This is a genomic window from Vibrio minamisatsumaniensis (assembly GCF_050337445.1).
In the GTDB taxonomy this organism is placed as follows: Bacteria; Pseudomonadota; Gammaproteobacteria; order Enterobacterales; family Vibrionaceae; genus Vibrio; species Vibrio artabrorum.
On record NZ_JAKJSY010000038.1, the window covers coordinates 1 to 42194 of the forward strand.

General features: G+C 46.3%; 57 protein-coding genes. 12 read left to right on the forward strand and 45 right to left on the reverse strand.

Annotation, left to right across the window (positions count from 1 at the left end):
- Window positions 1–556 precede the first annotated feature (556 nt).
- From L4B77_RS10045 to L4B77_RS10065, 5 genes are all read left to right on the forward strand, one after another.
- Complete coding sequence (locus tag L4B77_RS10045) at window positions 557–1723, forward strand: AAA family ATPase (protein ID WP_337167591.1); 1167 nt, start codon at window positions 557–559, stop codon at window positions 1721–1723.
- Window positions 1720–2673: a ParB/RepB/Spo0J family partition protein gene (locus L4B77_RS10050; protein ID WP_429750202.1), complete on the forward strand. Its 954-nt coding sequence runs from the start codon at window positions 1720–1722 to the stop codon at window positions 2671–2673. The genes L4B77_RS10045 and L4B77_RS10050 overlap by 4 nt, the downstream gene beginning before the upstream one ends.
- Window positions 2674–2691: 18 nt before the next feature.
- Window positions 2692–2985, forward strand: a complete 294-nt coding sequence (locus L4B77_RS10055) for a hypothetical protein (RefSeq protein WP_429750204.1) — start codon at window positions 2692–2694, stop codon at window positions 2983–2985.
- A 2-nt stretch (window positions 2986–2987) separates the two neighbouring features.
- Window positions 2988–3278, forward strand: coding sequence for a hypothetical protein (locus L4B77_RS10060; RefSeq protein WP_429750206.1), 291 nt, complete (start codon window positions 2988–2990; stop codon window positions 3276–3278).
- A gap of 61 nt (window positions 3279–3339) precedes the next feature.
- Window positions 3340–3495 carry a hypothetical protein gene (locus tag L4B77_RS10065; RefSeq protein ID WP_256416427.1) on the forward strand — a complete coding sequence of 52 codons (156 nt, stop codon included), beginning with the start codon at window positions 3340–3342 and terminating at the stop codon, window positions 3493–3495.
- A 28-nt stretch (window positions 3496–3523) separates the two neighbouring features.
- On the opposite strand, the gene L4B77_RS10070 is transcribed toward L4B77_RS10065, so the two are convergent.
- Window positions 3524–3850 carry a helix-turn-helix domain-containing protein gene (locus L4B77_RS10070; RefSeq protein WP_429750208.1) on the reverse strand — a complete coding sequence of 109 codons (327 nt, stop codon included), beginning with the start codon at window positions 3848–3850 and terminating at the stop codon, window positions 3524–3526.
- Between the two features lie 259 nt (window positions 3851–4109).
- Between L4B77_RS10070 and L4B77_RS10075 the strand changes: the two genes are divergently transcribed.
- The gene (locus L4B77_RS10075; RefSeq protein ID WP_429750210.1) at window positions 4110–4292 is read left to right on the forward strand and encodes a hypothetical protein; all 183 of its coding nucleotides are present in this window, start codon (window positions 4110–4112) and stop codon (window positions 4290–4292) included.
- 266 nt (window positions 4293–4558) lie between these two features.
- Here L4B77_RS10075 and L4B77_RS10080 read toward each other — a convergent pair whose 3' ends face one another.
- The 33 genes from L4B77_RS10080 to L4B77_RS10240 form a co-directional block, all read right to left on the reverse strand.
- Window positions 4559–5560, reverse strand: coding sequence for a contractile injection system protein, VgrG/Pvc8 family (locus L4B77_RS10080; RefSeq protein WP_429750212.1), 1002 nt, complete (start codon window positions 5558–5560; stop codon window positions 4559–4561).
- The gene (locus L4B77_RS10085) at window positions 5551–5757 is read right to left on the reverse strand and encodes a tail protein X (RefSeq protein WP_429750214.1); all 207 of its coding nucleotides are present in this window, start codon (window positions 5755–5757) and stop codon (window positions 5551–5553) included. The genes L4B77_RS10080 and L4B77_RS10085 overlap by 10 nt, the downstream gene beginning before the upstream one ends.
- Entirely contained in the window at window positions 5732–6136 is a 405-nt protein-coding gene (locus L4B77_RS10090; protein WP_429750216.1) for a phage tail protein, read from the reverse strand. The genes L4B77_RS10085 and L4B77_RS10090 overlap by 26 nt, the downstream gene beginning before the upstream one ends.
- Window positions 6136–7926, reverse strand: a complete 1791-nt coding sequence (locus tag L4B77_RS10095) for a phage tail protein (protein WP_429750218.1) — start codon at window positions 7924–7926, stop codon at window positions 6136–6138. The genes L4B77_RS10090 and L4B77_RS10095 overlap by 1 nt, the downstream gene beginning before the upstream one ends.
- Before the next feature lie 105 nt (window positions 7927–8031).
- Window positions 8032–8322: a phage tail assembly protein gene (locus L4B77_RS10100; protein WP_172562477.1), complete on the reverse strand. Its 291-nt coding sequence runs from the start codon at window positions 8320–8322 to the stop codon at window positions 8032–8034.
- A gap of 68 nt (window positions 8323–8390) precedes the next feature.
- Complete coding sequence (locus L4B77_RS10105; RefSeq protein ID WP_265572412.1) at window positions 8391–8906, reverse strand: phage major tail tube protein; 516 nt, start codon at window positions 8904–8906, stop codon at window positions 8391–8393.
- Window positions 8906–10372, reverse strand: coding sequence for a phage tail sheath C-terminal domain-containing protein (locus tag L4B77_RS10110; RefSeq protein ID WP_429750221.1), 1467 nt, complete (start codon window positions 10370–10372; stop codon window positions 8906–8908). Before L4B77_RS10110 ends, L4B77_RS10105 begins: the two co-directional genes overlap by 1 nt.
- 89 nt (window positions 10373–10461) lie before the next feature.
- Entirely contained in the window at window positions 10462–10896 is a 435-nt protein-coding gene (locus L4B77_RS10115; protein ID WP_429750223.1) for an XkdW family protein, read from the reverse strand.
- 3 nt (window positions 10897–10899) lie between these two features.
- Window positions 10900–11895 (reverse strand): phage tail protein, encoded by a 996-nt coding sequence (locus L4B77_RS10120; protein ID WP_429750225.1) that lies wholly within the window; start codon window positions 11893–11895, stop codon window positions 10900–10902.
- Window positions 11896–11906: 11 nt separating this feature from the next.
- On the reverse strand, window positions 11907–12518 hold the full coding sequence (locus L4B77_RS10125; RefSeq protein WP_429750227.1) for a phage tail protein I: 612 nt from the start codon (window positions 12516–12518) through the stop codon (window positions 11907–11909).
- Entirely contained in the window at window positions 12511–13398 is an 888-nt protein-coding gene (locus L4B77_RS10130) for a baseplate assembly protein (protein WP_429750229.1), read from the reverse strand. Before L4B77_RS10130 ends, L4B77_RS10125 begins: the two co-directional genes overlap by 8 nt.
- Entirely contained in the window at window positions 13395–13733 is a 339-nt protein-coding gene (locus L4B77_RS10135; protein WP_429750231.1) for a GPW/gp25 family protein, read from the reverse strand. Before L4B77_RS10135 ends, L4B77_RS10130 begins: the two co-directional genes overlap by 4 nt.
- Before the next feature lies 1 nt (window position 13734).
- Entirely contained in the window at window positions 13735–14349 is a 615-nt protein-coding gene (locus L4B77_RS10140) for a phage baseplate assembly protein V (protein WP_429750233.1), read from the reverse strand.
- Entirely contained in the window at window positions 14342–14872 is a 531-nt protein-coding gene (locus L4B77_RS10145; protein WP_429750235.1) for a hypothetical protein, read from the reverse strand. The genes L4B77_RS10140 and L4B77_RS10145 overlap by 8 nt, the downstream gene beginning before the upstream one ends.
- On the reverse strand, window positions 14869–15459 hold the full coding sequence (locus tag L4B77_RS10150; RefSeq protein WP_172562488.1) for a hypothetical protein: 591 nt from the start codon (window positions 15457–15459) through the stop codon (window positions 14869–14871). Before L4B77_RS10150 ends, L4B77_RS10145 begins: the two co-directional genes overlap by 4 nt.
- Window positions 15422–15787 carry a head-tail joining protein gene (locus L4B77_RS10155; RefSeq protein WP_429750237.1) on the reverse strand — a complete coding sequence of 122 codons (366 nt, stop codon included), beginning with the start codon at window positions 15785–15787 and terminating at the stop codon, window positions 15422–15424. The genes L4B77_RS10150 and L4B77_RS10155 overlap by 38 nt, the downstream gene beginning before the upstream one ends.
- Window positions 15774–16196, reverse strand: coding sequence for a hypothetical protein (locus tag L4B77_RS10160; protein WP_172562490.1), 423 nt, complete (start codon window positions 16194–16196; stop codon window positions 15774–15776). The genes L4B77_RS10155 and L4B77_RS10160 overlap by 14 nt, the downstream gene beginning before the upstream one ends.
- Window positions 16197–16251: 55 nt before the next feature.
- Window positions 16252–17283, reverse strand: coding sequence for a major capsid protein (locus L4B77_RS10165; protein ID WP_429750239.1), 1032 nt, complete (start codon window positions 17281–17283; stop codon window positions 16252–16254).
- A 62-nt stretch (window positions 17284–17345) separates the two neighbouring features.
- Window positions 17346–17684: a head decoration protein gene (locus L4B77_RS10170; RefSeq protein ID WP_172562491.1), complete on the reverse strand. Its 339-nt coding sequence runs from the start codon at window positions 17682–17684 to the stop codon at window positions 17346–17348.
- On the reverse strand, window positions 17684–18979 hold the full coding sequence (locus L4B77_RS10175) for a S49 family peptidase (protein ID WP_429750241.1): 1296 nt from the start codon (window positions 18977–18979) through the stop codon (window positions 17684–17686). Before L4B77_RS10175 ends, L4B77_RS10170 begins: the two co-directional genes overlap by 1 nt.
- Window positions 18954–20558 carry a phage portal protein gene (locus L4B77_RS10180; protein ID WP_331309149.1) on the reverse strand — a complete coding sequence of 535 codons (1605 nt, stop codon included), beginning with the start codon at window positions 20556–20558 and terminating at the stop codon, window positions 18954–18956. Before L4B77_RS10180 ends, L4B77_RS10175 begins: the two co-directional genes overlap by 26 nt.
- Window positions 20558–20758, reverse strand: a complete 201-nt coding sequence (gene gpW / locus L4B77_RS10185) for a gpW family head-tail joining protein (RefSeq protein ID WP_132700100.1) — start codon at window positions 20756–20758, stop codon at window positions 20558–20560. Before gpW ends, L4B77_RS10180 begins: the two co-directional genes overlap by 1 nt.
- 3 nt (window positions 20759–20761) lie before the next feature.
- Window positions 20762–22663, reverse strand: a complete 1902-nt coding sequence (locus tag L4B77_RS10190; protein ID WP_429750244.1) for a phage terminase large subunit family protein — start codon at window positions 22661–22663, stop codon at window positions 20762–20764.
- Window positions 22623–23210 (reverse strand): hypothetical protein, encoded by a 588-nt coding sequence (locus L4B77_RS10195; protein ID WP_258510208.1) that lies wholly within the window; start codon window positions 23208–23210, stop codon window positions 22623–22625. The genes L4B77_RS10190 and L4B77_RS10195 overlap by 41 nt, the downstream gene beginning before the upstream one ends.
- Window positions 23211–23327: 117 nt before the next feature.
- Window positions 23328–23534 carry a DUF7940 domain-containing protein gene (locus L4B77_RS10200; RefSeq protein WP_150897815.1) on the reverse strand — a complete coding sequence of 69 codons (207 nt, stop codon included), beginning with the start codon at window positions 23532–23534 and terminating at the stop codon, window positions 23328–23330.
- The gene (locus L4B77_RS10205) at window positions 23521–23793 is read right to left on the reverse strand and encodes a hypothetical protein (RefSeq protein ID WP_429750247.1); all 273 of its coding nucleotides are present in this window, start codon (window positions 23791–23793) and stop codon (window positions 23521–23523) included. The genes L4B77_RS10200 and L4B77_RS10205 overlap by 14 nt, the downstream gene beginning before the upstream one ends.
- The gene (locus L4B77_RS10210) at window positions 23765–23944 is read right to left on the reverse strand and encodes a hypothetical protein (protein WP_256423629.1); all 180 of its coding nucleotides are present in this window, start codon (window positions 23942–23944) and stop codon (window positions 23765–23767) included. Before L4B77_RS10210 ends, L4B77_RS10205 begins: the two co-directional genes overlap by 29 nt.
- 343 nt (window positions 23945–24287) lie before the next feature.
- The gene (gene lysC / locus L4B77_RS10215) at window positions 24288–24485 is read right to left on the reverse strand and encodes an Rz1-like lysis system protein LysC (RefSeq protein WP_140347661.1); all 198 of its coding nucleotides are present in this window, start codon (window positions 24483–24485) and stop codon (window positions 24288–24290) included.
- Complete coding sequence (locus L4B77_RS10220; protein ID WP_140347633.1) at window positions 24469–24885, reverse strand: hypothetical protein; 417 nt, start codon at window positions 24883–24885, stop codon at window positions 24469–24471. The genes lysC and L4B77_RS10220 overlap by 17 nt, the downstream gene beginning before the upstream one ends.
- Window positions 24875–25399, reverse strand: coding sequence for a lysozyme (locus L4B77_RS10225; RefSeq protein WP_140381119.1), 525 nt, complete (start codon window positions 25397–25399; stop codon window positions 24875–24877). Before L4B77_RS10225 ends, L4B77_RS10220 begins: the two co-directional genes overlap by 11 nt.
- Entirely contained in the window at window positions 25399–25677 is a 279-nt protein-coding gene (locus L4B77_RS10230) for an HP1 family phage holin (protein WP_140381121.1), read from the reverse strand. The genes L4B77_RS10225 and L4B77_RS10230 overlap by 1 nt, the downstream gene beginning before the upstream one ends.
- Window positions 25678–25699: 22 nt before the next feature.
- On the reverse strand, window positions 25700–26746 hold the full coding sequence (locus tag L4B77_RS10235; protein ID WP_150897860.1) for a DNA methyltransferase: 1047 nt from the start codon (window positions 26744–26746) through the stop codon (window positions 25700–25702).
- Window positions 26747–27160: 414 nt separating this feature from the next.
- Entirely contained in the window at window positions 27161–27457 is a 297-nt protein-coding gene (locus L4B77_RS10240) for a hypothetical protein (RefSeq protein WP_429750251.1), read from the reverse strand.
- A gap of 182 nt (window positions 27458–27639) precedes the next feature.
- On the opposite strand from L4B77_RS10240, the gene L4B77_RS10245 reads away from it, so the two are divergent.
- Complete coding sequence (locus L4B77_RS10245) at window positions 27640–27876, forward strand: hypothetical protein (RefSeq protein ID WP_429750253.1); 237 nt, start codon at window positions 27640–27642, stop codon at window positions 27874–27876.
- Window positions 27877–27910: 34 nt separating this feature from the next.
- Here the strand turns inward: L4B77_RS10245 and L4B77_RS10250 are convergent, their stop codons facing one another.
- The 10 genes from L4B77_RS10250 to L4B77_RS10295 all read right to left on the reverse strand — a co-directional run bounded on the left by L4B77_RS10250 (window position 27911) and on the right by L4B77_RS10295 (window position 34230).
- Window positions 27911–28330, reverse strand: a complete 420-nt coding sequence (locus L4B77_RS10250) for a DUF4406 domain-containing protein (RefSeq protein ID WP_429750255.1) — start codon at window positions 28328–28330, stop codon at window positions 27911–27913.
- Window positions 28330–29853, reverse strand: a complete 1524-nt coding sequence (locus L4B77_RS10255) for a DNA cytosine methyltransferase (RefSeq protein ID WP_429750257.1) — start codon at window positions 29851–29853, stop codon at window positions 28330–28332. Before L4B77_RS10255 ends, L4B77_RS10250 begins: the two co-directional genes overlap by 1 nt.
- Window positions 29853–30017: a hypothetical protein gene (locus tag L4B77_RS10260; RefSeq protein WP_429750259.1), complete on the reverse strand. Its 165-nt coding sequence runs from the start codon at window positions 30015–30017 to the stop codon at window positions 29853–29855. Before L4B77_RS10260 ends, L4B77_RS10255 begins: the two co-directional genes overlap by 1 nt.
- Before the next feature lie 88 nt (window positions 30018–30105).
- The gene (gene ssb, locus L4B77_RS10265; RefSeq protein WP_429750261.1) at window positions 30106–30663 is read right to left on the reverse strand and encodes a single-stranded DNA-binding protein; all 558 of its coding nucleotides are present in this window, start codon (window positions 30661–30663) and stop codon (window positions 30106–30108) included.
- The gene (rdgC, locus tag L4B77_RS10270; RefSeq protein ID WP_429750263.1) at window positions 30663–31745 is read right to left on the reverse strand and encodes a recombination-associated protein RdgC; all 1083 of its coding nucleotides are present in this window, start codon (window positions 31743–31745) and stop codon (window positions 30663–30665) included. Before rdgC ends, ssb begins: the two co-directional genes overlap by 1 nt.
- Window positions 31732–31944, reverse strand: a complete 213-nt coding sequence (locus L4B77_RS10275) for a hypothetical protein (RefSeq protein ID WP_180903015.1) — start codon at window positions 31942–31944, stop codon at window positions 31732–31734. The genes rdgC and L4B77_RS10275 overlap by 14 nt, the downstream gene beginning before the upstream one ends.
- Window positions 31945–31958: 14 nt before the next feature.
- Complete coding sequence (locus L4B77_RS10280) at window positions 31959–32489, reverse strand: hypothetical protein (RefSeq protein WP_429750265.1); 531 nt, start codon at window positions 32487–32489, stop codon at window positions 31959–31961.
- Between the two features lie 213 nt (window positions 32490–32702).
- Window positions 32703–33410 carry a bacteriophage antitermination protein Q gene (locus L4B77_RS10285; RefSeq protein WP_429750267.1) on the reverse strand — a complete coding sequence of 236 codons (708 nt, stop codon included), beginning with the start codon at window positions 33408–33410 and terminating at the stop codon, window positions 32703–32705.
- 11 nt (window positions 33411–33421) lie between these two features.
- Window positions 33422–34036: a hypothetical protein gene (locus L4B77_RS10290; RefSeq protein ID WP_140347655.1), complete on the reverse strand. Its 615-nt coding sequence runs from the start codon at window positions 34034–34036 to the stop codon at window positions 33422–33424.
- Window positions 34033–34230, reverse strand: a complete 198-nt coding sequence (locus L4B77_RS10295) for a Cro/CI family transcriptional regulator (RefSeq protein ID WP_140347657.1) — start codon at window positions 34228–34230, stop codon at window positions 34033–34035. The genes L4B77_RS10290 and L4B77_RS10295 overlap by 4 nt, the downstream gene beginning before the upstream one ends.
- Window positions 34231–34347: 117 nt before the next feature.
- Between L4B77_RS10295 and L4B77_RS10300 the strand changes: the two genes are divergently transcribed.
- The 5 genes from L4B77_RS10300 to L4B77_RS10320 all read left to right on the forward strand — a co-directional run bounded on the left by L4B77_RS10300 (window position 34348) and on the right by L4B77_RS10320 (window position 39929).
- A complete protein-coding gene (locus tag L4B77_RS10300; protein WP_429750270.1) occupies window positions 34348–34974 on the forward strand; it encodes a LexA family protein in 627 nt (208 codons plus the stop codon).
- A gap of 89 nt (window positions 34975–35063) precedes the next feature.
- Window positions 35064–35243, forward strand: coding sequence for a hypothetical protein (locus tag L4B77_RS10305; protein ID WP_429750272.1), 180 nt, complete (start codon window positions 35064–35066; stop codon window positions 35241–35243).
- A gap of 62 nt (window positions 35244–35305) precedes the next feature.
- Window positions 35306–38938 (forward strand): plasmid replication protein, CyRepA1 family, encoded by a 3633-nt coding sequence (locus L4B77_RS10310; RefSeq protein ID WP_429750274.1) that lies wholly within the window; start codon window positions 35306–35308, stop codon window positions 38936–38938.
- A gap of 8 nt (window positions 38939–38946) precedes the next feature.
- Window positions 38947–39072, forward strand: coding sequence for a hypothetical protein (locus tag L4B77_RS10315; RefSeq protein WP_429750276.1), 126 nt, complete (start codon window positions 38947–38949; stop codon window positions 39070–39072).
- A 5-nt stretch (window positions 39073–39077) separates the two neighbouring features.
- Window positions 39078–39929, forward strand: a complete 852-nt coding sequence (locus L4B77_RS10320) for a 3'-5' exonuclease (protein ID WP_429750278.1) — start codon at window positions 39078–39080, stop codon at window positions 39927–39929.
- 66 nt (window positions 39930–39995) lie between these two features.
- Here the strand turns inward: L4B77_RS10320 and L4B77_RS10325 are convergent, their stop codons facing one another.
- Window positions 39996–41999, reverse strand: a complete 2004-nt coding sequence (locus L4B77_RS10325) for a protelomerase family protein (protein ID WP_429750280.1) — start codon at window positions 41997–41999, stop codon at window positions 39996–39998.
- Window positions 42000–42194: the final 195 nt, after the last annotated feature.

Sequence of the window (42194 nt, forward strand, 5' to 3'; positions counted from 1 at the left end):
AATCTAACCCTAACCAATAAGTGCACCAGTTTAAATATGCAAAGACCCAATAAGTGCACCAGTATTACAAATTAGTGCACCAATAATCTAGCTAGATTATTGGTGCACTAATTTGTAATACTGGTGCACTTATTGGGTCTTTGCATATTTAAACTGGTGCACTTATTGGTTAGGGTTAGATTTAATTATCTGGTGCACTTAGTCGCTATTGCATTTATTACTAAACAATTCGCCTAAGTGCACTTAAGTTAAACCTAGGTTTTTAGCACCAGCATTGCACCGTTCGCCCTTTCTAAACAGAAACCAAAGTAAATCGCCAACGTTAACTATCTATGGGTACAGTTACGTGGATAACGGTTCCTATTCTGCTATCAATATTCGTAAGTATTTGTTTTTTATGGGGACTGAAAGCGGAAGTGGCGAAAACAAGGTAAATTAAAAATCGTTCTTTGATGTGATTTTCATCAAAAATAAGGTTGTCAGTTTTATTTTTAGTTGCTCTTTTTTCTTGATTGAATAATAATAATAAGCAACCAACAACACGCCAGGAGAGAAAATGAGCGTATCAACCTTAATGAGAGACTGCATCGGAGCTGCCAATAGCTGGAGCTCTAACCGTGCTAAAGCAGTGTTTGGTGATGACTCACCTGAGGCGCGAAAGATTCAGCGACGCTTCAAGATTAATGCAGCGGCTGCCTATGTAGGCGTATCGCGTCAGGCGATAGAGAAAGCAGAGAAAGAGGGGCGATTACCACCTGCAGATTACATCGACAGCAAAGGTGATAACCCTCGACCAATCCGTGCCGGCTACACGTTAGATCAAATTGAAATGATGCGAGAACACTTTGGCACCCAACCATACCGACCTGAGGATAGCGAGGCAGTGACGCTGGCAATCCCTGGTGGTAAAGGAGGCTGCTATAAGACAAGCACAGCGGTGAACTTCTCACAGTGGTGCTCACTACAAGGTTATCGAGTTCTGGTCATTGATATCGATCCACAAGCGCACCTGTCGATGTATTTCGGCTATCACCCTGAACTGAACACCTCAATAAATGACACTGTGATGCCATTCATGCTGGGTGATGAAGATGATCTGACCTACTGCGTGAAAAACACTGCATGGCCAAAGCTGGACATCATTCCTAGCCACCTACAAATGCAACGCCTAGAGCGAGAGCTACCGGAAGCTGATGTGCCATATCCAACGCACACGATGCTTCAGGCTGGCATTGCAACCATTGCGGACAACTATGACATCATCATCATTGACGGCCATCCAGACCTCGGTATGGGCACAATGAACATGATCTGCGCCTCTGATGTAACGCTAATTGCTACATCTACCGAGGTGAACGACATCAACTCGACAACACAGCTGATGGCTCTTATCGCGGACATCTACGACGAGAACTCGCCTCTTGAGACTACGCACGAGCCTGTTGTGCGTGTATTACCGACCAAGCTTGGCGGCGTAGGCTCATCAAGCCAGGCTAACGTGCGAGACATTATGAAAATCTGGCCGGGCTTACCGCTTACCAATGGCATTCGCGTGACGGATGAAGTTGGCAAAGGCCAGCGCCGTATGGCTTCAATTTACGAGCAAGCCGACGAACAGCGCTCAAGCCCAGCAGCATGGAAACGCGCTAATGACATATTCGAGGCAACGTTCACTGAGATGTTGGAAGAGTTAGTAAAACCATTTTGGAGTGATGAAGCATGAAAAACGATGTGGTAGTAGAAGCTCAAACTGCTTCTGTATCAGTGCAAGCAGCTGGTAAACGCCAGAAGAAGCAGCTGCAAAAACTGGAAGCTCAAGCAGCAGCTGGCAGCACTATGATTCACAAGGTGATGGGGAAAGAGGTTAAATTCAAGCTGGTGGAAGTGCCTGCAGACAAAATTGAACTCAGCACCATGGTTTACCTCGGCAATGAGCGCAACCAATTCCTGCTTGATGCTCATGCGGTTAGCGACCTAATTGCAACCTTTAAGGACCAAGGTCAACAGGTACCTGCTTTTGGGCGTGATGTATGCGGCCAGATAGAAATCGCTGATGGTAGCCGCCGTCGCTTTACAGCTCTAGAAACAAAGCAGCCTTTCTATGTTTGGGTGGGTGATCTTGATGAGCAGCAGATGCAGTTCCTGTCTGATGTTGGCAACCAGTACAAAGACACTTCTGCATGGGAGAAAGGTCTGCGCTATGAACGCATGCTAAAGAACGCCACACAAGAAGAAGTGGCAGAGGCGGTTGGCGTGAGCCGCAAGGCAATGATGCGCTGTGTGAATACAGCCCAACTGCCTAAGGCGTTTATTCGCAGCTTTACTTCACCAAACGAGCTCAGCGCACGCAAAGGCGAAGCACTTTACAAGGTATATAAAGCCCTGACTGAAGAAAAGCAGGAAGAGATCGTTAACTTCTGCGACTCATGGCTTATCCCTGAAAAGGGCAAGCACACCACCGAAGAAATCGTCGAACTGTTTATTACCAAGTGCGGTACTGCAGGTGAAAAGCCTGAACCAGTTAAGCCTCGCGAATTGGCTATGGGTGCCACTGTCGCACTGAAGAACGGCAACGCCACTATTAACATCCCGAAAGTTTCAGATGAATCGCTAAAAGCTATCGAAGACTTTATTTCGCAGACGCTATCGAAAGAAGCGCTGGATAACTGCTAAGACCGCTAGGAGAACACAATGGATTACTTAGACTTACAAATGCTTGCTGGTGCTGCCCTTGGTATGACTGAGGAACAAACGGAAGCAATCATCAACGACGATGAAAACTTTGACGACCCTCTACTTGAAAAGTTCGGAGTAGACCTGGAGCAGTTCGGTGAAATTGCAGAAGCTCTGCTGCCATTCACACCTACTTTACGATCTGAATTGACAGAAACCATTTACCACGCTTTTGTTCGCCAAATGGGCGGCGGTTCTTGCATGGCAATCGTGAAACAAAAAGCTAAAGAACAACCCGTTTTGGAGAAGTAATCATGGCAATTGGTCACAAAATTAACGAAGAAGAATTGGTGAGCCTTTTCGATCAATTTGTCGGTGAAGTTGTTCATGGGGAACTAGATGAAGAAGTGACTGAGTTTCTACACGAAACAGTCCGAGAAATGGCAAGTGGTCATCCTATCTACGTTTCAAAAGGAGACTTCACCAACCTGTTAAATGACTTCATCAGCATGTTCTATTTTGATGATGAGAAAGGAGGCTACCATTTCGAATTTGAAGGGATTGTCGCGCAAGGGCCAACAACATTGATAAATATCGACGCCTAAAAAAACAAAACCCCGGCTGCAACCGGGGTTCCAACACAACCAAAACCGCCAGGAGATGATCATGTCTAAAGAGGACTATAACAAAATTCGTAGTGCAACACTACAGGAACTGCCGCTATTACCAGCCCACTTGGTGATTGAATGGCTACAAGGCCAACACCAAGCCATAGGTGAAGCAGTCGCCAAAGCTTGCTACCAGCAATTAGCTCGAGCATAAACAAGAACGGCACCATTCAGTGGTGCCGTTAATGCTTTAGGGCTTCGGATAACTCATCCAGAAAACGAATGATCACCCTCTTCACTTTTAACGGGAACTGCCGGGCCATCGCCGCAACATCTTTTTCTGTCACGAACTCGTGCGAAAAAAGGGCAATGGATACGTCCATGTCCGACATATCGAGAACATTCAGATAGCTTCGGTAGTGACTAAGCTTCATATCAGAACGTCCATTCTCAATTCTCTGAATCGTACTCACACTGATGCCTGTCAATTCGGACATTTTATCCTGAGAAATCCCCTTATTTTCACGGTAACGCCTTAATACATAGATAATTGGGTCTGCTTTTTTCATATAACTACACGTCACTTTTGATAGGTATTTGCTGCTAACCCGTCACTATTGACGTGGTTATCATTAATCTGCTTATGTGATCAATTGCAACATTCTGTTTCTTGTTATTATGCCTACCAACAAACGTGCCATCAGAGCGCGACTATTAAAAACAACATCTTATGTGTAAAAACGGCACCCCTTGCGCATTCTTTAAAATGGGTATTCTTAAAGTGCAAATGCAAAATGCATAGATAAATAGTAGTTGGACTTAGGTTGTATGAAAAACATGGAAATAAAAAAACTGATTGGTGACTTAGAAATGATGGCTGCAGCAGCGGAGCCTGGTGTGGTGATAACAGAGGAAATGAGCTTAAGTTGTAGCATGACGCTACTAAAAGCAGTGAAAGAGCTTAGGAAGGTAACATTTGAAAGGGATGTTTCAAAGAAATCGAGTTTATAAATCAAAATTGCTATGACTGACCAGTCATGTGATTTTTGACCGACACCCTTGACCGTATATTGAGACAAGCCATAATAACCACATGTTTTAACGGAGGTTATTATGGCTTTAAAACCATGCAGAGAATGCAAAAAGGAAGTGGCTACTGATGCCACTGAGTGTCCACATTGTGGATGTAAAGGACCAGTAGCCAACTTTGAAGTGATATTCAAAGGGGTAGCAGTAATCGCAGTTGTGCTGGCGTTTGCTTACGCTTGGATCACCAACTAACTAGCACCGTGGTCACCAGAAAGACGCAGCTGCAAGCCCGACTCGCTGAGTGACCATTCCACCGACTTTAACCGCCACTTTCCATCTTCAACATCACCAAACCCATCTAGGTTAAGATGACCTTCAGCCACCAATGTCATCAATGAAGAACGAGCTGGCATAGTAATATCCAGTGTATCGCTCCCCGCTTTAACGCTTTTGGCTCTGGCCATCACTGCAGCTTTGGCTTCCTCATAATTCGGATACTTAAAGACAATGCGAAATTCGGGCTCACCTGTCCCAGTTGACACTTCCTTAATGTCTCCAGTCTCTAAATCATGGTATGTGGCCACAACTCGACGCACATCATTACGACTACTAAAACGGCACTGCCAAGTTGTCACCTGATGCGGTTGAATGGTTATGTTTTTAAGTGTATTTCCTGATGCTGATTTACCCTCACCCTCTTTTAAAAAGAGCCAGTAACCATTAGCTGGCTTGCTAACAGCGCCGTAACGCTTAGCCAGCCGTGTTAACAGGTTCATGTCACTTTCGCCAACCTGATCAATATGGATAATCTGAATGCTATCCAATTCACTGTTAACTCTCGGTACCAAGCCATGTTCAGACGCCACGGTTTTGACCACATCACCCAGAGTGACATCATCAAAACTTCGGGTTTTCTGAGTCTGCAGGCTTCCTGATTGCTTGCGGTTATCCATTGGAGCGGCGTTAGCTACAATCTGCACTCGTCTTGGTGGACCGCTGGAAGTCACCTCATCAACAACGTACTGCCCTTTATCAATCAATTCACCATTAAACCCCAAACCAAGGCGCAGAACGGCGCCTTTCTTCGGCGTTGCCACTGAATCAGGCAAACTGACGGTAATGGCTAGGCGATCCGATTCACTGCCTGCATTATCCGTTAAGGTTAAGCTGATCAGGTTTCGCTGAATAACAGCCGTGATGTCTTTTCCATCCGCTGAGAGGGAAAAATCTGGACGGTAATCTAATCCCATAAGCTAGATGACTCCTTAGCAACTGGTGTAGGTAGGTCTGGCAGCGCGATTTGAATACCGCTTGGAAGAACGGCACCACGGTCAGCAAGACCCGGGTTAGCTTTTAGCACCTCAGTCACTGCACTTTCCCGACCGTAATGACGCCAACAAATAGCATCAATCATATCCCCCTCACGGGTTCTGTAGATCGTCGCCATAAAATGATAACTCCAAAGTAAAAGACTGACGTCTTGGCAGGCCACCTTTGATGAATTTAGTATTGGTTTCACTCAAATCAGTCATAACCCAATACCCCATAACATCACCAAGACCGCTAACGAGCAATTGGGGCTTGTATTCATTCCCCATATCCGCCAGCTTTTCAATTTGATGGGTACCGACATCTCGAAACGTGGTCGCAATTTGCCCGTTAAGAGAAATCTTTACGGCCGCTTTGCCTGTGTACTGAAGAAGATCGGACTTACCAATCCGTGACTGTGAGTTCCAGCGCCACTGCCACGTTCTGACCAGTTCATTGTAAGCGGCGGAATCAATATTAAATTTGAAACCGCCAAGGGACAGCATAACTTGAGCCATTAGCCCGCCTCCGGTAGATCATAGAGCGCACTATCTTGATAACCGCCAAGCTGAGAATGAACAGCCTGAGCGACTTCTGCAGGGGATTGACCTGGTGCAGCATAAACTTTTATTTCACCAACGCTTTGGTGAACCGTATTACCTTTGCTGGCAGGGTATGAACCATTAATGGCGGCAACAGTTCGACCTTGCGAGGCTTCCTGCTGAATCTGGTGATAAGATTTAACTTGCTGTGCCGGGGAATCGCTATCCCAGAACTTCAAAGAATCCATCCAGCCGCTAACGGTATCCCAAATGCCTGAAATCTTGGCTAGACCAGCATCGAATATGCCTGTAATACCACCCCAAAGATCAGAAAAGAACCCGGTAAGCGGCTCCCAATTGTTAATAATCAGCCCCAAAGGAGACCAATCAAACAGTGTCTTGATGACATTGAACGTTGCTGGAAATTCGGTTTTAAACCAAGTCAGCTTTTCGCTAAACCAAGCCGTAACCGCATCCCAATTTTGATAAAGCTGGATGCCTGCGAAGATAAGAGCACTAACAGCTGCCACTGCTAAACCTATCGGGTTCGCAGCCATAACAGCATTAAAACCAGCCATACCGACTTTCATAGCTCCAAGGGCTTTCACCGCCTGATAGCCAGTCGCAACCATGCTGACTAAGCCTGTGGCTAATTTAACGGTAAGCAATGTGGCTAACGCAGTACCTACAACCTTCCAACCGCCAAACAACTGAACAACGGTGTTGACCATTGATCCAACGTTCCAAATAGCGACCGCAAAATCCTTAGCGCCATAGACCAACCCTTTTAAAGTGCTGACCACCTCTTCTTTGTTCTCTCGAACGTACTTACTAACCGATTGACCAAGGTTCTGAATATCCCCAGCCATCTCACCGCCAACAATGCCTGCAATTTCTTGCCAAGCAGAACTGATGGTCGTTTTCAGGTTTTTGAATGACTGCCCATAAGCTACCGCACCACTCGCACCTTCCTCGGTCAGCATGTTGAATTGACGTTGCTCGTCCAGCAGTTCGTTCAGGCTCTTGCCCGTATTGCGGATATAAGTGGTAACTTTGTTGCCTTCACCACCAAAAAGCATGTCAGCCAATGAAGCGGCTTGCTGCTTATCTGTTACGCCCTCAAGGCGTTTCATAATGAATTCAAACTGATCGGCAGCAGCCATGCCCTCCATCATTGACTCATTGATACCAAGAGCACCAAATACATCAGCAACGGATGATTGCTCACCCAAGGCTTTGAACTCACCAAATTTATTGCTGAGTTCTTCAATCATGTCACCAATGTGTTCACCATCAAGCCCAGCCTGCTGAGCCACGCCGCTCCAGGCATTGAAACGCTCAATGCTCATATCATAAGCTTTTGCCATGCCAACCATAGTGGCGGTGTTTTCATTGGTTACTGTCATTAAGCCAGTGATGGCGGTAGTAGTCGCCCAAATACCGCCAACTGCAGCAGCACCTGCCTTTGCAATTCCACCTAAACGCTTACCTAAGCCAGATGTTTCTTCAAAAGCCACTGCCTTTTCTCGGGCTTCATCCAGCTCATCACCCAACTGCTTATAACGCCGGGTTAATAAGCTAACATCAGCCCCTGCTAACTTAGATTTTTTGATTTCTTTTGTGAGCTTACTTTGCTCACGCTCGAGCTCTTTGACAGTTTTGGTTGCCTTTCCCATTGACTCATTGAATGCAGAGCCGATTTTTCCAAAGCTACCATCAACGGTGCCACCTAAGGTGACCACCGTTTTAAGATTTTGACTTACCATCAGACTTTTCCTTCTTCGGCAGCAGTTCAATGAACTCTGTGAAAGTGCTCATAGGCAAATCCAACAACTCAGAGAGCGACCAGCCTGTGTGGCTGGCCAACACGATTAACCCTCGTTGGATGTCTCGCTCTTCGAGTTCTTCTTGCGAAAACCCACGATGACTTTTTGCACCTCCGTGTAGTCTTCCATATCCAGTTCTTGAATAACGGCAGGATCAACTTCCGCTAAAAGCGACATTAGATGCACTTCTTTGTCGGCATCATTTTTGTTCTGTTTATCCGCGATCAATTGATCACGAACTTTAGGACGGCGGAGGTTAAGAACTTCAATTTTCTGACCGCCTAACTCTACTGGGTAGGCAAGTTTCACTTCTGTTTTTGCTACTGGGTATGTCATAACTTCAATCCAATAAAAAAGGCCGCATTAGCGGCCATAAATACGAATGCGACCACGGTCGCAGAGAATTAAGAAAGCTGCAGAATAGCTCGGATGCCCTCAAGGACATCAATGCCACCCAATTTACGAACGTGGTTAACCGGGTCCACTTCAATAAGAACCACGCCAGCACGGACAACCTTGTAATAGTCCAACTTCATGGTTACTTTCATGGCTTTATCACGCTGGCTTCCAGTATCCTGAGTATCTCGCTCAATCTTGGTGATCATGCCACCCAGTTCTTCAACTAGGTCATAACTACCACCTGAGAGATCGGTGTAAGTCGAGCGAACCGATACCGCAGTACGAGTGCCTTGACGCAAACCAAACAGAGGCAGAACCGTGACATCAACACCAAACAAAGAAAAACTGGCTTCCATACCAGCCATGCCTTCATCAACTGGGATAGGCATATCCATATCGCCAGCTTGAAAATCAGAGGTCAAAACCTCGAGAACGGGTGGCGTGTACTCTTTGGCATTACCGGCTTTGCCGATACCATCCACCCAAATAGCCCATCGGCTAAGTAAATTGTCACCTGCCATTAGCCAAACACCTCTTCCAGATAGTCATTGTTAAGTCGGCTGCGGAAAATAATGTGCTCAGCCGGATATGGAGGGCAGAAATCAAAGTCAAAATAGACAATGCCCTTTTGAATTGTTGCTGGCGTGTTTAGCTCTTTATCAGCCCAACACTCACCACCAAGGATGGCGCCTAGTGCTTTCAGTTCACGCAGATACGCATTCACACCTGCAATCACATCATCCACATAGGTTTTCGTGATGTTACGGTCAACCGCCCACATGTGAGCACGCTGCACGCTGTCATTGATAATGTCAGCCGTTCGGCGGGTCTGCTCAAATGTCCACTTAGGATCCACGCTACAGGTACGGTTACCCCAGTGACGGAAACCACCCTCACGGATCATGGTGCTGACTTTGTTTTCGTTCAGCATGTTAGCGGTAGTGTTAGGGTCACCAAGAGACCAATCAACCGCCTGAGAAGTGCCTACAATGCCGTAGATTTGTTGATTTGACTTAGACCACCAGAAACCTTTTTCAGCATCAATTCGAGCTCGTAACCCTGCCTGACGTGCCGATGATGGACGATCAATCTCTTTGGCAAGCTCAGTGTCAAACACTCGCACCCATGGCCATTCTACTTCTACACGTTCGCCAAACTGGCGGGCGCGTTTCATAGCATCGGTGTAGCTTGCTGTACGCTCACAATCAAGATAAGTCACTGCACGAAGACGTTTTGCTTTCGCTTCAAGTTCGGAAGCCACTGCATCCAATTGGCTGAACTCTGGAGCAACCAAGATACGTGGTGTGTAACCTGTCTCTGTCTGGCTATCAAGAAAGCCCTGCATAGCCTTAATGATGTTCGCCTGAGTTGTGGCATCATCCGCACCTTCTTCAGCGCGAACTACGATAACTAATGCACCTGTCTGGTCAAAGATGTCATCAATAGCCGCTGGCAGCGTGCCTTCCAACCCAAGACCTTCAGCACGCTTACGACTACCCGCTACGGCTACTGGTTTGTAAAGTGGGAAAGGCTCATTCTCACCACCATCTAAATAAGTGCGTGTAGCCGGTGCAACATCACCGGTACCATCACCAAGAACGGCAACACTTACCAAAGCAGTTGCTTCAGCTTTCGCTTCAACGGCGGCTTTAACTTCCGTGGCTGTACTGGTAATCGCCTTGTCAGTATCCGTAGCCAGAGAGATTTTGATTTTGCTACCATCAACCGTGACTTCTAATACAGCATCAGCTGCTAATGGGTTCACCACCTCAACACTAATGGCGTCACCTTCCGTTCCTGCAGTCTTAGCTGTAAACACCAAGCCATCATTAAGAACTTCACTGCCTAACTGCAGCACAGACTTAACTGCAGATGCTGCAGCTGGCGCGGTACCAACCAAGCCAATCACGGCGGATTTTACTGTCTGAATGGGGCGTGAACCGTCATCAATTTCGATAACTTCAACCCCGTGGAGAAATTGCGTCATAGCTAATTCCTGTTAGTCGGGTAATAAAAAACCCCGCACTAAGGCGGGGCTGTGGATTGGATATAAAAAATCCCGTACTAAGACGGGATTTATTTGGCTAGGCCGGATAAAATTGGGCGCTCCCCAAAAGGGAATGTTTCTGAGTCTGGGTAATCACTTAACACTTTTCTATCATTTAAAAGACGTAAAAAATCATCATGTGATTTTATAGGCGATGTTCTTAACTCTTCTGGATAGCCTTGGTCTTTTTCATATTGATCGATTCTAGATAAAACTTTATCTAGCATTGAATCACGCCATGCTCTTTCTTCTAGCTGTTTATTCGCTATTTGTTTTTCCTTCAGAGCTTCTTCATATGCCAGCTCTAAATCTTCCTTTGATGGTTCAGGCTCACTTCGGTTCCAACGAACTATTCTTGCTTCTTTGCCATCACTCGTTATTTTCCAATCACCACCATCACCATAGACATCAGGTAAAACGGCATCTGGGAATAAATGCAACAATGCTGTTTGTAAACAAATCATTCACTATTTCCCTTTATAAATTAACTGGAAGAAATTGTGGTCATCATCATCAAAAGTATTTTGATTAATCTGACCTGTCGTAAATAGGTACAAACCTAGCGTATCGCCAACCATTAAATATACTTTGGCACTCACACCAATAGCATTTAGTCCACTGCCAGCTCCGCCCGCACCAGACCTTGAGTTTCCGTCTAAAACTCCATTGACTAAAGCGTGAATATAAACCGTTGGGGAGCCAGATACTGGTGTATAGTGAACCAAGCCCCTAACGTCGTACCACCCTTCTTTTTTAGCTCTAAAAAGATTTGAAGCAGGTTCGAATATGTTGGTCGGGTTATGCTTAACACTATTCCATGTAAGTTGAACGGGGCTACCCGCTGGAAGCAATACATTTACATTTCTAGTAACTTCATGTACTACATTTCTTTTTTCAAAAGCTCTCCATAGTTGGGGCAACTTTACGTGTTTAAGTTCAACTGAATTTGAATCTATATCCTGATCAGTCGCTGCATTATCTTTCCTCTCTAATTCAGCATCTTTTTTATCAACATACTCACGGGTAGCTAAAACAATTGAAGGATCAATTTTTAGTTCTACTGAAGACGATGAACTAACCTGAAGAACAATGCGCACAGTCTGCGTTCGGCCTGAGCCCTCTTCAAGAATCGGCTTATAGGTTTCTGGAAAGTTACCAACTGCAATTAAGTCACCATCAACGTCATAAATACCAACTTCTCGAATCGTCCAACCACCCACATTTTCTGGAATAATCTGCTCACAGATAATCCAGTTCGGGTTATTGGGGTCGATTTCTACTGCATTTAGTGGTTCGCGGCGAACTTCATTAATCAAAGCCGTTTGGTTCTGGTCTGGCGTAGGCAGAACACCATTACCATCACCTACGGCTAATTTTTCAAATTGGACGGTCTGGCCCAAAGCGGTAGCGTTAGCCAGTTTGGCTTCGCCTACCTTAGTTAAAATGGTAAAGAACTTGCTCATAATGCCCTTCTTTATTGCGGGTAAACGCTAACGCTGTCTATGGTGTGATCACGTCCGGCATGATAAAGCACACCTGTTACGCTTACTGTTCCTGGTTCGTACGGGTAAACGGTCGTTAAATCACCGCAATAGGTACCCGCGCCAAAATACATCTGGCCACGGCTTTCAGCGTAGATGGCCAAGCCAATCAAATGACTTCGGAGAGGTTTGGCGTCATAGATAAGATCAACCATTTGGTCATACATCTCATCTGTGATGCCTTTATCTAGAACACCCACAACCAGCTCAAATGTGTGCGGGTCGCCTTTGGGTGTCTTCTCCCACCACTCAATGACATCTATCAAAAAACCCAGTGGCTCTACCACACGGCGAATGGCTGCAATCGTGCCCTTGTGTTTGTGAACAAAAAACGCCGCATCAATAGCGGCGCGTTTCTCTTGTTCTGTCCATGCTGTATCCCATCGGTCAACAGAAAAGCTCTGCGCTAGGTAAGGCAAAAAAGCTGATGGACACTTCGCAGGATCCCAAAGGTCACGAATGGTTACTGGCAATGATGGTGTAATGGCATCAGCAATAGCTATTTCAGCCTTGCTGGCGTTGGGTGGCAGTAGGTTTTTATTCATCCTCGCCCCCATACTCCACTTTAATAGCAGTGCAATAACCCGCTTGTTCTTTGGTTATCACAATGTCATTCAGCGGCTTGTTAAGCACCACGTTCTGAACGCCTGCAACATGCAAAGCAGCATCAATGGCACTTTTACGAATGTTTCGACCAAGGCGGAACTGCTCTGTGGTGTAGGCTTCAATTCTGGCTCTGGCTTCAGCTAAAACAGGTTCATACTCTGGCCCTGCAGCCAAGAACAGCGTGGCGTCAATTTCATAATTAACGATATTGGCAGACTGGACAGAAAGCTCATCTGTTAATGGTCGAATGTCTTCAGCACTTAGAGCTTCAGTAACCGCATCAAGAATGCTTTGCTCTGCACGCCCATCACCTTCACGAGAAAGTATTGTGACAAGTACATTGCCCGGGGTTTTACTGATAGCTGTAACATCAGCCACCAAAGGGTGAGCCGATAGAGCGTGAAACTTATAGGCGTTGACAGGGCCAGCAACAGACATACCTTCTAACGCTAACTGAATCCGGCGACGATAATCAGCATCAGGCTCCATAACCGCTGGCGTTGGTGGTACCGTTGAATCATCTTCTGGGGTAATTTCCTGACGTGGAACATTGAACCTAGCCCCTGCTTGGTCAAGGTCATTTTTCTGAGCGTAAGCTAGGAGAACGGCCAGCGCCGCTTCGTTCACTCGTTGCCGATCAAGAACCCTGAAATAAGCTGCAACTTCCAGAACCTTATAAACAGGATCTGATTCAGTCATGGCGGTAAATGTCGGGTCATTAGCAATTAGCTTGTCCCGCATTTCTGCAAATATTTGCTCATAGTCCAAGACTTCAAGAAGGTCTGGAGGTGGCAGTTGAGATAAATCTTGAACACTCATTTAATTTCAATCCCCTCCAAGGTAATAGGCTCACCATTGGGCTTATAAACTCCTTCAATGGAAATCTGTACTGAACCAGGTGAAGCTGCATCAACCAGCACCCTGTTCACGCTGATGCGTGGCTCCCACTTTTTTAATGCCTCGGCAGTAGCAGCAATAATGTCAGCCACATTTTCCGGTGCAGTAGGGTTATCGATCAGTTCAAATAATCGGCTTCCATAATCTCTTCGCATGACTCTGGAGCCTAAAGGCGTGGTTAGAATGTCACGCACTGACTGCTTCAAATGGTCAATGCCTTCTACCGCTTTGCCTGTCTGTGCGTTCATTCCTTTCATGCTATTGCTTCTGGTTAGGTTTCTTGGTGGTTACTTGCGTTTCAGCATGATCATGGTTGTTGTAAATGCCACGGTCATCTGCCATTGAGCGCGTTTTATCGGTAATGTCAGCATCTGATTTGATATTTCCAGTCGTATGCTGCTTACCGTCATGCTCGATGTCTGCCTTAATAAAGAAGGTTTTACAGTTGAGTTCTGCATCACCATCACTGCCAATTGTGATGGTTAACTTATGGCTGGCTCGGTTGTATTTAATTTCAGTACCGTCTGAGTATTTGCTGACATGCTCATCCGGTGAAGTGCTAGGAACTGGACTGGATGAATCTGCTATTGCGGGAACAACCACACCTGCAGATAACTCTCCTGACTCGGATAAGATCAGAACTTGCTCACCAATAGCCAAAGGCTCCCAATCTTGGCGGTGCTTATTGGAAGCTCTGCCAGAAATCCAAGGAAGCCAACCAGTGACAACAGGCTTACCGTCTTTATCTTTGGCATACTCAACACGCACCCTTGGTGGACTCTGTGAAAAGTCTGTGCTGTGAATTTTTCCACGCTTAATCATGTCGGCTATACGTCTTTGCAGGTCACGAACGATATAATTCAAATCACTCATCCGGTACCACCTGCTCATACTTGTCTTGGTTCTTGTCACCAAGATCAGGTGAATAACCAACATGCACTGTTGTTGGTGTTAACCCTTCAGGCGTGAACGCATCAACGCCTACTTCAACCGTCTGGTTGAATCGAATAGACCAAACAGCGTAGTCATCCAGTTCTGGATTAAAAGCATCAGGTTCTGCACTGACAAACACGGCAGGTTCTATTGGCATTCCGAAACGGGCTTCTTCCACTTTCAAACCGATGGCCATGGCAGCATTGCGCACTTCAAGCTGATATTGCGCATCCGCCATACCGAGCACGGCAAGGATTTCACAGTTTAATGTAACCGCCATCTGCCCGTTCATTGGCTGAGTTTCAGCTCGCTCCCAGTCCATCACAGCAAAGAACGCACAAGGAGTTAAAAGCTCGGTCTGGGTTTCTGGGTAGTAATCTACAGACTGAATCCACGGTAGCTGCTCTATGAGCCATTGCTTAACTTTCTCGTGGTAGTCGGTTAAATGGATACCGTCACTCATCGTTGTGCAATCCGCCCTTTGAGGTCTGTAATAAAGTGTTTAAGAAAGATGTCTGGAATCTGGTCGAAAATCTCATCTTCGATTTTTACGTGAATAGCGTCATTTATCGGCACCGTTTCTTCCTTTACCGGATAACGGGCCTTGCCCTTGCGAGTGAATATGGATTTTCTTTTCCCTATCCTCGCCACAAAAGAATCTGGGTACATCTGATGGTTAAGCGATGAAGATGCTGGTTTAAACTCAGCACCGTTTGGTGACTTCTTCGTACCAATTCGCTTAACCCTGCCTTTGAGCTTACTTATTGGCATATCATTCAAGCCAAACCATAACTTCAACTCATCAAGGGCCTTGCCACTTTTCTTTAATCGAAACTTTTGAAGTCGATTTCGGATTGCCTTTAGATTTCTGGCTTGCAGTTCATCTCTGAGTAAACGACGACCTAACATATTCAATGTCACCGCCGTCCGTGAAAGCGCCCGATTGTATGCTTGGCGGAACTCTTTATCTGTTCCACCAAGCATCAACTTCACCGCTTCCAGCTCTTCGAGATCAATATCGAATAGAAGGTTTTGTTGATTTGTCGCCATTGAACTCACCCAACGGTAGTTTTATGAGACCTGATCCATCCGGCTCTGGGTTCTTCACCTGGTAAGTTTTGTCTGTTCCGTCTGAGAACTTCAGAGTAACTAGCGTTCTACGTGATATTCCCGTTGCATTGTGACTTTGAAGAAATAGCTCGTTATCTCTGTCTGAGACTTGGCCTCCACCAGTTAAAGAGCTGATAGCCGCAGGATTATCAAAAATACCTGGCACAGGATCTTCTCGCCCCTCAACCGTAACGGTCACATTGGCAAAGGTTTCAAATATAATGTTGTCAGCTTCATTCAAAGCCGCATCAAAATCAAACCCCATCATCCTTATACACCCCTAAGTTTTCAGCCACGATTGAACGAGCTCGCTCTTCAGGGATCGTATAAGTCTTTTCGCCCTGCAGCACCAGCTTCTTATCACCTAAGGTGATTTCAATATTTACGCCTTTGTTGATTTGGATTTGGCGTGTTTCACCTGCGGGTTTTGCTTGCGTTTCCGCTTGCTGTGGTTCTGACTCTTGAGCTTGCTGGTCTTGCTCTTCCGTTGTTTCAGTAGATGACTGACCCGAGGTATTTTCATCATCTTCATCAGGCAGTAGCGACTCCAATCGAGCGATTTCTTTTTCGAGCTCTGCATTGGTTTGTTCACGGTTGGCTTTGACATAATCTACCCCAGCCTTATCCAATTCAGCTTCTAAAGCATCCAGCTGAGCATTGATTTCGGTTTTATTCACTTTTGTATCTCCATGGTGATTGCGACCATGGTCGCAATCACTATCAGGCTATGAATTAAATGCGTGCGTAACACGCCTCATCTGCGTCCAACATTACTGGAACAGGAGCAGATTGAGTCTGCAGCCATTCAGCACTTGGGTTCTTAGTGAACCAGTTTGATGGGTAACGAGTGGCTTCTACGATTCCCATAGCATTGGCTTCAACATCTTGAATCGCACCGTAAGCGAAGTAGATTTCCACATCAGAAGACGTGACCATTACACCATTATCATCGATGTAAAGTTGATCAGTGCCTGCATCATCTTCATACGCGCCCGTATAAACAAAGAAGTCGAACTCACCGATTGAGCCTACCCACTTAAAGTTGGCATTGTTCAATGCGGCTGTTTCTGCTTGGGAACGTGAACCACGGCGAGTATCCAGTGCATCTTTCACACATTTGAAAGAACGGAACAAACGCCAAGCAGCTCGACCCATGTAGACTTCATTCGCCACCAAGTTGCAACGAGAGGCCCAGTCTTCGATGTCTTCCATTGGCTTTTCACTGGTTGCCTTATCAAGTGCGCTCCACTTATCAGCACCAGATAAGGTAACGTTGTTTTCAGGGCTTCGACCGTAATCAATATGAATAGGATCAAAGCTCTCACCTTCCAGTGTGACACCACCAGTTTTAAGCACTTCACAAAGCATCCACTCTTCACGGCGATCAATGCTTTCATACTGCTCATTCAATAAGTCAGCACGGATAGCATTCAAGCGCTGAGCTGGTGAAAGCTCACCCATAAGGGCTTCACCTGGTTGACGCTTCAAAAGGCGATCAGAAGTAACCGTGTCAGTTGGTTTCACATAAGCTGGCTCGACCGAAGTCATCACGCCGCCTTTTTGCTTTTGCGGTTTGCCAGATATCATTGGTGAAACTAGCGGGGCCAGCTTTCGACCTTTTTTAATTTTGTCGAATGCAATGGCTTTGGTTGGGAAAGTAATTTCGCCTTTAACCAGTCGCTTGCGAAGCGCTGGAATGTATTGAGGCGGCATTTGCTGCTTGAGTGCAATCAGCACTGCAGTAGTTAAAGCTGTTAATTTCATGGATACTCCAGAAACGAAAAAAGAGCCGATAGGGCTCTTTTATTGAAATGAAAGGTAAGGAATTAAGCTGGCGATTGTGTGCTAATCGGCGTGCCGGCGAACAAACCAGATTTCAGCTCGTCAGTCATGCCTGCCGGGTAAGCTACTACCGCAGGATCAATCGTGATGGCTTTGATTGCCGTGTGTTTTTTCGCACCCGTTGTTGCATCTACTGCAAACGAGGATAGGAATTGCGCCTTCTTCGTTGCATCAACAGCCGCTTTATAGTGACCACTGGTTTCGTCGTGTACCAATGGCGTGTACTGAGCCACATCTTCACCAGACGCGATAGTGATCGTCACATGCTCAATATCAGTGTCACCAGTGATCACTTCACTGTAATCTAGATTTTCGGTTGTCATTATTTCGCTCCCGTAGCTGCTTTAAAATCAGCCAGAATTGCAGAAGCTTGAGCGTCAACGGTACCCGTTTCTGCCTGTTCTTCAGCACCATCAGCTGATAGGTTTGGGTGATCTTCAGTTTGCATTGCTTGCGAGAACGCATCTGAAGCTGGTTTTTGCTCTTGCGATTGAGCAGCTGTAGCTTTAGGAGCGGCGGCTAGGATGCCTTTAGCATCATCCACGCTCATGTTAGTTTCAAAAGCCAAGTGATTAGCTAACTCACCGCGACCTTCCGCTTCTGCACAGCTCATAATGCCTTTAATGCGCGAGCGTTCGTCGGCCTGTTGAGATTGCTCAGACGCAGACTGAGCAGGTTCGGTTACTGCAGGCGCTGGTGTGCTCGCTTGTTGCTCTTGTGCCTGCGAGTCAGCCTGCTTTTTGTCTTTGTTTGGATCCATGACTTTTCCTACTGTGGTTACTGATTTTGGTTTGTTAACGTGCTCGATGAACTCGTTAAGAATGGTATTGCTGCTGACAACTTCTTCTGCAAAGCCAATATCAACAGCATCTTGCCCGGTGTAACATTCAGCTTCGGTATTCAGCACATCACCGATGCTCATGCCTGTACCTCGAGCCACAACTGAGGCAAAGTTACCTCGGGTTTTCTTACAGTCTGCAAGGATTTTCTCCTGCACACTTTTTGATAACGTTTCGTATGGGTTCCCGTCGACTTTGTGTTTGCCATCAAAAAGCAGGGTCATATTGATCCCCCAATCGTCCAGCATCTTCGACATGTCAGCATGAGCGACGACAACACCAACAGAACCCAATCCGCCGCTTTGTGTAATAAGTCGGCGCGAACCTTGTGAGTGAAGCCACTGACCTGCTGAATAGGCCATATCTTCAGATAAGGTCCAGACAGGCTTTATTTTGCTGCATTGGTGGATCAGGTCGCCCGTATCAGGACAACCATAAACACTGCCACCTGGCGTATGGAAAGGAAGAAAAACACCCTTTACGTCTTTATCCTGCATGGCGAAAGCGACTTTACGTTTGATAACGTCATAGCCTGTGTAGTTGCTGCTGCTCCAACCAAGGTTATGAATCAAAGCACCTTGAACTCGAATAACTGCGATGCCATTCACTAACTGATATGGCTTCATCTTGGAGTCATGAGAAACCCCGGTAGCCAATGCCAATTCCTGTGCTGAAAGCTTGCTAGTATCTAACTGAGGCTTGAAACCTGCTAGAGAACTCAACTGGCTCGGGGCTATCAGAACCGGGCATTGGTTAAACTGGCTGATTATTTGGTTCATTATTGCTCCCGTTGTTAGCTGGCTCTTCCGGCTGCTCAGGCGCAAATTGCTCTGCCTGAATCCAACTCGGTTTTGGTAAGCCTTTCTCTTCTCGAATTTTCATTTCTCGCATTTGCTGCTCAAAGACTTCAATGTAGTCTTCGCCCAATTTAGCCAGCTCTTTCTGGTACGTCGAAAGACCGCTTTCAATAAGCAAGATGGACTCTTTAACTTCCTTGATACCATCAATGGAAAGTCGACCTGAGCCAATCCAATCACAACGGCAAAGAGCAGAGCGTGCCTGCCAGAAGTTTGTTCCTTTAGGCAGTTTGACAACGCCCTTAGCAACAGCTTCCTCAAGCCATAATGAAAAGATTCGAGTGGCAAACCGCGAAGCGATGAACTTGCGATCGCCCATGAAGTAACGCCAACTTTCATTTAGCGCAGCTCGAGCACTTGAGTAGTTGGAGTTTTGGAAGTTGTGAGTAAGTTGCTCAACAGAAACGCCAATGCCGGATGCGATGTACTGAAGGATCGACATTTCCAGCTGGCTATAACCGTTGTCTGCATTTGATGGCCGCTGCAGGTTTAAACTCTCACCTGGCATTAAGTGAGAAACCTTAGCGCCATTCATGCGAATATTGGCTCCCCGGTGATACTTGTTCACCGCAGACATCCATTTCCACATGTTTTTCTGAGTATCTTCACCACCAGTGATGAACTGAAACGCTTCATTGGAATCAAGTTCTGACTCGATGGTCGCTGCAAACATGGCGTTGACGATGGCATTCTGCAGTTTGGTTTGCTGCAACTTATCCAGCATGTGCATCTGACTCATAACTGACATCAGTGCATTACTGCCACGCGACTGACCATCGTCCTTAGCATCAAAAACATGAATGAACTTTGCTCGTCCCCACCATGTTTCTTTTGACACATAACGATAGTTATTCGCCACCATGCCTAGCGGCATCATCGGATTAAGATCAGCGACATAATAACCAAGCGCCTGACCATGACGACCATGCTTAATACCACCGCGAATATCAGAATCCATCAAGGTGACATTACCCGGGTTCCTGACTCGCTTAGGCGATATCATTTTGATTGATGTTGAATAACTCGAATGACGGCTGGGTATCCACTCTGCCGCTGCCATTGCGTCACCATAATTAAAGTGCTGACAAATGGCTGAGCGTACCAACATGGTAAAAGTTCGCTTTCTCTCGGCATCGATGTAACAGCGATCATCTTCTGCGAACTCAAGCCATGCAGATTCAACATCCGTTTTTAGGGACATGAATTCATCTTCTGTCCAACCCAAACGACGCCACATAGGTTGCCAGTTCAGTTTGAAGATATGGCCAACAATGTTATCCAGGTGCAAGCGCATTCCGCCTGCTGCATAACCATGGTTGCGAACCAAGTCATCTGAGCGAGCGTTGCTTAAATCTAAGCTTGGCAGTAGGGCAGCATCTTCCGTCATTAACGGTGGAGTCCACTCTGCCAATTGACCGCCAAACCCCGCATTACCACCCTCGTAACCTGACATTTGCCGAGCTGGCACACCAGACGGATGCAGAATTTGTACGTCTTTCATTAAATCACTCCTGCTGGGCCTCGACGGCGGCTTTGCCCGGCGCTACTTTCTAGCCGTTGAATTTCATTTAAAAGGCTTTGCTTATCTGCAGGACTGTATTCCACCCTGCGCCCATCTTTTTGAATAACTCGTGCAGACTTGCCCATCAGTAAGTTTTGATAAGCCAGTCTCAGTTGTTCCAATCGTTGTTGGTCTGTCATTGATTACCTCGAATCGGCACCTAGCGCCTCAAGATCGATTTCTTCAGAACTGTTTGATGTTGGTGCGCTAAGCGTATCTAAGTTGATACCGAAACGACTGGTTGAGATACGCAAAGCAGCAAGGGCATACACTAGGCAGTCAAGCGCCTCGTTCCTCCGACCTTCGTTATCCCAGCGCAAAACACGCTTCCCGCTAACCAGTTTTTCAACCAGCCTTTCTGACGCTAACTGCTGACAAACCACCTCGTCACAAATCTCATCATCCAATGGCAAGTGCATAACACCGCTCATTGGCTGATCTGTAACTTGAGGTGAAGTTTCCATTTGCAGGTACAGCAAGTCTTTCGCCGTATCCGTACCAATTTCGGTGTGGTATACGCCGTTCTTATTTCGTTTCAGAGGGAATGAAGCAATCTGTTTACCGTAGGTACTCGCGCCCTTTATCGGAATAACACGGAAGATGCCGTGCTTTTTACTTCGCTTGTTAACAATATCAGGGTCAATACCCCCGGTATCCCAACACCAACGAGAGACGGCCATTTCACTGCCGTTCTTACATTTGTAGGTTTTGTTGATCGCGTCATCGACCATTTTCAGGGTTTCTTCTTTGTCGTAGTCACCCATGCAAATCGTTTTGTCGATCAACCATTTTTCATCATTTGGTCCCCAACCCCACACGTAACATTCATAGCGGTTTCGCTGACTATCAATGCCACCCGTTAAGTAAACAGCACCATCCGGTACCGGGGATTCGTATTTTTCTCGACGGTCTTTAAGAACTTCAAAATCTAACTTTTCGCCGTTCTTATCTTCGTAATCCTGACCAAGCACGGTGTTAATAAATGCACGCTCATTTTCAGGCTTACCTTTTGCCCTAAGCCATTCCGCAACAATCTCTCCCCAACCATCAAGGTTAAGCGAGTAGATAGCGTTGATCTCGATACCAACATTTCGCGGAGGCTGAGTGCGAAATCCGTCTTCTGTAAAGAAGTGAATGCCGTCTTTGGTCCAGGTAAAGTCCTCAGCCATCCATCGACCATCTAACTCCATTTGAGTCAGGTCTGAATAATGGAATGACTTACCACACTCGTCTGTATTGCAGCACTTATAGTGTGCGGTTCTGGCTTTCTTCTCTACGGTGTCTTGAGTGTCCTCCCACAGCAATCCGTACTCTTTCATCTCACCATCACGTTCCCCAAACTCCAGCACCTGTTCAGTGCCACAATGAGGGCAAGGCAAGTAGAAACGAAATGTAAGATCACAGTCTTCCAAAATGTTGGAAATGTGGGAGTGACCTGCCACTGTTGGTGTTGTACCAAAAATGGCTTTAGGGAAGCTGGCACCTTTCAAACGCTGTAAAGCCAGCTTGATAGGGTTACCTTCACCCTTGCCGCCCTTGCCAACTTCTAGTGGCCAGGCGTTTACCTCATCACCGACAACCACCTGCTTTGTTAAGCGGCGGAAGTTACCTGGTGAAGTGGCGCCTCGAAAGTCCAGGATTGAACCAATCATGACTTTCTTTGAAACTTTGTTGTGCTCGCTTTTTACGTTCCAGTCCGGGAACACTCGCTGAATGACAGGCATTTCAGCAATTACCGGATCCACCTCATCGACAACAAATGCATCCGATTCATCATCGACAGGCTGGTACACAACAGCACTGCGCTTCTTGTGCTCTGCCAGATACAACAGAGCAGCCACCATCATTTTGGTGTAACCAAGACGAGCAGATTTTTTTATCGCTAACAAACGAATGCTATCGTTTGTCATCATGTTCAGCAGTGCGACCTGTAGCGGTTGAGTTACCCAAGCACCTGCTATTTGAGAACTGCCTTCGGGTAGCCTGAAATACTTATCAGACCATTCAACCCCCGTCAGGGGTATCGTCGCCCTCAATGGATTCAATGCTCGCGAGACCGCTCTCGATATCGCTATCTTCGTATGCTGAGAGATCTGGTTTAACGTCTGCAAGCTCATTCAATGCCATAGCCAATTCTCGCTTTAGTACCTCAAGCAGCTCAGGAGGAATGTCTGGGCAGGCCATCTTGAATTTCGGCAACCACGAATCAACCCGGGTTCGTAGAGCTATTGCCACCAATGAAATGGTGTCAGTGATAATTGCGATGGGAGCATATTGTTTCTCAAGGACTAATCGCTTTGTTCGATTAAGTAAAATGCGCTCTTCTCGCTCATCGTTTTTGAGCTTCTGTTCGCGCTGCTTTTCCGATTCTTCGGTAGGGGTTTCCGCTTCTTCTTTGGCTGGCTTATCAACTGACTTATAGCTGATGTAAGAGCGTACACATTCCTGAGGATCAAGACCGTCTCTTCCCTTTGCAGTTGGCAGCACGCCTAGCTTTTGCAGGTCTCTTACTCGACGATCAGAAATACCGAGCAGTTCGCCAATTTGTTTCTGCCCAAACTTGATATTTGGGTTAAAAAGCTGCTCTTTCATGCGGAAACCGGAAACCCTAAAAAACGAAAAATTTTAAAAATGAGAGGTTTTCTGCGAGGTCACGCCCCCGTGGGGTTCCAGATACGCCGGAAGGACCCATTGCGACCACGGTCGCAATCACTCGGGCTTCGGTGTCTGAGACAGAACACGAAAGATGATCGTCAACGCAGCTGCAGTGGCGTTCAGCCCTGCATACACTGGCACACTCACATGCACCTGAACCAAAGGGAGCAGAGAAGCCAGCAGGTTCATAGCCACAACAGCCAGCGACCACTGGATGGTCCACAGCTTTCCTGACTCTTTCCAGTTATCAATCAGCTTCATGGTCACCACCTTTTATCTCTTTGGTTAGTTTGATAGGGAACATTGGATCCAGATCTGGATTGATGGATGTAGCCACAATACAGAACACAGCAAACAATCCCTCGAAGAAATCCAGTAGCCACTCTGGCCACCAATTACGAACACAGACCGCGTTGGTCTGTTCATTGAAGTAGATAGGCACGACACCAAACAGAAGAGCGTAATGTGTGTACTCTTCTTCTATCTGTTGCTTAGTCAGCCTGTGCTTGAATATCGCCATCGGTTGTTTCCTTTGCTGCCTGAATAGCCAAGCAGATAGACTCCTCAAGACGTTGCTTTGCCAGCTCCATCTTTGCAGGATTAGCCGTTGGCTGATTACTCATCAAACGCTCGAGCGCCTGCCCTTGTGTATTCAGAATTGCTTCAAACATAGCTACCTCATTACGTCGATTGGATATGCACAATCCAGCGCACCACCTACATATCTATCGACTATTCCGTTCGTTGGTCCGGGTTTGCTAATGGCCAGTGGATTGTCTAGCCAGTAGCTGTCATGAGATTGGTTTCCGTAACGAACGCATCGTCTGCCCGTTCAGTTATCGTTACCCGCCCACTTGGGAGTTAGCCGCTACATGCTCTGTCCTCATCCGGGTTAATGCTCATTTCAGTTATTCCTAAACAGCCTCATAAGGCCGCTTAGAAATAAAGCCAGCAAACGCTGGCTTTAATGAAAGCAATGGATTTAGTAATGGAAAGTGCTCACGCTACTTACCGCTATTTATCTGCCTGCTTGTCTTGGTACCACTGTTTGATCTTGTCGGGCTTCTGCCCACACTTCTCTAGTGCACCTTTCCAAATCAGGTCACGTTCAACAGCTTCATCCCTTGTAAGGGGAGGGCTATCGAATGGAATCTCACAAGGTGTAAGGTAAGCGGCTGGCGGAAGCACTACAACGTCACGAGTCTGCGTCACCACCTTGAGGTCGGTAGTGCTGCCACATCCGGTCAATGACAGGCTGAGGCAAACGCTTAGTGCCACAATCATCTTCTTCATCTCGTAGTAGTCCTTTTAGTTCACCAACTGCTTTATTCACGCTTGCGTCCACGGTCGCAGTGTAGTTTTCCATGTAACTCACTGCCTTTCGCTCATCCTCTAAATGCTGAGTGAGCGTGCCAATGGTCGCGTTTAATTCAGTGTTTACCTGCGTCACGGTTGCAATGGATAGCTTAACGGTTGCGAGTTCAGCCTGTTTGGTTGCAATAGTTGAGTCTTTTGACTCAATCTGTTGCTCCAGGTAATCGACACGCAAAGAGAAGAAGCCAATCACCAATCCAAGCGCCACGATAAAAATGCCGTTCATCTTAGTTAGCAAAACATAGCTCCGTTTCTTTCTGTCTCCGCTTCACCAAGCCGGGCAACTTCTTCCCAGCCCCATACACCCAAAACTTCAGCTCATTGCAGGCTTTGGGATAGTCACCCTTGCGGATGTGCTTATAAATACGTGTCTCGCTGCCGTCCGGGTTATGCCTGAATCGCGTGCAGCCTGTGTTGAATATGAATGATGTGAAAGCATCAATTTGCCCTTGGCTCATCGGAGCATCACCCATTGAAGCAACGAGACATTCTTCTGCTGATTTAATGTTTCTGACCCAATCCTCAGCGACTTGGATTTCAGTCACCGGCTTATCATCCACGCCATGAGTATTTCCCACGCCATTAGTGATTAAGCCAGAAGGGCAAACATAAGGATCTAACCGACATCCCTCTGCATTGCCTATGATCTCCAAGGCTTTTGGTGAAACCATCAAATCACTTTGAACCACTCCGCCAGTAACGAGAGCGATGATGGCCATGACAGAACAGACAATTTTGTTTTTAGTCTTCATTATCTGTCGTCCTCATCGAGAAGTGCCTCAAGAGGTTCGCCGCTGGCTACCTTTGCCTTTAGCACTTCGTGGTTCTTATGTTTGTAAACCCAAGTGAGAATGAAAGAGGCTAAACCGAGCATTAAGCCACCAATCACACCCCACTCGCTAACAGAAAACGCACCAAGGACAGTCACCCAGCCTGCAAAGAACTGGGTAACCTTTTCACCCTTGGCAATAAAGAAAGCGGCGACAACTCCAGCTAGAGCGGTCAGCCATAGTTGTTTTTTCTCTAGCATCAGAGCCTCACGCTTTACGTTTTTACAACTGGTTAAATGATTCAACCGTCGACATATAAGTGCCTTCTTCCATCTCAATACCAATAAAGCGGCGGTTTAACTTCACGCACGCCTTACCCGTTGAACCGGAACCCATAAAGGCATCAAGCACCACATCACCCTCTCGACTACTCGCAGTAAGAATGTGTTCCAGCATTTCCGCTGGCTTTTCGCATGGATGCTTGCCTGGGTAATACGCGACGGGAGTGAACGTCCAAACATCGGTATAAGGCACGTCACTTGTGACGCTGAAAGGACGGCGCAGGCTTTCATATTCAGCCTTGAGATCGTCGTATTGACGAGTTAGCGACTGATAATCAGCATTAAGCGCATCGTATTCTTTGGTTAGTTCATCATGAGAACGCTCAAGCTTTCCGGCATGTTCAGCGAACAACGCCTGCAGCTTTTCATATTGCTCACGATTAGGAAGCTGCCACTGGCTGGCACTAAACCAGTGCGAACACATCTGAGTGCCTGTGGCTTGGTTGATCTCTTTTGCTGAAATGCCTAATGAATCACGAGCATTTCTGAAATAGTTGATCAGAGGCTCGAACACCTCTTTCTTTAGCTCTGCACACTTCTTCGCGTACCCAGCCACGCCTTTGGCATGACCTTCTGATCCGTAATGCTCTGCAAACAGGACACGCTCGGTAGCGGGGAAGAACGAACGCAGGTCGGTTTTTCTCATTCTTCGCCATGGTCCATTAGGCTTAGCCCAAATGATATGGTTCAGAACGTTAAAACGCTGGCGCATAAGCAGCTCGGTATCCGCCGAGAGCTTGTGGCCACAAAACAAGTAAATGCTGCCGGATGGTTTCAGCACTCGCCAAAACTCCAGCATTACCTCGTCCAACCACGCCAAGAACGTTTCAACATCTGGCCACTGATTATCCCAAGCGTTTTTCTTAACCTGGAAGTAGGGTGGATCCGTCAAAACAAGGTCGACGCTGTTGTCGGGTAAGGTTTTCAGGTAGGTCAGGCAGTCTGCATTAAGCAGCTGCACGCGATTGTCAAAGAATGAATGTTTCAATGGTGCCTCCGCGCATGGCGCTCTAGGCACTCTCCTTAACAATTGACTTGCACCGCTTACACTTAATAGAAACGGTACCGATAAATTCACAAAGTTTCGCGCCACACTTAGGGCAGCGCAGTTCTATTAGTTTTGTCATATAGTCTCACTTTCGTGTAGACTCCACACCGCTCTGCAGAGCTGGGTGGGCCTTGGTCTGGCGTATGACTTGCGTAATAGGTCAGATGGCTGTGAGGTGTTCCCGCACTTCACAGTCGCCCATTTCATTGCCGTAGAAGTTGCACAGCTCCCTCTCTGCCTAAGCAGGTCTCAGGTACTCAAGGCTGTGCCCAAATACGAAAAAACCCCGCCAATGGCGAGGTTTGAAATTGTTTGCGGTTGCAAAAACCGCACTTTGATAAATTTATACCCTAACTATAGGACATTTGCAACTACATGTTGTGTTTTATTTATAGACAAAGCACTACATGGTGTGTTTAGTGTGGCTAACATCATTTCACCAACGTCCGTGGTAATGTATCGCCCATCTGGGATCTGCTTTAACTGACCAGCAATAGTTAGCTGTTCCATCACAAACGCAACGTGGGGAATACTAGCCTCACCTTTTGCCATTGCATAACCACCAACACTGTCGGCGCTCTGTGGCCCACACGAAGCGCTTTCAAGTATCTGGCGTACAAGGTTCTTCTGGTCGTTTTTAATTTGGTTCATAACTTATCTCCTGGCGTATTTAAGTCAGGGACGACACTATGTATTACCGAGGTGGAAAGCCAGTCCTATTTTTTGGGAAATTGGCTTGTGTGACCACGACCTCCTATTGGCAATAAACCACTCGCTGGGTAATGGGTTCAGAGCTAACGTTCCCCTCGCACAATAAGCCAGGAGAACAAATCATGACAACCACGCAAATTAAAAGCGACATCGCAGAAGCTATTGAACTTTCAACCAAGCTGCGCGAGATGATTTACAAGCTACACCAAAAAACTTGCAACGAAATGTCTGAGAAAGAAAAGCAGGGCAAACCAATGACGGAAGAACGCCTGCTAAGTGAAACCATTATCCCAATGATAAGCGACGCCACGCAGCTACATGGCAAGCTGGCCATGCTTGATAATATTTACAACGAATAACAAAGGGCCGCATTTGCGGCCCTTTCCTTTATTACTACCCGAAAGCCTTATAACTAACTTCACAGCTTAAAATACGTTCATGCCTTCCAACGTCCAGCTCTGTCATCAAAGCTTTGCCTAACTTCTTCGCTAGGTGGTATTCAGCAACTGCACCATCACTATCTTCCCACCCCTCCAGCATGACAACACAGTCTGCAGCACGAACCATAGCGCAACAAATATCCATATACTCGGCTTGGGTTAACCCGTCAGGCAGAACAGCAGGATTAAGGACAACATACCCAAGGTGTTTAATTCGATTCCCCAAAGAAAAGAAGCTGGTGCGATTGAAGTCAGGCAGGCCGGACATGGGTCCGGCAATATACACCTTATTCAAGCTACGACTTTCGATGTCACGTACCAAGCTCTCAGCCTGTTTAACCAATGATGATGCTTTCTTTCCAAGAGACTCCATTAAGCAGCCTCCCTTGCTTCAAAGTAATCACCAATATTAGCCATAACTAAAGCCTGTGCCACTGGCGGTGCGACTGAGTTTCCACATCGAGCCACTTGGCTTTTCTTTGATAACTTTTTACCTTCGCTGTTATGTGAGATTACATAGTCACTAGGAAAACCTTGGGCTGCGAATAACTCATGAGGCTCAAGCATTCTCATGCCAATATCGACTATTTGATACTGCTCTCCCTTGATAGTTACCAGACCAAAGCGATCCTTTGTTGTTACTGTACTGAGGGGCTTGCCACACTCATGGCCAACACTTGTACCATAATACTGAATAAGGAACGCTCTAACTTCACCAATATGCAATCCGCCGGCTGAAATAGTATGGACTGGTTCATCACTGCCATGACCAACATTAGTCCCTCGCATTTTAACCATATGGCTAGTTACCAAAGCATTATGATCCACCGTTGTCACTGTAGATAAGGGATCTTCCATTTTAGAACCGTCAACACCAGTGTAATGCTTAGCTATAAAAGCGGAAACCAAAGCAAAGTGACCTCCTTTAACCTGAGCGCAAATCGTTCTTAAAGGTTGATCGGCTGGCATGTTTCGCTGACTTGATGCGTTGGCACACTCGGTAATAAATGGGGTAGTGCACTCACCAGGAACAACAAACGGCTTCTCACTATCTAAGACAAACTTCTCTAACCCTTTTGCAATTCTCTTCATGGTGTTTTCGGCTAGAGGTCGCTTACGGTTAAAAATTGATTTAACCGGGATAGACCAATCAATGATATCGGCTGCAGTCTTAAACGGTTTTAGCCCACTACCTACAGGACCATGCGTCTTTTCTGGCCACTGGATTTCTGCACCATCATTTCTTGCAACCATAAAGAAACGCTTCCTTGTAGTCGGCGCACCATAGTCACAAGCATGTAGAACTTTAAATTCCACATCGTAACCGAGACCTTGTTCCAACTTTTCATACGGGAAGTTATCACCAAGAGCATCTTTAACTTCTGGCCAGGCCGGGTGTGCTTTATCCAAACCAGTCGTTAACACTTGAACAAAAGCATCAAAAGTCTCGCCTTTTCGATCTGGGCAAGGCTTAAATTTATTATCATCCACTTCTACAACTGGCCCCCATGTCATGAACTCTTCTACATTCTCAAGCATCATGATTCTTACAGGGACCAAAGCAGCCCAACGAACAGCTACCCAAGCAAGCCCACGAATATTTTTATCTACAGGTCTATTACCCTTGGCTTTAGAGAAGTGCTTACAATCTGGCGAAAACCAAGCCAGCCCAACTGGACGTCCACGACAAGCATCAACAGGGTCAACATCCCAAACAGATTCACAATAATGCTCTGTCTCAGGGTGATTAACTTTGTGCATGTCGATAGCTTCAGGATCGTGATTAATTGCAATATCAACGTGTCTATTTAATCCAAGCTCAATACCAGTAGAAGCACCGCCACCACCTGCAAAATTGTCGACAACAATTTCACCTTTTAACAATCCATATTCCATTATTCTTCTTCACCATTATATTCGATGACACCAACAGGCTCGTTGGGTTCTTCCGTTCTCCAGTGCGGTACCCATTTATCTAACCAGGCTTGCGCCTGAGCTTGGGTCATGCGGTTATGTTTCATGACATACGCTTGTAATTCACTGGAATCAGATGGAAGCATGATCAAGCCTGTTGAATGTAAAGTAGGGCAGCGCAGAGGCTATAGAACATTACGCTGCCAGCGATTAGTTTGAACTGAAGCATTGGTATTACATGCAATTCAGAAGAGCCGGGTATTGAAGCCCGATTGGAGCGAACGGTATGTCGTCGTCAAAATCCATTGGCGGCTCATTGTATTGAGGCTGCTGTGGTGCACGCTGTTGCTGCGGAGCTCGCTGCTGTTGTGGTTGGTTGTGTGGCTGACCGTTGTTTGGTTGTTGTGGCTGGCCCCAACCGCCTTGCTGAGAAGATTGCTGCTTATTACCAAGGATCTGCGCCTGACCTTCAGGGTAGCGAACATCGACATAAGTGGTGTAACGGTCTTGACCACTCTGATCTTGCCACTTCCTGGTTCTAAGCTTGCCTTCGATGTAAACCTGATTACCTTTCTTCGCATATTCCCCCAAGAACTCAGCCGTTTTCCCAATAACTGAGATTCGGTGCCATTCTGTTTTATCGCGCTGCTCTCCAGTTGCCTTGTCACGCCATACATCACTGTTGGCAATAGTCAGATTAGCGACAGCAGTACCGTCTGGCAGATAACGAATTTCAGGGTCTTCACCAAGCCAACCAATTTGGATAACTTTATTAACTCCACGCTGAGCCATTATTCACCTTCCTTAACTTCAACCGTTACTGTGATACCGTCTGACAATCCTTTTGATGCTGCTTTTTGAAGTTCAGAAGCCCAAATCGTGCCATCCTTGCCCGGTGTAATGTTTTCACCTTCCGTACTTTCTTTTTCCTCGAAATCATCAAAGCCACCAAAAGATTCACCAAGAACTTGGTTTAGTGTGTGAAGGAGGTTTGCTGTTAACAGCCAATCAGCGTTATAGCACTGATCATCAGCACCATAAGAAAATACAGGTTCCTGATCTTGGCTAAGTGGAATATGAGAAACTTTACTTAGTTGGAACGGGTGACGCCCCTTTTTGGTATGAAGCTTAAAGGACCAACGCTCGAAATCATCTTCACCAAGCGGCTGGTCAAAATACATATCAGCCTCAATGATGTCCTTACCACGAAGAACGGCCAGCTCTTCATCGTCTAAAGTAATGCCTTCAAACGTGATTTTCTTTGATGCCTTGTCACCAACGGCCTTAACCTTGCCAGAGTGATCAATATGCAATCCCTGAGAAAGTTCAACACCCTCTGCACAAAGGCATTTGCACAACATATCGCTTGGTCGTGCTGCTGTACGACCTGGCATAACACGAAATGAGCCCAATGCCTTACGAAGTGCACCAAGCACCGATTCACACAGCTTGATAGATTTAGTGTTTAGGTAAATCCAACCTTTATCGGCATCAATAAAGCCTGTAACGATATTCACGGTTGGCACCTGCATGCGTAATACTTCTTTGCGTGCGTTATCTTCAATGTCACTTCCCAATTGCTTGGTGACGACGGTACCTTTTTCTTCAAGCTCCTTAATGCGCTTACGTGCCAGCTCATTTACCTGAGCAGCAGGGGCTTTCTTTTCTTCAATGCGATATGCAAATCCAAATAAAGCGCCAAGCTTCATGGCCAGTTCTTCATAGTCTGAATTAACAGGGTGACGGAAACCGCCAGTGTATGTGCTGGTATCACCAATTGGTGAGTAGCGGTGCTTGCTAAGCTTTTCGTTCAGCTCTTCCAAGCTGTGCTTAAATTCAAACAGGCGGTAAATGCTTGCTTCAGTAAAAATCATGTCCGTTCTCTTTGTTCTGGTCGCTATTCTTAAATTCGATTTGTACGCCATTGGGCTTTGCGACCACGGTCGCAATCGGCTTTTCACTCTGAACCCAATGTTCGTTCTCACAGTGATAGCCTTGCTTTTCTAAATATGTTTCTGCTTGAAAGTACGATTCAAAGGTAAAAGGCTCACTGCTGACTGCTATGGTTCGCATAATGGCTCCTTGGATTACGCTGCTTTATCTATCGACGCTTTTGACTTTTTTGCGATAGAAAACTCATGTGCTGTAATTTCATCTACGTTCTTTGGTAGGTTTAATGAGGTGGAAATATAGACATCACCTTCAAAGGCAAACCACTCGATACCGGAAAAAACAACATCACCCCAAGAGATGCCAATGGTGTTATAAAGCTCATCCAGAGAGACATCAGTGCAATCAGGCTTTAGCTTTTCATACTCCGCTCTAAGTTCGCGAAGCTTATTCATGTTTTCTTTGCCTTTAACACGCTGACGGATCCAGCTAGTGTTGCCTCGTGTCGAATTTGGCTTAGTCCAAAATTCAGCATCAGGACGGGTATGCGGATTATTAAGAATCAAGTCACCAAAAGCATGACCTGTTGCACTAAAAACAAAGGCTGGCTTTGCGTCAAAGTGTTCAGCAAAAGCGGTACATTCGGCTTTCAGCTTACTGACCTGATTTCGGTAGTTAGTCCATGCTGAATACACATCTGCATGGTTTGATTTGAAAAACTTCTTCATGTTTATCTCCTGGCTTATGCAGCCTTATTGACTGCTTGGTCTTTCTGTCTGGCGTAATCACGTTTCCACATCATCAATATGTGCTCGTCACCAGACCGATTACTGATACTCCAGCACGCTATCGCAGCGTTCTTGTTATCAAATGCAAATGTGTGAAAATTGCAGTTCGGGCACATCAGCATAAATTCTCTTGTGGCTTGCTTATATCGCCACTCAGGCAACCATTTCATTTCTGGCTGCAGTTCGAAGGCTACGTTGCAAAGGCATGTTGCTATTCCTTCTGGTAGTTTTGTCGCGGCGTCCCCATTCATACACATGGTCAAGCCCCTCCTGATCGAATGATTCAATAATCCGAAGCAGGCGATTCCAACGGCATGCCCAGCGCTTATTCCAAGCAGCTGCGCTCTTACCTGCGAGCTGTGCAATCTTGGTCTGTGGCAGCAAGTCCTTGCCTGCGTTGATTTGATCTCGCTTCTGCTGGCAAGCCAGTAAAGCCAAATGCTTAATTAACTCTGCAGATGAGCCTCTTAGTGCACGTTCTTCCTGCTCTGAGAACTGAGCAAGTAACTCCACTAAAAACTCTCTTGATGGCAGCTGTGCGCCATCGCTGTAGCAGTAGCGAAGCCATTCTGCTACGCACGTTCTTGCGTTATTCATGGCTCGTACTAATTTCGTAAACTTGAACGCTTGGGGCGGTAGTGGCATCGGTGACTTCTTGAACGTCTTACACGCTAACGTTCTCACCACTTCTGCTTTCACCTTGATGGACTCACCACCAATCTCAATTTCATGAGTAGGTGATCGCCCATACTTGCTGTCGTAACCGTTATTCTCAAAACCTTCCAACTGACCTCGAGTGCGGGGAACAACAAGCAGTGCCTGGCGAAGTTCTTCTCTTAAGCCTTCTTTGTTGTAATGCACTGCGACCCCGCTTAGCCTTGCTTAAATAGCTGGCTGTTTGCCATCGACACATAAGCCGACGGCATGATCCCGGTTGCCTTTTTAATTGCGCCCAACTCAACAAAGCTGGTAGCAATAAGCTCGTACAACTCATTAGAAAGTTGCTGTAAGCCGGCACGACAATCATCGCTGTTATAAACACCGTCCATAGCAGGCTCTGAATGTTGAAGAACATCGGCAAACTCCTTAGAAACATCTGAGAGGCATGCCTGCATTTCGGTGAGTTTTGACTCTGGCCCAATAGGTGAGAGTGGGGTATAGAAAGTGCCCATCGCGCCACAAACGTCATTCATGCACTTGGTGCGATACTCACCAGGCAGAGCAGCAATCCAGCCAAAAACAAAGTCAGCAGGCATAGGGGACTCTTCTTTAAGGATCCGCTCTATCTGCTTACACTTCGTTTTTTGCCATCGCTGAAAGGCGTCAGCATCATTAGGCTCTTCACCCAAAGCACCGGACTCGATCAGGTTGCTAATCAATGCACCCTTGACGAACTCATCACGGCGCACGTTAGTTGCTTCAAAACAGGCAAGCGTATGTCTTATGACAATCTGCGCTAAATTGCTGTCGTTCGCTCGACATATCATTGCTGCCCCTCCTTGAGTATCTTTGTTGAAGTGAAATCGCTTTTAAGCTCGCCGTTAGTGATGATTTCCAATTGGAATTGGCGAAGAAATGGCACTTCCTCCCCCCACTTGGCTACAGCTTGCGGCGAACATTTGCAGGCATTACCTACTGCAGTTGCACTACCAAAGTGATTAATAACAGTTTCAGTTTTCATGCAGCCATTTTAACCAATTGGCCTGTTTATTCAACCTAAGTTTAAACTTTACATTAAACATATGTTCAAGATCAAATTTTTAAACCTAGGTTTAAAACCTTGTGGTAATATAATGATATGAACGAGATAGGTGATCGCTTAAAAGAGCGGAGAATAGAGCTAAAGCTTTCCAAGTCGGAATTAGCGCGTGCAGCCCAAAGTTCGGTGACCATGGTGAGTAAATGGGAGTCGGGAATGGGTATGGGATTCGACTACGCAGCGCGTATAGCCGAGAAATTGGACGTTTCTTTGGAATGGCTTTACTACGGTGGTGAAATCGTAGGAGAGGCACCAACCAGCAATCGTATCCCTATTGTGGGGAATACGCAGGCTGGCCCGAACAAGGAATGGTTTGATTTGGGCTTCCCGGTCGGCTTTAGCGATGAATATGTGGACTTTCCAGCCAGAGGTAAGCATGTGTACGCCCTGAAAGTAATAGGGGACAGCATGACACCGAGGATTCTGGAAGGTGAAGCTGTGCTCATTGATCCTGAGTCTGAACCTGCGACTGGTGAAGAGGTCGTGGTAAAAATTAAGGACGGAGATGTGATGGTTAAGACATTAGCCGCACTCCGTGATGGGATCGTGTTCCTTGATAGTTATAATCAGGGTTACAAACGCATGACGTTTCCACTGAAGGAAATTGAGTTTATACACCCCGTGGTGGGTGTGGCGCGTTCCAGCAGGATCAAATTAGCATATTAATTTAAACCAAGGTTTAAATTACCTTGTCTAACCATGTTTAAATCGTTTATTATTGTGGCTTAGTAGACGATCAGAGGCATGGTGACAATATGACTATTACAGATAAATTAAACTATGTAACTGATTTTAAAGAAGAAAATAAAAACAGCAGACGTAAAAAAAGCCCGGTTGTGGCGACCGAGCTTCTTTACGTAAATGGGCAGTTAGAAACAAACCACCACAACAAACTTTGGTTTAATTCTAGCTGTCTACGCGTGTGCGTGCAATAGAAAAATTGCTTTTGAGCAAATTTTCAGCGCACCGCTATCTGCTGCATTAATGGCAGGGAACAATGAACAGACTAGAGTTGACACTCTTAGAAGTAGAAGACGCACTGAATAAGATTGACCCCAATCTCCCTTATGTCGATTGGTCTAAAATCGGTCGTGCGCTTTATTCCGAATTTGGCGACAGTGCTCGCGATATATTTGAAAGCTGGTCTGCACAGGGCGGCTCTTACCATAAGAAAGAATTCAACGCTTGGTGGAAGAACTTCCGCAAAACGCGCAAAACCTCGTTCGGCTCATTCATCTACATGGCTATGGAAGCAGGCTGGAAGCCAGAGCGCCAAGAGCTAACAGATGAAGAACGCCAACAACGTAAAGCACAATCTGAGCAGCGCAAAGTAGCCGCACAGAAAAAACGTGAACAGGCTGAGCAAGCGCAGTGGACAGCTCTTGAAAAAGAAGAGCACGAGTTCAAATCTTGGACGGCTCAATTTGCGCCAACAGGTTACATGCAAGAGAAGCAGATGACCGACCTGGCTAAATTCGTTGACGTTCGCTTAGGTTACGACAAGTACAACCGTCCATTCCTAGCGTGGCCAATTCACGATGAACTATTCAACCAAGGCAACTTCTGCGGTTACGAAAAGATCATCGACAAGCGCATCCAAATCGGCACTAAGAAATTAAACAAATTCTCAAGTGAAAATGCCCGAACTGATATCGGGTTTATTACTTTTGGTACGGATTGGGTCCACGGTCGCAAACGTGTTTTTGTGGTTGGTGGTCTTGCCGATGCTTACGCAGCTCACATGGCCAGCGGCGAAGTTATCATTTCACCAATCGGTGAAGGTAACATTCCAGGCATTATCCTACTGCTTCAAGAAAAGCACCCTGATGTAGAGTTCATCGCAGCACCCGATAATGATAAAACGGGCTGGGAAATGATCGAGCGATCTGGTGGTTTCTGGACACTTCCACAAACCGAAGGCAAGGACTGGAGTGAAGTTTACATCACCGAGGGCGATAACGCTGTACTTAACCAGCTGCTACATGTTCGTGGCTTCAAAACTCTCGTTTCAAATTCTCGTTACCTGCAGGCAGAAATTCGCAACGGTTTGAACCTGCTTAAATCTGGTATGGGTACGGGTAAATCGACCACGGTTCAAAAGTTCATTAAGCAGAACCCACATCTAAAAACCCTAATCGTATCTCACCGCCGTGCACTGGCTAAATCACTACGCTCGAGCATCAATAACGACACTATCCAAGTGGAGTATTACGAAGACCTGATCATCAAGGATGCAGGTAAAGGCATTGATGCGAACATGGCACTGAGAAATGCGAATATCCTTGTGTGCTCTGTTGACTCACTTCACCGTCTTGCGGGTTCTCGCTGGGATGTGGTGTTTGTTGATGAAATCGAACAAAACCTTGGTCACTACTTTGCAGAAACAAACCGCTACGGTGAGCACTGCTTAAACTACCTGACTTTTGCGCTGACTCATTCACAGTGCCAAATACTGGCAGATGCTCACCTGGGTGATTTAACCAAAGCATTCTGCAACCGCATTGGTCTTAACTCTGGTTTCATTTACGACAACCAGTACCAGACAGGTAAAGACGAAAACGGCAACCCTAAAAAGCTTTACGTTTACCAGTCAAAAGCACAGCTAACCGAAGTGGTGATGCAACAGCTGATGGCTAAGGGCAAACGCTACATTTACGCTAACTCAAAATCAGAAGTAAAACGTATTGCGACTGCCGTTGAGCAAGAACGCGAGCGAGGCAACTACGCTGGCAAAGTGCTAGTGGTTCACGCCGATGTAACTGATCACGAAGATGTGGCAACGGCCCTGCAAGACATTAATGCGGTTGTTCCTGATCTGGATGTGATTATCGCAAGCCCAACCTTGGGTACTGGCTTCGATATTAGTGCTAACTGTCACCAGTTTGAAAAAACAGTGGGCTTCCTATCTAGCCGAGTAGGCACAAGTGAAGAGGGCCACCAAGGTCTAAACCGTGCTCGTAACATTACCGAGTTCCACGTATACCTAGACCCGGCAGAACGCAGCGAACCAACTGACCCAGATTACATTCACAGCAAGCTGATCGATGAAGTATCAGCTGAGACTATGAAAGTCTTGGCTATCGACCCAACAACGGGCGAATACACATCTCGCAACCCTCTTTTCGAGTGGCTTTACTGCGAAGTTAAAGCACAACACAACGTATCGAAGAACCGTTACAAAGCTCGCTTCTTGGAAATTGCCGAGCACGATGGCTATGAAATCATTCATGTAACAGAAAACGAAATGGCGAAAAAGCTGGGTAATACAATCCGCGAACTTGCCAATGAGCGCACCAAGCGCGAATTGCTACGTGATATTGCCGACGCTCCGGTTCATATTGGCGAAGCCTTTGACAACATGATGTCCAATGGTGAAAACCACTCGGCTGTTGAAATCGCCAAATCTAAAGTGGTTCACGACCTGAACCTTGATGATGCAACCGATGAAGAACTGGACTCGCTATTCCCTATGGCGAAAGAGCTATACAAAGAGTTCGAACAACCAGGTGAAAACTGCGAGTTCAACCAAGCGGATGCACCTATCGAGTTTCCTGAATCTCTGAAAGAAGCAGTAACGTGTTCACTAACATACAACCAAGAGCGCAACCGATACGTTAACTCTATCAAGCGCCTAACGTGGGTGAACGTAACACCGGAAACGGCTAAGGCACTGGATAGCAAAGACGTTCAACACGCAGAGAGCCGAGTGAGCTGGCGTCACCTTTCCATTCGTCGCGCTCACATGATCAAGCTGTTACGCATCGCAGGTATTGATGAGCAGTTGAACTACAACGGCAAAGCCTGGACTGCAGAAGAGCTCAATAAAGAACTTGGCCCATGGCTAAAGCAGAAGAAGAACAAAGACCGCCTGTTCAAGTATTCAAACATCACTGTAACACCAAACACGCTAGAGAATCCGTGCCAGTGGCTGAACAACCACCTGCGCTCTTTTGCTGTGCCTGTCATTCAAAAAGGCAAGCGCCGTGTCAACGGTAAGGCAGTGAACACCTACTGTGTGGATCAGGATGCTTGGGCTGGCGTTCGCTCTCTGGTTGCTATGCGTACTCGCGGTATCGAAGACAGCATGCACGACATCGACAACATCGATGTAGAAGTGCTTACCCGTAGTGTTAACAAGTTCATCGAGTCAATCAACAAAGGCGACTTCAAGCCGGGCTGGAACATCCTGTTCGGCAAGATGGACAAGCAATGTGTGCTTGCTGGCCAGACTGAATTACGCGACGAACTAGCGCAGGCATTTGCACAAATCTCAGACCGATTTGATGATCAGGCGACCGCGAAAAATGATCCACCTTCGCCGACAGTTTTATATAAATCAATCGGGCAAGGTGGATCACTTCCACCAGCCACAAACACTAGCTGTGATGCGGGCTTTGCGTATATAGAGGGGAGGGAGGAAGATCCACAGATACAAGTCCAGATTCCAGCCACTCACACTCTCAGTGCAAAACACCGCGAAGTGGTGCAACAGGTGGCTAATATCGCCGTGAACAAGCATAAGATGCCTGCTGATAAGGTTGTGGCATTAATGGAGCGGGAGGGCTTGGACGTGTTCTCAGATAACCCTGAGGCTTGGGCAGGCACCATTCGTGACATATTGGTGGGCTAGGAGTCAGCATGATTCAGACAAATGTTTATTCGTTCTCTGTAGCGGCAGAGAAGAAGAAAAAAGAACAAGAAGCCGAGCGCAAGGAGCGCTCAAGACAGCGTATTTTACGCGCAGCAGCAAAGATTAAATGGTGATGGACATGAATAACCCAATTGATTTTTATGTGGAACGTATCGAAGGCTTCAACGATATGAGCTTCAAGGAAAGACGAGCTGCTGTGCGAAAGATGAACCTTGACGACAAGATGCACAACAAAAGTACCCTTAAATCTATTTTCAGGGTCAAGCCAAATAAAGATGCCGTATGTGAGTACAGTTATAAAAACCACTGGGGGCAGATGGTGGAGTGCTTTAACTTGGACCAATGCGTAAATATGAGAGAGGTTACCACCAAGCCAAGAACTCAAGCCCAAACAGAAGCTGCGAAAAAATTAGCAGATACTAGCAAGGCAAACAGCCCTAAAGGCCGGGCTATTGCATTGTGTCAGAATCTGATCGAAAAAGGTGCCGTGGTTATTGATACCGAGACCACTAATTTAGATGGCGTGGCCATCCAGCTATCAGCAGTATGTTGTCAAACACGTGAAGTGTTATTTTCATCGTTAATTCATACGGAAGTACCTATTTCAGAAGGTGCTTATAATGTTCATGGTATTGATGCATCAATGCTGAAAGATGCCCCTAAACCAGAGCAGGTTTTGGTTGAGCTTGAAGATATATTGCAAGGCAAAGAGCTGATCGCTTTTAACGCAGAATTCGACCAGCGTATTTGCGCTTCAACGTTTGGTGATGCCTCTTTCAACAGCGGTAATTGGACATGTGCCATGCGGAAAGTTGCGGTACCTGTTCTTGGGTCAACAAACCGATATGGAACCATATCCCTTTCTAATGCCATGCTTTATGCAGGGGTAGAGTGGAGCGGTAGAGCGCATGATGCTACTGCTGATTGCTTGGGAACGGTTGACTTGATTCGTAAGATTGCAGAGATGTAACAACAGGTTTTCAACGTGTTCTGTGGATAAGAAAAAGGCTGGGATACCCCAGCCTTTTTGTTTTGGTTACTGCCAGTATTTGGCAAATCGTTTGTTGTAATCCACCAGCAGCGCATTCACATATGCGCTTTTCTTACCTGGGCCCATGTGTTCAAGAACGATGGTACCGCGATGTTTTACTTGGGCGATCCACCAGCCGTTCTTCTTCATCGTGCTAATCATTGGCTTTTTCGGCAAGCTGGCGCAAAACTCATATTCATTCCAAGCAGCATGCATTGCCTGCATTGCGTTATCAGCCTGAACAGTAAAGTCGAAAGTCATGCCTTTATAAGTCATATCAACCAGCCACATTCCGTTATCCAGTTTCTTAGGTGCGGCAAACTTTGGTTTTTCGGTGACGGCTGGCTCTTCTTCCTCAGCTTCCGGTTCTGATTCAGCATCGTCTTCATCATCAGACTCAATCATGTCGATCTCATCTTCAATTTCATCGACAGCTTCTTCTTCAACGACTTCATCCAGTGCCAGCTTTTTCAGTTCTTCCCAATCCACCCATTTATCACTTAGGTAGGTTTGGATGCTTCGCAGGTTAAGCTGCTGAACGTCTGGCAACATGATGTGCTTGCGAATGTAGTGGGCGGTGATGTTATCAACCGGAAGCCCTGCTTCTAACTGCTCAATCAGCCATTTATGAATGCGTATAGCGTTAGGGCTGCGCTTCCAGTCTTCAATCTTAGGTGTCATTTCACTCAAGGCATCGACCACAGGCTTGTTTTGAGATGAAGAGACTTTCTTTTCACCTGCTCGGATAAAGCTGGCCTTTTCTACCTCGGTACTGATCTCGAACTTCTCATAAGAACGCCCTGTTTCACTTTGACCTTTAGCGTGGCCATAAACCCGGGTTCGATATGCAGAGCGACCTTCACCTTCTTTCTTGAATCGGTCATAGCCAATCTCACTATACATATCACGTGAGTGGCGGAACTCCATTAATGGCGTATTGAATATGGTACGGATGCGCTCGTTCGCAGAGTGAGAGTAATAACGACCAACCGCATTAGTGTGGTATTGGTCCGAGATAGGCAAGTCTAAAACGCCATTTGCGACCTCGTTCCCACGTTGGTCCAGGTAAGTCACCATGTCGTCTTTCTGTAACTTTCTCAGCAGGTTCAGTCCATCCAGCACCAAGTCGCGATCAACCAAACATGGAATCGCGTATGGCTTGACGTCATTAAATAGGTCACGGTCATGAGTTTTTAGCTGACCACTGAAAATGACATGCTGCTCTGGTGTGGTTTCAATAACGTCAAACACTGCAGTCTTGAATATTTCCGTTCTACGTCTGCCTGTTGCAATCGCTATCGCTACTGCTAAGTCGAACTTATTCGCCTTATCTTTCTTCTCGATTGACTCTTTCAGCAGGTTCTCCGCCGTTTCCAGTGCGAAATTCGGGTTAACCTTAATCTGGTTCATAACATTGCTATCACGCTTGTCACGGTCCATAGAGGTGCCGATTTTTCTAACCCAAACATAAATAGGCTGGATCAGATAGTAGGCGTGGTGCTCGATGCGGATATCCTGTAGCGCCTTGACTACAGCAGCACGGTTTGGACCTCGGCGCTCATTCTTGTATAGAATTTTCCAGTTGTCTCTCAGAGTCGAAACGTCCATGTCTGGGGACATCAGTTTAGAGAAATCAGGGATGTACTCTTCCAGGTTCTTTGCCGCTTTATCAAGGTGCTTTTCAATAAGGTGGTGAGGCATATTAAGGGCAGTGATCGCATCCTTCCACTCGCGAAGCTTATTCGAGATGCGGTGTGCCTCTTTTACTTCTGCCAGCTTGCGCTTTTCCCCGGTTAGCTTTTTGCTGATATTGGTGAAGCTATAGTGCACCTCACTATGCTGGCCAACACGCACACGCTTTGACTCAATGCCAATACTGCCATCCTTTAAATGACGCTTGACCATCGCACCAAGGCGGTCTGTGATTTGCTTAGGGCTAAGCGTTTTATCCGAGTAAACAGACTCACAAAAGTCCGCTATCTCTTTTTTGGTTGTGTCTTTGTCTCTCATGGTTCCCACCTTACAGAAAATAAATGCACCAGATTTAAAATAAATGTACTACAAGACCAATAAATACTCAATAACTGCACCAGATAAATTAAATGCACCAGACACAAATAAACCAGCGATAAGTGCACCCGATTAAATGTTACTAAGTGCACCAATAATCTAGCTAGATTATTGGTGCACTTAGTAACATTTAAT

Excerpts from the sequence above, each read along its gene's own strand:
- L4B77_RS10145 (WP_429750235.1), bottom strand. The coding sequence starts at position 14,872 with ATGAGTGACGGTATCCATTTAACCGACTACCACGAGAAAGTTAAGCAA.
- L4B77_RS10140 (WP_429750233.1), bottom strand. The coding sequence starts at position 14,349 with ATGAGTGATTTGAATTATATCGTTCGTGACCTGCAAAGACGTATAGCC.
- gpW (WP_132700100.1), bottom strand. The coding sequence starts at position 20,758 with ATGACAGACCAACAACGATTGGAACAACTGAGACTGGCTTATCAAAAC.
- L4B77_RS10095 (WP_429750218.1), bottom strand. The coding sequence starts at position 7,926 with ATGGTAAGTCAAAATCTTAAAACGGTGGTCACCTTAGGTGGCACCGTT.
- L4B77_RS10050 (WP_429750202.1), top strand. The coding sequence starts at position 1,720 with ATGAAAAACGATGTGGTAGTAGAAGCTCAAACTGCTTCTGTATCAGTG.
- L4B77_RS10120 (WP_429750225.1), bottom strand. The coding sequence starts at position 11,895 with ATGAGCAAGTTCTTTACCATTTTAACTAAGGTAGGCGAAGCCAAACTG.
- L4B77_RS10170 (WP_172562491.1), bottom strand. The coding sequence starts at position 17,684 with ATGACAACCGAAAATCTAGATTACAGTGAAGTGATCACTGGTGACACT.
- L4B77_RS10125 (WP_429750227.1), bottom strand. The coding sequence starts at position 12,518 with ATGAATAAAAACCTACTGCCACCCAACGCCAGCAAGGCTGAAATAGCT.
- L4B77_RS10210 (WP_256423629.1), bottom strand. The coding sequence starts at position 23,944 with ATGTTTGAAGCAATTCTGAATACACAAGGGCAGGCGCTCGAGCGTTTG.
- L4B77_RS10250 (WP_429750255.1), bottom strand. The coding sequence starts at position 28,330 with ATGGAGTCTCTTGGAAAGAAAGCATCATCATTGGTTAAACAGGCTGAG.
- L4B77_RS10175 (WP_429750241.1), bottom strand. The coding sequence starts at position 18,979 with ATGAACCAAATAATCAGCCAGTTTAACCAATGCCCGGTTCTGATAGCC.
- L4B77_RS10180 (WP_331309149.1), bottom strand. The coding sequence starts at position 20,558 with ATGAAAGACGTACAAATTCTGCATCCGTCTGGTGTGCCAGCTCGGCAA.
- L4B77_RS10100 (WP_172562477.1), bottom strand. The coding sequence starts at position 8,322 with ATGACATACCCAGTAGCAAAAACAGAAGTGAAACTTGCCTACCCAGTA.
- L4B77_RS10060 (WP_429750206.1), top strand. The coding sequence starts at position 2,988 with ATGGCAATTGGTCACAAAATTAACGAAGAAGAATTGGTGAGCCTTTTC.
- L4B77_RS10105 (WP_265572412.1), bottom strand. The coding sequence starts at position 8,906 with ATGGCAGGTGACAATTTACTTAGCCGATGGGCTATTTGGGTGGATGGT.
- L4B77_RS10310 (WP_429750274.1), top strand. The coding sequence starts at position 35,306 with ATGAACAGACTAGAGTTGACACTCTTAGAAGTAGAAGACGCACTGAAT.
- L4B77_RS10225 (WP_140381119.1), bottom strand. The coding sequence starts at position 25,399 with ATGAAGACTAAAAACAAAATTGTCTGTTCTGTCATGGCCATCATCGCT.
- L4B77_RS10275 (WP_180903015.1), bottom strand. The coding sequence starts at position 31,944 with ATGCGAACCATAGCAGTCAGCAGTGAGCCTTTTACCTTTGAATCGTAC.
- L4B77_RS10300 (WP_429750270.1), top strand. The coding sequence starts at position 34,348 with ATGAACGAGATAGGTGATCGCTTAAAAGAGCGGAGAATAGAGCTAAAG.
- L4B77_RS10290 (WP_140347655.1), bottom strand. The coding sequence starts at position 34,036 with ATGATATGTCGAGCGAACGACAGCAATTTAGCGCAGATTGTCATAAGA.
- L4B77_RS10130 (WP_429750229.1), bottom strand. The coding sequence starts at position 13,398 with ATGAGTGTTCAAGATTTATCTCAACTGCCACCTCCAGACCTTCTTGAA.
- L4B77_RS10295 (WP_140347657.1), bottom strand. The coding sequence starts at position 34,230 with ATGAAAACTGAAACTGTTATTAATCACTTTGGTAGTGCAACTGCAGTA.
- L4B77_RS10165 (WP_429750239.1), bottom strand. The coding sequence starts at position 17,283 with ATGAAATTAACAGCTTTAACTACTGCAGTGCTGATTGCACTCAAGCAG.
- L4B77_RS10320 (WP_429750278.1), top strand. The coding sequence starts at position 39,078 with ATGAATAACCCAATTGATTTTTATGTGGAACGTATCGAAGGCTTCAAC.
- L4B77_RS10325 (WP_429750280.1), bottom strand. The coding sequence starts at position 41,999 with ATGAGAGACAAAGACACAACCAAAAAAGAGATAGCGGACTTTTGTGAG.
- L4B77_RS10110 (WP_429750221.1), bottom strand. The coding sequence starts at position 10,372 with ATGACGCAATTTCTCCACGGGGTTGAAGTTATCGAAATTGATGACGGT.
- L4B77_RS10280 (WP_429750265.1), bottom strand. The coding sequence starts at position 32,489 with ATGAAGAAGTTTTTCAAATCAAACCATGCAGATGTGTATTCAGCATGG.
- L4B77_RS10055 (WP_429750204.1), top strand. The coding sequence starts at position 2,692 with ATGGATTACTTAGACTTACAAATGCTTGCTGGTGCTGCCCTTGGTATG.
- L4B77_RS10090 (WP_429750216.1), bottom strand. The coding sequence starts at position 6,136 with ATGGCTCAAGTTATGCTGTCCCTTGGCGGTTTCAAATTTAATATTGAT.
- L4B77_RS10085 (WP_429750214.1), bottom strand. The coding sequence starts at position 5,757 with ATGGCGACGATCTACAGAACCCGTGAGGGGGATATGATTGATGCTATT.
- rdgC (WP_429750263.1), bottom strand. The coding sequence starts at position 31,745 with ATGATTTTTACTGAAGCAAGCATTTACCGCCTGTTTGAATTTAAGCAC.
- L4B77_RS10135 (WP_429750231.1), bottom strand. The coding sequence starts at position 13,733 with ATGAAAGGAATGAACGCACAGACAGGCAAAGCGGTAGAAGGCATTGAC.
- L4B77_RS10230 (WP_140381121.1), bottom strand. The coding sequence starts at position 25,677 with ATGCTAGAGAAAAAACAACTATGGCTGACCGCTCTAGCTGGAGTTGTC.
- L4B77_RS10205 (WP_429750247.1), bottom strand. The coding sequence starts at position 23,793 with ATGGCGATATTCAAGCACAGGCTGACTAAGCAACAGATAGAAGAAGAG.
- L4B77_RS10200 (WP_150897815.1), bottom strand. The coding sequence starts at position 23,534 with ATGAAGCTGATTGATAACTGGAAAGAGTCAGGAAAGCTGTGGACCATC.
- L4B77_RS10045 (WP_337167591.1), top strand. The coding sequence starts at position 557 with ATGAGCGTATCAACCTTAATGAGAGACTGCATCGGAGCTGCCAATAGC.
- L4B77_RS10240 (WP_429750251.1), bottom strand. The coding sequence starts at position 27,457 with ATGAACCAAATTAAAAACGACCAGAAGAACCTTGTACGCCAGATACTT.
- L4B77_RS10255 (WP_429750257.1), bottom strand. The coding sequence starts at position 29,853 with ATGGAATATGGATTGTTAAAAGGTGAAATTGTTGTCGACAATTTTGCA.
- L4B77_RS10315 (WP_429750276.1), top strand. The coding sequence starts at position 38,947 with ATGATTCAGACAAATGTTTATTCGTTCTCTGTAGCGGCAGAGAAGAAG.
- L4B77_RS10115 (WP_429750223.1), bottom strand. The coding sequence starts at position 10,896 with ATGATTTGTTTACAAACAGCATTGTTGCATTTATTCCCAGATGCCGTT.
- L4B77_RS10305 (WP_429750272.1), top strand. The coding sequence starts at position 35,064 with ATGACTATTACAGATAAATTAAACTATGTAACTGATTTTAAAGAAGAA.
- L4B77_RS10150 (WP_172562488.1), bottom strand. The coding sequence starts at position 15,459 with ATGGCGACAAATCAACAAAACCTTCTATTCGATATTGATCTCGAAGAG.
- L4B77_RS10070 (WP_429750208.1), bottom strand. The coding sequence starts at position 3,850 with ATGAAAAAAGCAGACCCAATTATCTATGTATTAAGGCGTTACCGTGAA.
- L4B77_RS10245 (WP_429750253.1), top strand. The coding sequence starts at position 27,640 with ATGACAACCACGCAAATTAAAAGCGACATCGCAGAAGCTATTGAACTT.
- L4B77_RS10065 (WP_256416427.1), top strand. The coding sequence starts at position 3,340 with ATGTCTAAAGAGGACTATAACAAAATTCGTAGTGCAACACTACAGGAA.
- L4B77_RS10260 (WP_429750259.1), bottom strand. The coding sequence starts at position 30,017 with ATGCTTCCATCTGATTCCAGTGAATTACAAGCGTATGTCATGAAACAT.
- L4B77_RS10195 (WP_258510208.1), bottom strand. The coding sequence starts at position 23,210 with ATGAAAGAGCAGCTTTTTAACCCAAATATCAAGTTTGGGCAGAAACAA.
- L4B77_RS10155 (WP_429750237.1), bottom strand. The coding sequence starts at position 15,787 with ATGATGGGGTTTGATTTTGATGCGGCTTTGAATGAAGCTGACAACATT.
- L4B77_RS10080 (WP_429750212.1), bottom strand. The coding sequence starts at position 5,560 with ATGGGATTAGATTACCGTCCAGATTTTTCCCTCTCAGCGGATGGAAAA.
- L4B77_RS10075 (WP_429750210.1), top strand. The coding sequence starts at position 4,110 with ATGAAAAACATGGAAATAAAAAAACTGATTGGTGACTTAGAAATGATG.
- ssb (WP_429750261.1), bottom strand. The coding sequence starts at position 30,663 with ATGGCTCAGCGTGGAGTTAATAAAGTTATCCAAATTGGTTGGCTTGGT.